The organism is Rhodococcus sp. T9N (assembly GCF_024436645.1).
In the GTDB taxonomy this organism is placed as follows: domain Bacteria; phylum Actinomycetota; class Actinomycetes; order Mycobacteriales; family Mycobacteriaceae; genus Rhodococcus_F; species Rhodococcus_F qingshengii.
In genome coordinates, this window is sequence record NZ_JAMSKS010000004.1 from 1 (window position 1) to 57,671 (window position 57,671).

At 63.4% G+C, this 57,671-nt stretch carries 54 protein-coding genes (1 of these 54 running past the window's edge); 28 read left to right on the forward strand and 26 right to left on the reverse strand.

Annotation, left to right across the window (positions count from 1 at the left end):
• Positions 1-142 precede the first annotated feature (142 nt).
• Entirely contained in the window at positions 143-2,089 is a 1,947-nt protein-coding gene (gene dxs / locus M1L53_RS08710; RefSeq protein WP_054188509.1) for a 1-deoxy-D-xylulose-5-phosphate synthase, read from the reverse strand.
• Between the two features lie 252 nt (positions 2,090-2,341).
• Between dxs and glsA the strand changes: the two genes are divergently transcribed.
• Entirely contained in the window at positions 2,342-4,168 is a 1,827-nt protein-coding gene (gene glsA, locus M1L53_RS08715) for a glutaminase A (protein WP_054188510.1), read from the forward strand.
• Positions 4,169-4,177: 9 nt separating this feature from the next.
• Positions 4,178-4,843, forward strand: a complete 666-nt coding sequence (locus M1L53_RS08720) for an SIMPL domain-containing protein (protein WP_054188511.1) — start codon at positions 4,178-4,180, stop codon at positions 4,841-4,843.
• A gap of 51 nt (positions 4,844-4,894) precedes the next feature.
• On the opposite strand, the gene M1L53_RS08725 is transcribed toward M1L53_RS08720, so the two are convergent.
• From M1L53_RS08725 to M1L53_RS08740, 4 genes are all read right to left on the reverse strand, one after another.
• Entirely contained in the window at positions 4,895-6,541 is a 1,647-nt protein-coding gene (locus M1L53_RS08725; protein WP_007732863.1) for an MDR family MFS transporter, read from the reverse strand.
• A 5-nt stretch (positions 6,542-6,546) separates the two neighbouring features.
• On the reverse strand, positions 6,547-7,035 hold the full coding sequence (locus M1L53_RS08730; RefSeq protein ID WP_003942624.1) for a MarR family winged helix-turn-helix transcriptional regulator: 489 nt from the start codon (positions 7,033-7,035) through the stop codon (positions 6,547-6,549).
• Positions 7,036-7,189: 154 nt separating this feature from the next.
• Positions 7,190-8,458: a class I SAM-dependent RNA methyltransferase gene (locus M1L53_RS08735; RefSeq protein ID WP_054188512.1), complete on the reverse strand. Its 1,269-nt coding sequence runs from the start codon at positions 8,456-8,458 to the stop codon at positions 7,190-7,192.
• Between the two features lie 48 nt (positions 8,459-8,506).
• Positions 8,507-10,501 carry an APC family permease gene (locus M1L53_RS08740; RefSeq protein WP_007732857.1) on the reverse strand — a complete coding sequence of 665 codons (1,995 nt, stop codon included), beginning with the start codon at positions 10,499-10,501 and terminating at the stop codon, positions 8,507-8,509.
• Positions 10,502-10,672: 171 nt separating this feature from the next.
• On the opposite strand from M1L53_RS08740, the gene M1L53_RS08745 reads away from it, so the two are divergent.
• From M1L53_RS08745 to M1L53_RS08755, 3 genes are all read left to right on the forward strand, one after another.
• Positions 10,673-11,338: a TrkA family potassium uptake protein gene (locus tag M1L53_RS08745; protein WP_003942587.1), complete on the forward strand. Its 666-nt coding sequence runs from the start codon at positions 10,673-10,675 to the stop codon at positions 11,336-11,338.
• Between the two features lie 86 nt (positions 11,339-11,424).
• Positions 11,425-12,087 carry a TrkA family potassium uptake protein gene (locus M1L53_RS08750; protein ID WP_003942632.1) on the forward strand — a complete coding sequence of 221 codons (663 nt, stop codon included), beginning with the start codon at positions 11,425-11,427 and terminating at the stop codon, positions 12,085-12,087.
• Between the two features lie 33 nt (positions 12,088-12,120).
• The gene (locus tag M1L53_RS08755) at positions 12,121-12,414 is read left to right on the forward strand and encodes a GNAT family N-acetyltransferase (RefSeq protein WP_003942641.1); all 294 of its coding nucleotides are present in this window, start codon (positions 12,121-12,123) and stop codon (positions 12,412-12,414) included.
• On the opposite strand, the gene M1L53_RS08760 is transcribed toward M1L53_RS08755, so the two are convergent.
• Together M1L53_RS08760 and M1L53_RS08765 are read right to left on the reverse strand one after the other, a co-directional pair.
• Entirely contained in the window at positions 12,407-13,120 is a 714-nt protein-coding gene (locus tag M1L53_RS08760) for a DUF3159 domain-containing protein (protein ID WP_003942611.1), read from the reverse strand. The genes M1L53_RS08755 and M1L53_RS08760 overlap by 8 nt on opposite strands.
• Positions 13,121-13,172: 52 nt before the next feature.
• Complete coding sequence (locus M1L53_RS08765; protein ID WP_003942613.1) at positions 13,173-13,547, reverse strand: OB-fold nucleic acid binding domain-containing protein; 375 nt, start codon at positions 13,545-13,547, stop codon at positions 13,173-13,175.
• Positions 13,548-13,685: 138 nt separating this feature from the next.
• On the opposite strand from M1L53_RS08765, the gene M1L53_RS08770 reads away from it, so the two are divergent.
• On the forward strand, positions 13,686-14,411 hold the full coding sequence (locus M1L53_RS08770; RefSeq protein ID WP_007732844.1) for an alpha/beta fold hydrolase: 726 nt from the start codon (positions 13,686-13,688) through the stop codon (positions 14,409-14,411).
• Positions 14,412-14,422: 11 nt separating this feature from the next.
• On the opposite strand, the gene M1L53_RS08775 is transcribed toward M1L53_RS08770, so the two are convergent.
• On the reverse strand, positions 14,423-15,262 hold the full coding sequence (locus tag M1L53_RS08775; protein ID WP_003942585.1) for a DUF3710 domain-containing protein: 840 nt from the start codon (positions 15,260-15,262) through the stop codon (positions 14,423-14,425).
• Positions 15,263-15,265: 3 nt separating this feature from the next.
• Positions 15,266-15,760 (reverse strand): dUTP diphosphatase, encoded by a 495-nt coding sequence (dut, locus tag M1L53_RS08780; RefSeq protein WP_054188513.1) that lies wholly within the window; start codon positions 15,758-15,760, stop codon positions 15,266-15,268.
• A 41-nt stretch (positions 15,761-15,801) separates the two neighbouring features.
• Between dut and M1L53_RS08785 the strand changes: the two genes are divergently transcribed.
• Positions 15,802-16,299, forward strand: coding sequence for a DUF3093 domain-containing protein (locus M1L53_RS08785; protein ID WP_003942596.1), 498 nt, complete (start codon positions 15,802-15,804; stop codon positions 16,297-16,299).
• Between the two features lie 80 nt (positions 16,300-16,379).
• Here the strand turns inward: M1L53_RS08785 and M1L53_RS08790 are convergent, their stop codons facing one another.
• Positions 16,380-16,682, reverse strand: coding sequence for a DUF4193 domain-containing protein (locus M1L53_RS08790; RefSeq protein ID WP_003942593.1), 303 nt, complete (start codon positions 16,680-16,682; stop codon positions 16,380-16,382).
• Positions 16,683-17,215: 533 nt separating this feature from the next.
• On the opposite strand from M1L53_RS08790, the gene cei reads away from it, so the two are divergent.
• Positions 17,216-17,899, forward strand: coding sequence for an envelope integrity protein Cei (gene cei, locus M1L53_RS08795; protein WP_003942618.1), 684 nt, complete (start codon positions 17,216-17,218; stop codon positions 17,897-17,899).
• Positions 17,900-17,905: 6 nt separating this feature from the next.
• Here the strand turns inward: cei and M1L53_RS08800 are convergent, their stop codons facing one another.
• On the reverse strand, positions 17,906-18,784 hold the full coding sequence (locus M1L53_RS08800; protein ID WP_054188584.1) for an inositol monophosphatase family protein: 879 nt from the start codon (positions 18,782-18,784) through the stop codon (positions 17,906-17,908).
• 169 nt (positions 18,785-18,953) lie between these two features.
• Here M1L53_RS08800 and ppgK point away from each other — a divergent pair, with 169 nt between their 5' ends.
• Positions 18,954-19,721, forward strand: coding sequence for a polyphosphate--glucose phosphotransferase (gene ppgK, locus M1L53_RS08805; protein ID WP_042449945.1), 768 nt, complete (start codon positions 18,954-18,956; stop codon positions 19,719-19,721).
• Between the two features lie 112 nt (positions 19,722-19,833).
• Positions 19,834-21,258 (forward strand): RNA polymerase sigma factor, encoded by a 1,425-nt coding sequence (locus M1L53_RS08810; RefSeq protein ID WP_370333980.1) that lies wholly within the window; start codon positions 19,834-19,836, stop codon positions 21,256-21,258.
• 69 nt (positions 21,259-21,327) lie between these two features.
• On the opposite strand, the gene M1L53_RS08815 is transcribed toward M1L53_RS08810, so the two are convergent.
• The 4 genes from M1L53_RS08815 to M1L53_RS08830 all read right to left on the reverse strand — a co-directional run bounded on the left by M1L53_RS08815 (position 21,328) and on the right by M1L53_RS08830 (position 24,285).
• Positions 21,328-22,137 carry a tyrosine-protein phosphatase gene (locus M1L53_RS08815; RefSeq protein ID WP_030536889.1) on the reverse strand — a complete coding sequence of 270 codons (810 nt, stop codon included), beginning with the start codon at positions 22,135-22,137 and terminating at the stop codon, positions 21,328-21,330.
• A 21-nt stretch (positions 22,138-22,158) separates the two neighbouring features.
• Positions 22,159-23,331, reverse strand: coding sequence for a cation:proton antiporter (locus tag M1L53_RS08820; RefSeq protein WP_003942634.1), 1,173 nt, complete (start codon positions 23,329-23,331; stop codon positions 22,159-22,161).
• 7 nt (positions 23,332-23,338) lie between these two features.
• Positions 23,339-23,821, reverse strand: a complete 483-nt coding sequence (locus tag M1L53_RS08825; protein ID WP_021344116.1) for a cation:proton antiporter regulatory subunit — start codon at positions 23,819-23,821, stop codon at positions 23,339-23,341.
• Positions 23,822-23,907: 86 nt separating this feature from the next.
• Positions 23,908-24,285, reverse strand: a complete 378-nt coding sequence (locus M1L53_RS08830; protein ID WP_054188514.1) for a DUF952 domain-containing protein — start codon at positions 24,283-24,285, stop codon at positions 23,908-23,910.
• A gap of 234 nt (positions 24,286-24,519) precedes the next feature.
• Here M1L53_RS08830 and M1L53_RS08835 point away from each other — a divergent pair, with 234 nt between their 5' ends.
• Positions 24,520-24,711, forward strand: coding sequence for a hypothetical protein (locus M1L53_RS08835; RefSeq protein WP_003942643.1), 192 nt, complete (start codon positions 24,520-24,522; stop codon positions 24,709-24,711).
• A gap of 133 nt (positions 24,712-24,844) precedes the next feature.
• On the opposite strand, the gene M1L53_RS08840 is transcribed toward M1L53_RS08835, so the two are convergent.
• On the reverse strand, positions 24,845-26,623 hold the full coding sequence (locus M1L53_RS08840; RefSeq protein WP_003942642.1) for a DEAD/DEAH box helicase: 1,779 nt from the start codon (positions 26,621-26,623) through the stop codon (positions 24,845-24,847).
• Positions 26,624-26,879: 256 nt separating this feature from the next.
• Between M1L53_RS08840 and M1L53_RS08845 the strand changes: the two genes are divergently transcribed.
• Entirely contained in the window at positions 26,880-28,142 is a 1,263-nt protein-coding gene (locus tag M1L53_RS08845; protein ID WP_054188515.1) for a YihY/virulence factor BrkB family protein, read from the forward strand.
• Here the strand turns inward: M1L53_RS08845 and M1L53_RS08850 are convergent.
• Positions 28,115-28,351 carry a DUF3039 domain-containing protein gene (locus M1L53_RS08850; RefSeq protein WP_003942602.1) on the reverse strand — a complete coding sequence of 79 codons (237 nt, stop codon included), beginning with the start codon at positions 28,349-28,351 and terminating at the stop codon, positions 28,115-28,117. The genes M1L53_RS08845 and M1L53_RS08850 overlap by 28 nt on opposite strands.
• Positions 28,352-28,434: 83 nt before the next feature.
• On the opposite strand from M1L53_RS08850, the gene M1L53_RS08855 reads away from it, so the two are divergent.
• From M1L53_RS08855 to M1L53_RS08865, 3 genes are all read left to right on the forward strand, one after another.
• Entirely contained in the window at positions 28,435-28,794 is a 360-nt protein-coding gene (locus M1L53_RS08855) for a DUF3099 domain-containing protein (protein ID WP_054188516.1), read from the forward strand.
• A 26-nt stretch (positions 28,795-28,820) separates the two neighbouring features.
• On the forward strand, positions 28,821-30,320 hold the full coding sequence (locus M1L53_RS08860) for a class I SAM-dependent methyltransferase (RefSeq protein WP_054188517.1): 1,500 nt from the start codon (positions 28,821-28,823) through the stop codon (positions 30,318-30,320).
• 159 nt (positions 30,321-30,479) lie between these two features.
• A complete protein-coding gene (locus tag M1L53_RS08865; protein WP_003942639.1) occupies positions 30,480-31,451 on the forward strand; it encodes a sigma-70 family RNA polymerase sigma factor in 972 nt (323 codons plus the stop codon).
• Positions 31,452-31,575: 124 nt separating this feature from the next.
• Here M1L53_RS08865 and M1L53_RS08870 read toward each other — a convergent pair whose 3' ends face one another.
• Positions 31,576-34,287 carry a bifunctional GNAT family N-acetyltransferase/acetate--CoA ligase family protein gene (locus M1L53_RS08870; protein WP_007732826.1) on the reverse strand — a complete coding sequence of 904 codons (2,712 nt, stop codon included), beginning with the start codon at positions 34,285-34,287 and terminating at the stop codon, positions 31,576-31,578.
• Positions 34,280-35,551, reverse strand: coding sequence for an acetoin utilization protein AcuC (locus tag M1L53_RS08875; RefSeq protein ID WP_003942159.1), 1,272 nt, complete (start codon positions 35,549-35,551; stop codon positions 34,280-34,282). The genes M1L53_RS08870 and M1L53_RS08875 overlap by 8 nt, the downstream gene beginning before the upstream one ends.
• A 176-nt stretch (positions 35,552-35,727) precedes the next feature.
• Here M1L53_RS08875 and M1L53_RS08880 point away from each other — a divergent pair, with 176 nt between their 5' ends.
• Both M1L53_RS08880 and galE read left to right on the forward strand, forming a co-directional pair.
• On the forward strand, positions 35,728-36,414 hold the full coding sequence (locus tag M1L53_RS08880) for a metal-dependent transcriptional regulator (protein WP_003942150.1): 687 nt from the start codon (positions 35,728-35,730) through the stop codon (positions 36,412-36,414).
• Positions 36,415-36,422: 8 nt separating this feature from the next.
• Entirely contained in the window at positions 36,423-37,412 is a 990-nt protein-coding gene (galE, locus tag M1L53_RS08885; protein WP_007732821.1) for a UDP-glucose 4-epimerase GalE, read from the forward strand.
• Here galE and M1L53_RS08890 read toward each other — a convergent pair.
• The gene (locus M1L53_RS08890) at positions 37,409-38,542 is read right to left on the reverse strand and encodes a DUF4192 domain-containing protein (RefSeq protein WP_039973312.1); all 1,134 of its coding nucleotides are present in this window, start codon (positions 38,540-38,542) and stop codon (positions 37,409-37,411) included. The two genes, galE and M1L53_RS08890, sit on opposite strands and share 4 nt — an antisense overlap.
• Positions 38,543-38,697: 155 nt before the next feature.
• Entirely contained in the window at positions 38,698-39,453 is a 756-nt protein-coding gene (locus M1L53_RS08895) for a sensor domain-containing protein (RefSeq protein ID WP_007732815.1), read from the reverse strand.
• Positions 39,454-39,808: 355 nt separating this feature from the next.
• Here M1L53_RS08895 and M1L53_RS08900 point away from each other — a divergent pair, with 355 nt between their 5' ends.
• The 3 genes from M1L53_RS08900 to M1L53_RS08910 all read left to right on the forward strand — a co-directional run bounded on the left by M1L53_RS08900 (position 39,809) and on the right by M1L53_RS08910 (position 44,518).
• On the forward strand, positions 39,809-40,768 hold the full coding sequence (locus M1L53_RS08900) for a proteasome assembly chaperone family protein (RefSeq protein ID WP_003942198.1): 960 nt from the start codon (positions 39,809-39,811) through the stop codon (positions 40,766-40,768).
• A gap of 181 nt (positions 40,769-40,949) precedes the next feature.
• Positions 40,950-41,987, forward strand: coding sequence for an alpha/beta fold hydrolase (locus M1L53_RS08905; RefSeq protein WP_007732813.1), 1,038 nt, complete (start codon positions 40,950-40,952; stop codon positions 41,985-41,987).
• Between the two features lie 26 nt (positions 41,988-42,013).
• Positions 42,014-44,518 carry an RNA helicase gene (locus M1L53_RS08910; RefSeq protein ID WP_054188518.1) on the forward strand — a complete coding sequence of 835 codons (2,505 nt, stop codon included), beginning with the start codon at positions 42,014-42,016 and terminating at the stop codon, positions 44,516-44,518.
• A gap of 53 nt (positions 44,519-44,571) precedes the next feature.
• Here M1L53_RS08910 and M1L53_RS08915 read toward each other — a convergent pair whose 3' ends face one another.
• Entirely contained in the window at positions 44,572-44,979 is a 408-nt protein-coding gene (locus M1L53_RS08915) for a DUF5997 family protein (RefSeq protein ID WP_037129978.1), read from the reverse strand.
• A gap of 56 nt (positions 44,980-45,035) precedes the next feature.
• Here M1L53_RS08915 and M1L53_RS08920 point away from each other — a divergent pair, with 56 nt between their 5' ends.
• Together M1L53_RS08920 and M1L53_RS08925 are read left to right on the forward strand one after the other, a co-directional pair.
• Entirely contained in the window at positions 45,036-45,884 is an 849-nt protein-coding gene (locus M1L53_RS08920) for a LysR substrate-binding domain-containing protein (protein ID WP_003942255.1), read from the forward strand.
• 122 nt (positions 45,885-46,006) lie between these two features.
• Positions 46,007-47,407, forward strand: a complete 1,401-nt coding sequence (locus tag M1L53_RS08925; RefSeq protein ID WP_054188519.1) for an FAD-binding oxidoreductase — start codon at positions 46,007-46,009, stop codon at positions 47,405-47,407.
• A 28-nt stretch (positions 47,408-47,435) separates the two neighbouring features.
• On the opposite strand, the gene M1L53_RS08930 is transcribed toward M1L53_RS08925, so the two are convergent.
• Positions 47,436-48,356 (reverse strand): hydrogen peroxide-inducible genes activator, encoded by a 921-nt coding sequence (locus M1L53_RS08930; protein WP_020907545.1) that lies wholly within the window; start codon positions 48,354-48,356, stop codon positions 47,436-47,438.
• Positions 48,357-48,585: 229 nt separating this feature from the next.
• Between M1L53_RS08930 and M1L53_RS08935 the strand changes: the two genes are divergently transcribed.
• From M1L53_RS08935 to M1L53_RS08945, 3 genes are all read left to right on the forward strand, one after another.
• Positions 48,586-49,173: a peroxiredoxin gene (locus tag M1L53_RS08935; protein ID WP_003942119.1), complete on the forward strand. Its 588-nt coding sequence runs from the start codon at positions 48,586-48,588 to the stop codon at positions 49,171-49,173.
• Between the two features lie 2 nt (positions 49,174-49,175).
• The gene (locus tag M1L53_RS08940; protein ID WP_003942122.1) at positions 49,176-49,715 is read left to right on the forward strand and encodes a carboxymuconolactone decarboxylase family protein; all 540 of its coding nucleotides are present in this window, start codon (positions 49,176-49,178) and stop codon (positions 49,713-49,715) included.
• Positions 49,716-49,795: 80 nt separating this feature from the next.
• Positions 49,796-50,476 carry a PhzF family phenazine biosynthesis protein gene (locus M1L53_RS08945; protein ID WP_003942237.1) on the forward strand — a complete coding sequence of 227 codons (681 nt, stop codon included), beginning with the start codon at positions 49,796-49,798 and terminating at the stop codon, positions 50,474-50,476.
• On the opposite strand, the gene M1L53_RS08950 is transcribed toward M1L53_RS08945, so the two are convergent.
• Positions 50,462-51,160 carry a hypothetical protein gene (locus M1L53_RS08950; protein WP_030536898.1) on the reverse strand — a complete coding sequence of 233 codons (699 nt, stop codon included), beginning with the start codon at positions 51,158-51,160 and terminating at the stop codon, positions 50,462-50,464. The genes M1L53_RS08945 and M1L53_RS08950 overlap by 15 nt on opposite strands.
• Positions 51,161-51,177: 17 nt before the next feature.
• Between M1L53_RS08950 and M1L53_RS08955 the strand changes: the two genes are divergently transcribed.
• Positions 51,178-51,444: a hypothetical protein gene (locus tag M1L53_RS08955; protein WP_054188520.1), complete on the forward strand. Its 267-nt coding sequence runs from the start codon at positions 51,178-51,180 to the stop codon at positions 51,442-51,444.
• A 2-nt stretch (positions 51,445-51,446) separates the two neighbouring features.
• Here the strand turns inward: M1L53_RS08955 and M1L53_RS08960 are convergent, their stop codons facing one another.
• Positions 51,447-52,670, reverse strand: coding sequence for an aspartate aminotransferase family protein (locus M1L53_RS08960; RefSeq protein ID WP_047269349.1), 1,224 nt, complete (start codon positions 52,668-52,670; stop codon positions 51,447-51,449).
• 132 nt (positions 52,671-52,802) lie between these two features.
• On the opposite strand from M1L53_RS08960, the gene M1L53_RS08965 reads away from it, so the two are divergent.
• Positions 52,803-53,120, forward strand: coding sequence for a DUF2322 family protein (locus M1L53_RS08965; RefSeq protein ID WP_054188522.1), 318 nt, complete (start codon positions 52,803-52,805; stop codon positions 53,118-53,120).
• Here the strand turns inward: M1L53_RS08965 and M1L53_RS08970 are convergent.
• Positions 53,091-53,720 carry a Pr6Pr family membrane protein gene (locus tag M1L53_RS08970; RefSeq protein ID WP_054188523.1) on the reverse strand — a complete coding sequence of 210 codons (630 nt, stop codon included), beginning with the start codon at positions 53,718-53,720 and terminating at the stop codon, positions 53,091-53,093. The two genes, M1L53_RS08965 and M1L53_RS08970, sit on opposite strands and share 30 nt — an antisense overlap.
• A gap of 101 nt (positions 53,721-53,821) precedes the next feature.
• Here M1L53_RS08970 and hrpA point away from each other — a divergent pair, with 101 nt between their 5' ends.
• On the forward strand, positions 53,822-57,671 hold the 5' portion of the coding sequence (gene hrpA / locus M1L53_RS08975) for an ATP-dependent RNA helicase HrpA (RefSeq protein ID WP_054188524.1). It continues 56 nt past the right edge of the window; 3,850 of the gene's 3,906 nt are visible here — the first part of the coding sequence; it begins with the start codon at positions 53,822-53,824; the stop codon falls past the right edge of the window.

Below are 57,671 nucleotides of genomic sequence, written 5' to 3' on the forward strand. Positions count from 1 at the left end.
GCCCGGCGATGCGGTCAGTAACCGCGCGGCACCCCACCCGCACCCGGCCTGTCGCGAGATCTCCCGGTTACACCCTTAAACGCGGGGCCCCGCGGTTTGCCCCGCGGGCCACCGCTTTTCGAGATTATCGTGAGACGAGCCGTCAGCCTTGCGCGACTTCGCCCTGAGCCGACGCCGAGGACGCGTCTTCCTGGACGTGGACGCCGACGCTGCCCATCCCCGCCACCCAGCCGGTGATCTTGCGGGAGAGGTCCTGAGCCGTGAGTCCGAGTTCCCTGTGGATGGCCTCGCGGCTGGCGTGATCGAGGAACTGCTGGGGAACGCCCATGTCGCGGCACGACGTGTGCACTCCGGCTGCCCGCATCGCGGCCGAGACCGTCGAACCGATGCCGCCGTGCAGACCACCGTCTTCGATGGTGACCACGAGGGCGTACTTGTCCGCCATCTTCACCAGCGAATCCGCGACCGGCAGAACCCACCGCGGATCGACGACGGCAACCGAGATGCCCTGCTTGTCGAGCCGCTCGGCAATCTCGAGTGCCAGGGATGCAAACGGGCCCACCGCGACGAGGAGCACGTCGCCGCGCTCACCCTCGCTGGACTTGAGAACGTCGACCATTCCGTCGAGTCGCTTCACGGCCGGAATCGCTTCGGGTACAGCGCCCTTCGGGAAACGAACGACGGTTGGGCCGTCGTCGACGAGAAGTGCCTCGTCCAGTTCTTCGCGCAGTGTGTCGGCGTCGCGCGGTGCCGCGACACGGATCCCGGGGATGATTCCGAGCAGCGAAAGATCCCAGACCCCGTTATGGCTGGCACCATCGACTCCGGTGACCCCGGCGCGGTCGAGCACGACTGTCACCGGTTGTTTGAGCAGTGCGACGTCCATCAACAACTGGTCGAAAGCCCGATTGAGGAAGGTCGAGTAGATAGCAACGACGGGGTGAAGTCCGCCAAGTGCAAGACCGGCGGCTGAGGTCATCGCGTGCTGCTCGGCGATACCGACGTCGAAAATCCGATCGGGGAACTTCTCACCGAATGCTGCGAGGCCGGTGGGTCCGGCCATCGCCGCGGTGATGGCGACGATGTCCTCACGACGCGAAGCCTGCTCGATCAATGCGGCCGAGAAGACCGACGTCCAGTCCGGCGCGGACGACTTGGTGCCGCGACCGGTGACGGGATCGATGACACCGGTGGCATGCATCTGGTCGGCCACGTCGTTCTCGGCGTGTGCGTAACCGTTGCCCTTACGAGTGACGGCATGGACGATGACCGGTCCGCCGTAGGCCTTTGCCCGGCGCAATGCCGATTCCATGGCGGCTTCGTCGTGTCCGTCCACCGGTCCGAGATACTTGATACCCAGATCGGTGAACATGACCTGAGGGCTGACCGCGTCTTTGAGACCCGCCTTCATTCCGTGCAGGACGGAGTACGCGGTGCGCCCCACCCAGGGCAGTCTCTTGACCATGCGTCGGCCACTGTCGAGGGCGCGCTCGTAACTCGGCGCAGTGCGCAGTGCCGAGAGATGGTCGGCGAGTCCGCCGATGGTCGGTGCGTACGAGCGACCGTTGTCGTTGACGACGATCACCACCGAACGGTCCTTGCCTGCCGCGATGTTGTTGAGAGCTTCCCAACACATTCCGCCGGTCAGCGCGCCGTCACCGACGACGGCAACTACGTGGCGATTCTGACCCGTCAGCGCGAAGGCCTTCGCGAGGCCGTCGGCATAGGACAACGCGGCGGAAGCGTGAGAGGACTCGACCCAGTCGTGTTCGCTCTCGGCGCGGCACGGATACCCGGACAGTCCACCCTGCTTACGCAGAGTGTCGAACTGATCCTGACGACCGGTGAGGATCTTGTGTACATAGGCCTGATGGCCCGTGTCGAAGATGATCGCGTCCTGCGGCGAGTCGAAAATTCGGTGCAGTGCGAGGGTCAACTCCACGACGCCCAAGTTGGGCCCGAGGTGACCACCGGTCGCAGCGACCTTCAGCACGAGGAACTCACGAATCTCGTCGGCCAACTCCGTCATCTCGGCGTGGCTCAACTGACGTAGATCGTCAGGACCCTGAATGCGGGCAAGAACACCCAACGAGATCGCTCCCTCCGTGCTTCACAGCTGCACCGGTGCGCGCCGCGGCTGTCTTCGCGACAGTGCTGCCAGTCTACGGAGCGTTCCGGCGAACCGACACGCGGACTCGGCCCGATTCCGGTGTGACTTCGCGTAACAGCGAAATCCCGCGGATCGCTCGTGATCGCAATCACAGACAAATGGGATCCGTCGCGATCGACTCGGCAACTCTTCTTCCACAAAACGACCGCCATGTCAGCTTAAGGTCGACGTATGGGAACTGTGGTCGACGACCTGATAACGCGAGTGTTCGACGAAGTCCGATCACTCGACGAAGGCGAGTTGGCCGACTACATCCCCGAACTCGCGGCGGTCGCCCCCGATTCGTTCGGAATCTGCATCGCCACCGTAGACGGTTACGTCTACGAGATCGGTGACTCGCGAATCCCGTTCACCATTCAGTCGATCTCGAAGCCCTTCACCTACGCCTTGGCTCTCGCCGATCGAGGAAGCGAGGCGGTTGCCGCGAAAATCGACGTCGAACCATCCGGCGAGCCGTTCAACGAAATCAGCCTCGACCCGCTCACCGAACGGCCACGAAACCCCATGATCAATGCCGGGGCGATCACCGCTGCATCACTGGTTGCCGGACCGAATCCCGAGGCCCGCTTCGAGCGCATCCGGTCGGCGTACTCGCGATACGCAGGCCGCGAGCTGACCTTCAACGAAGCCGTCTACACCTCCGAGGCCCGCACCGGTCACCGCAACCGTGCGATCGGCCACATGCTGCGATCCTTCGACGTCATCACCGGCAATCCCGACGAGGCCGTCGACCTGTATTTCCGTCAATGCTCGATCGACGTGACCTGCCGCGACCTGAGTCTGATGGCTGCGACGATGGCGAACAACGGTGTCAATCCGCTCACCCACGAGCGCGCGCTGGCACCCGCAGGCGTCGAACAGGTCCTCAGCGTCATGGCAACCTGCGGGATGTACGACGGCGCCGGCAAGTGGCTGGTAGAGGTCGGATTGCCGGCCAAGAGCGGTGTCGGCGGCGGAGTGCTGGCGGTTCTGCCGGGCCAGATCGGCATCGCCGTGTACTCCCCCAGGCTCGACGTTCACGGCAACAGTGTTCGCGGAGTTGCTTCTGCCCGGGCACTGTCGAAGGAACTCGAACTGCACTTCCTCCACGTGACGCGGGCGTCACGCTCGTCGATCCGGGCCAGATACAGCGTCATCGAAGCACCGTCGCGAGTACGACGCACCCCGACCGAACAAGCCGTGCTCGACGACGTCGGCAAGCGCAGCCGGGTCTACGAACTGCACGGCGATCTCCTCTTCACCGGTGCCGAATCGGCGGTCCGCGAAATCGGCTCGGTGGACGAGGGCCTCGAAGTTGTCGTCATCGACGTCCGCCGCGTCGACGACGCCAGCGACGTCGCAGTACGCATGATCACCGCGCTGCAGGTTCAACTGGCCGAGCAGGCTTGTGCGGTGGCCGTCGTCGATCCGCAAGGACTGCTGGGACAACGAAGTTCGAGCATCGACCCCGCCAGACGAAGTGGTCGGGTTTTTGCCGATCTCGATTCCGCCATGCAGTGGTGCGAAGACACGCTGCTTGCGGTGCATTGTGAGGCCGATCGGCAGGCGTCGACGATCTCGATCGAGGACCACCCAGTTCTCGATGCTCTGTCCGCGGCACAGATCGAGGGATTCTCCGCAGAACTGGAGACGCGAACCTATGCCCGCGGCGAGAAGATCGCCCGCCGAGGCGAAGCGGCCTCGGGGTTCTATCTGATTCTCAGTGGCCAGGTCAGCACCATGTTCACCGACGCGCACGGGGTCGAGCACCGCATCACGACGCTCTCCGCCGGAATGACGTTCGGCGAGATGACAATGTTCCTCGACACTCCGTTCCTCAACGACATCCGCGCCGATTCCACGGTCACCGTGGCCGTCCTGACTCCGGAGCGATATGCAGAACTGACCGCACAGGCACCCGAGTTGAAACTTGCGCTTCTCGAACGACTGGCTGCGGGCGCCTACGAGCAATTGGACCTGATGTTGCGGAGTGTCATATCCGCCGGACGAATCGGATAGGAACCACACGTGCCCACCACCGCCTTCATCTCGGAGCCGTCCACTGTCACGGTGACCGGAACCGCCACTGCAACAGCTGTTCCCGACATCGTGCGATTGACGATCGGAGTATCGGTGACACAGACGGCCGTTTCCGACGCATTCGACGCCGTCGCGCGTCTGTCCACTGCGCTGACCGAGACCCTGCACGCGCGCGGTGTGCGCGGAGCGGACCTCACCACCGCCGGGCTGAGCGTCCATCCGCAGACTCAGTGGAGCGACGGAGGCCGCCAGGAGACAACAGGATTCACGGCATCGACAACTTTCCGAGTCGTACTGCGAGAGCTGGAGCCGGAAGCGGCGAACTCCCCCGCTGCCGTCATCGCGGCATGTGTATCGGTGGGTGGCGACGCGATTCGGCTCGACGGACTGGAGTTCGATCTCGACGACCGCAGCGATCTGGCGACAAGAGCACGCGAATTGGCCTGGACGGCAGCCGAATCGAAGGCCAGACAGTTCGCAGACCTGGCAGACAAAGATCTGGTCGAAGTCCTCGAGGTGCTCGAGGACTTCGACCAGATCGTGCCGATGCGCGGACGTGTCGCGGCGATGAAAGCGGATTCGGCCCCGATAGCCGTCGAACGCGGAGAGATCGAAGAATCGATCTCGGTCCGCGTTCGATGGGCTATGGCGTGACAACAGTAATTCAGAAGACGCGGCCGGCAGTAGACCAGCCGGGCTTGCGGATCAGCGAGTGAGGTTCTTCTCCTCGTTCTTCTCTTCGCGTTCTTCTTCGAACTTCTGCTCGGCGTCGGGGGTTGCCATGTCGATGGTGGTGCGCAACGGACGGTTCGGGATGAAGATGACCGACACGAGCGTGACCACGGCGACGACCGCTGCGACCAGGAAGATCCGTCCTGTTGCGTCGCCGTAGGCGAACCGAACGATCTGCGAGACGAAGTCAGGCATATTGCTCAGGTCGAGGCCGTCCTGGAGGCTCTTGCCAGCTACTGCCTGCTGCTCGGGCGGCAAGGTGGAGACCGAATCGACTGTCAGTGTCTTGACGCGGGTCGCAAGAATCGAACCGAGCACCGACACGCCGATCGCGCCGCCGAAGGTGCGGAAGAACGCCACGATACTGCTGGCCGCGCCGATGTTCTCGACGCTGACCGTGTTCTGCACGGCGAGCACGATGTTCTGCATCAGCATGCCGGTACCGAGACCCACGATGGCGATGAAGATTCCGATGGTCCAGAGGCTGGTTGCGTGGTCGATCGTCGACAGCAGCCCGAAACCGACCAGCAGCAGAACTGCGCCGGCGACGATGAAGGGCTTCCACTGACCGAACTTGGTGATCAGCTGGCCCGAGCCGACCGAGGCGACGAGCATGCCTGCGACCATCGGAATGGTGAGCAATCCGGCTTCGGTGGGATCGAATCCGCGTGCGGTCTGGAAGTACTGCGTCAGGAACGTCGTCGCGCCGAAGAGGCCGACACCAACTGCGATCGAGGCGATGATCGCGAGAGCCGTGGTGCGCTCGGTGATGATCTTGATCGGCAGGATCGGATCCTTGACCTTGGATTCGACGAACATCGTCAGGCCGAGCAGGGCCAGACCACCGATGACGAAGAAGGCCGACTCCTTCGAGAACCAGGCGTAGTAGTCGTCCTGACCGGCAAACGAAACCCAGATCAGTAGGACGCTGACACCGGCGGTGAGCAAGGTGGCGCCCATCCAGTCGATGGAGACGTTGTCCTTCTTCACGGTCTCGACGTGCAGTGTGCGCTGAAGCAGGAACAATGCGATGACTGCCAGCGGAACACATACGTAGAAGCACCAGCGCCAGCCGGCAGTGTCCACGAGGACGCCGCCGAGGATCGGTCCACCGGACATCGAGACGGCCATGGCCGCACCCATGTATCCGGAGTAGCGACCGCGATCTCGCGGCGGGATGATCGTGCCGATGATGGCTACGACGAGAGCGGTCAGACCGCCCATACCGATGCCCTGGATGACACGCGCACCGAGCAGCAACGGAACGTTGTGCGCCGCGCCGGCGATGACCGAGCCGATCACGAAGATGACGATCGCGGTCTGGACCAGGACCTTCTTGTTGTAGAGGTCGGCAAGCTTGCCCCAGATCGGCGTCGACGCCGCGGTGGCGAGCAACGCTGTCGTGATGATCCAGGCGTACTGCGTCTGAGTTCCGTGCAGTTCACCGATGATCGTGGGAAGCGCTGTGGAAACGATGGTGCTACTGAGCAGCGCGGTGAACAGCGCTGCGATGAGTCCGGTGAGTGCTTCGAGAATTTCGCGGTGAGTCATCGCGCCCGCTTCGCGAGCCGATCCGTCACCTCCGGTACTTGCCCGGGTTTCTCCTACTGTTGCTGCCATGTGCCTTATCTCCCAATACTTTCTACGCCCGTGTGCGGAACTGCCGGTGAGGCCTGCCGATTCGATGCGCCGAACGTCTCGTTGAGACGTTGCAGCGATGTCACTGCGGCCATGGCCTCTTCCTGGCTCCAGTCTTCGAGCATGTTGCGCAAACGCGCCGCACGCCGCTGCGTGGTTCTCCGTAAAACGTCGTGTCCCTCTTCCGATACTCGGATGCGGAACGCCCGCTTGTCAGCCGGATCGGGATTTCTCTCGACATACCCAGCGTCGACCAGATCCGACATTTGTCGGCTGAGCGACGACTGACTGACACACAGATCGACGGCCAATTCGTTCTGTCGGCACTCCCCACGCGCCGCCAGCATGAACAACACACTGACCAGCGCAGGCGGCAGCAGGCTGTCTGCACCGGTGGTGACCGCGGCTCGCAGCGATCTGCCGAACATGAAGATCGTGTCGACGAGCGCTTGGGCCGTCTCCGGCTGTACCGACATTGCCTACCCCTGAATTCGAGTGGCCCGAACGAGCCGTGACTTGAAAACGGAAAACTACTTGCAGAACGAAACTATACGATTAGTTGCGTAATGCAAGCAACTGTTGTGAACGCGAGAAGCGTCACACCGTTTCAGGGAAAGATTTCGGGACGTCTCAGCGTTCGAGGAGCGCGATGCACTCCATGTGGTGAGTCTGGGGGAACGCGTCGAACGCCCGGAGGCCACCGATTCTGAAGCCCTGCTCCAGGTAGAGGCCGATATCGCGACCGAACGACGCCGGGTCGCACCCGATGTGGACTATCCGCTCAGCGCCCGTTGAGGCGAGAGCTTCCACGACCGGACGGCCGGCCCCCGCACGTGGCGGGTCGAGCACGACGACAGCAGGCGAACGCTCCAGATCCGCGATGATGTTCTCGACGCGGGCGCTGTGGAAGCGCACCTGACCGAGATCGGACAGCGCTGCCTGCCCGTCCGCGACTGCACGCGCCGAAGATTCGACGGACTCCACCACGCCGGACGGCCCGACAAGCTCGGCGAGCACAGCTGCGAACACGCCGACACCGCCGTAGAGATCCCAGGCCGTGTCCGCGGTAGCGGCTCCGGCCCACTCCCCGACCACCTGTGAGTACGCGGCCGCAGCGCCGCGATGGGCCTGCCAGAAACCGGTCGCGGCCAGCGCCCATTCTCGACTGCCGACGCGCTCGATCACTGTGTCCGATCCGATGGCAACTCGGGTCTTTCGCGGGCCGCCGCTTGCCGCTCGGCGTGCCATCGCGCCGCGTCGCCCGGGCGTCCGCCGTCCCGTCTTGGACACCGCGGGTGCCGCGATTTCCACGACGTGCCGCTCGCCGGCAGCGTCGAGAACAACCTGCAGCTCGCTACCTGGTGCCCACTGCGCACCGCCGAGACCGTCGTACGCGCTCTGATCGATCTGGGTGCACCGCAGGTCTGTGACGATCCGGTTGCTGCGGTACGCGTGGTATCCGGCGACACCGTGCCCGTCCACCGCCAACCGGACTCGCGTGCGCCAACCCGTTCCGCCTCCGGTTCCGGGCAGTTCCTCTACCTCGACGTCCGATTCGACACGAGCCAGTCGCAGAAGCTGCTCCCGCACGACCGAGGTCTTCATCTCACGTTGGACGCTCAGATCCGCATGCGAGTAGTCGCAGCAGCCCGCCCCGCCCGGGCCGGAGATCGGGCACGTCGGATCGATCCGATGCGGAGAAGCGTCGAGAACGGTGATCGCGTCGGCGCGGCAAAACGATCCGCCCTTGTCCTCGGTCACCCGGACCAGCGCACGCTCCCCCGGCAAACCGTGACGGACGAACACGACCCGCCCCTCGTGCCGGGCGACGACGAACCCGCCGTGACCGGGGTTGCCCAGATCGACCTCGAAGGTCTGTCCGGTCCAATTCTCACTCAACGAACTACGCCTGCCATTTCGATGTTGCCGATCATTTTTCGCCGGTGATCATTTCTCGCCGGTGTCGTAACCGCGACGCGTGGCACCTGCGGTCTTCTCGATGTCGAGCGGCTTCGCCTTTGCCGACGAACTCAGCTGCCACGGAACGCTGGTCACCATCACGCCGGGCTGGAAAAGCAGACGACTCTTCAGACGAAGCGCGCTCTGATTGTGCAGGATCTGCTCCCACCAGTGTCCGACGACGTACTCGGGAATGAAGACGGTGACGACGTCACGCGGAGCATCGCGTCGTACACGCTTGACGTAATCGAGAACCGGCTTGGTGATTTCGCGGTACGGCGACTCGATCACCTTGAGCGGAACCGTCACGTCGCTCTTCTCCCACTCACGCACGAGTGCACGGGTGTCCGGCTCGTCGACGTTGACCGTGATGGCTTCGAGGGTGTCCGGTCGCGTTGCTCGCGCGTAGGCGAGAGCTCGCATCGTCGGCATGTGCAACTTCGAGACGAGCACGATCGAGTGCGTGCGGCTGGGCAGTACGCCGTCCCACTCCTGCTCCTCGAGCTCGGCTGCGACGCTGTCGTAGTGCTTGCGGATCATCTTCATCACGATGAAGATCGCGACCATCGCGACGATGGCGATCCATGCGCCGGCAGCGAACTTGGTGATCAGAACGATGATCAAGACGGTGGCGGTCATTGCCAGACCGATCGAATTGATCACTCGCGAGCGCTGCATACGGGCCCGTTGCGCCTTGTCGGTCTCGGACTTCAGATGCCGAGTCCAGTGCTTGATCATGCCCGTCTGGCTGAGCACGAACGAGACGAAGACGCCGACGATGTACAACTGGATGAGCTTGGTGACCTCGGCGCCGAACACCACGACGAATGCGATGGCAGCACCGGAGAGGAAGAGGATTCCGTTGCTGAATGCCAGTCGGTCGCCGCGCGTGTGCAGCTGACGCGGTAGGTACCGATCCTGCGCCAGGATCGATCCGAGTACCGGAAATCCGTTGAACGCGGTGTTCGCGGCCAGAACCAGGATCAGTGCCGTGACGATCGCCATGAAGAAGAAACCGATCGGGAAACCACTGAACACGGCTTCGGCGATCTGCGCGATCAAGGTCTTCTGATGGTAGCCCTCCGGCGCTCCGACCAGCTGTTCCTGCGGATTGTGTGCGTAGACGATGCCGATCTTCTGAGCCAGGATGATGATGCCCATCAGCAGGACGATGGCGATCGACCCGAGCAGCAGCAAGGTCGTGGCAGCGTTGCGCGACTTCGGCTTCTGGAACGCCGGTACGCCGTTGCTGATGGCCTCGACGCCGGTCAGTGCGGCACAGCCCGAGGAGAATGCGCGGGCGATCAGGAACGCGAAGGCAATTCCGTACAGATGCGAATCCTCGGCGTTGAGCGTGAACGACGACGATTCCGCGTGCACATCCTCGCCGAGGACGTAGATCCGGAAGAATCCCCACCCGAGCATCAGGAACATGCCGACGATGAATGCGTAGGTCGGAATTGCGAACGCGGTCCCCGATTCACGGATACCGCGAAGGTTGACCGCGGTCAGCAACACGATCGCCGCAACTGCGAACAACACCTTGTGCTGCGCGACGAACGGTAGCGCCGAGCCGATGTTCGACGCCGCCGACGAGATCGACACGGCAACCGTCAGCACGTAGTCGACCATCAGCGCACTACCGACGGTCAGACCGGCGGTCGGGCCGAGGTTGACCGTCGCGACCTCGTAGTCGCCGCCACCGGAGGGGTATGCGTGGACGTTCTGGCGGTAGCTCGCCACCACCACAGCCATGACGATGGCGACGGACAATCCGATCCAGGGGGTGTACGCATACGCGGAAATACCCGCGACGGAGAGAACCAGGAAGATTTCTTCGGGGGCATACGCGACGGACGACATCGCGTCGGACGCGAAGACCGGTAGTGCAATTCGCTTGGGTAGCAGCGTGTGCCCGAGTTTGTCGCTTCGGAACGGCCGACCGAGCAGGAGCCGCTTGGTAGCGGTCGAGAGCTTAGACACGTGCAAAGCGTAAGCCGTCTCGCCCGATTCGGAGTCATCAGAGCCCCAACTTCACCTTTTGTCGTGACAACCGGCACGCGGGCGACCGTTGTACTTGCTCTTCCCGTGAGGGGCTGTACCGTTCGATTCGGCGTGCAATCGCGCCATGAGGGTCCATGAACGGAGTAGGGCGTGTATGTCGTCATCATGGGGTGCGGTCGAGTGGGTTCTTCCCTCGCCGCGTCTCTGACCAGGATCGGACATGAGGTCGCCGTCATCGACCGCGATCAGAGTGCGTTTCTGCGTCTCGATCTCGACTTCCCGGGAACCAAGGTTCTGGGAATGGGGTTCGACCGTGACGTGCTGGTCCGGGCGGGAATCGAGCGGGCCGACGCCTTTGCCGCGGTGTCCTCGGGAGACAATTCCAACATCATCGCAGCGCGAGTTGCACGCGAGACTTTCGGCGTCGAACGCGTCGTCGCACGTATTTACGACGCCAAGCGTGCCGCCGTTTACGAGCGACTCGGCATTCCCACGGTCGCCACCGTGCCGTGGTCGACGGATCGTTTCCTGCACACGTTGACCAAGGAAAGTCAGACTGCGAAGTGGCGCGATCCTTCGGGCACTGTCGCCATCACCGAACTTGCCCTGCACGAGGATTGGGCGGGCAAGCCGATCGCGCTCCTCGAGGGCGCGACCAGTTCGAGAGTCGCCTTCATCATCCGCTTCGGGACCGGCATTCTCCCCGACCGCAAGACTGTCATCCAGGCCGACGATCAGGTCTACATCGCCGCCGTGTCGGGAACCGTCGCCGAAGCTGTCGCACTGGCCGGCAACCCGCCGCCGAGCGACGACTGAGGGAGGCCGCAGATGAATGATCCGTACGCCGTCCCCCACAACAAGACTGCGACTGTGTTGCACTACAACGTGATTGGAAGTTCTCGATGAAGGTCGCCATCGCCGGAGCCGGCGCCGTAGGCCGTTCCATTGCGCGAGAGCTGATTCGAAGCTCACATGACGTCATGCTGATCGAACGCAAACTCGATCACATCGAACCGGAGTCGGTGCCCGAGGCGAAGTGGGTGCACGCGGACGCCTGCGAACTCAGCAGACTCGAGGACGCGTCGATGGAGTCGTACGAGGTCGTGATTGCCGCGACCGGAGACGACAAGGCAAACCTGGTCCTCAGTCTGCTCGCGAAAACCGAGTTCGGTGTTCGCCGAGTTGTCGCCCGCGTCAACGATCCCCGCAACGAGTGGCTCTTCGACGAGTCCTGGGGCGTGGACGTCGCCGTCTCGACACCGCGGATGCTCGCTTCGCTCGTCGAAGAGGCCGTCTCGGTCGGTGACCTGGTCAAACTGATGACACTGCGGCAGGGACAGGCCAACCTCGTCGAGATCACGTTGCCCGACAACACACCTCTTGCCGGAAAAGCCGTCAAGAAACTCGAACTTCCGCGAGACTGCGCACTGGTCACCATCCTGCGTGGCGGACGCGTGATCGTCCCGCAGATGGACGATCCCATCGAAGGCGGGGACGAACTGCTCTTCGTTGCGGCCGTCGACGCCGAGGATCAGTTGCGCGTTGCACTCCGCCTGGAGAATTGACCGACGAACACACTGACGACGAAAGGGAATCACATGGCACAAGCGCCCGAAAACACCGTAGTCACCGACAATCCGGCCCAGAGCCGGTACGAGATCCATGCCGACGGCGACCTCGCCGGGATCGAGGACTACACCACCTCCGGTGACGTCGTCTCGTTCAACCACACCGAGATCTACCCCGCCTTCGAAGGTTTCGGATTGGCCGGGGTTCTCGTCCGCCAGGCTCTGGACGACCTACGAGCACGCGGCCTCAAGGTTCACCCGGTGTGCCCGTACGTCGTGAAGTTCCTCGACAAGCACCCCGAGTACCAGGACCTGATCAGCTGAGATCGCGGTCTTCGCGCGGCTTCGTCAGATTCACCGAGCCCACCTCTTCGGACCCTGCGTCCGTTGCGGTGGGCTCGCTGCTTTCGGGCTCCACAACCGGTTCAGGCTCGACGATGCGATCGGCCTTACGCACAGCCCAGACCGTCACGAGCAGCACCAAACCGGTCAACGGCCAACCCATGCCGATACGCGCGACTGCGAGCCATCCGGTGTGGTCGGTGTCGTAGAGCTGTGACTGAACGAGATACCGCGCACCGAAGACCAACGCCCACGCCGCCGTCGCGACGTCGTAGAGCCGGACGGCGGAGCTGTGCTTGCGCCAGAGATTGCCGTGCCCGTTGAGATAGCCCCAGATGATTCCGACGAGGGGCCAGCGCACGAGGATCGAAATCAGGAAGACCGCACCGTAGGCGAGGCTCGTGTAGATACCGAAGAGGAAATATCCTTTGGCGTCGCCGGTGCGGTAGGCGATGAATGCGGAAACTCCGACTCCGAGAAAACCGGAAATAGCGGGTTGGAGGGAATCCTTGCGGAAGAGGCGCCAGGCCGCGATAGCGACAGCGACGCCCAATGCGGCCCAGATTGCCGCGGTGAGATTCCAGATGCTGTTGACCGGGACAAAAATCAGAATCGGCAAAGACGAATAGATCAGACCACTCAGCCCGCCGAGTTGGTCGATTACCGATCGCTGTTGTGTTTCAGTCACCTGTCGAGGGTGCCACAGTCACCGAGTTGCACGGTAAATGCGGGAAACGCGCCTATTCGCCGCGCAGTTCGTAGTAAGGGTTGAAGATCGCCTTGCGACCGTCACGCTCGCCCACACGACCGCGGATCAGCAGGGTCTTACCGGTCTCGATTCCCGGGATCCGGCGACGCCCGATCCAGACGAGATTGATCACCTCGGTGCCATCGAAGAACTCGGCCTCGATGCTGGCATTTCCCGACTTGGGACACGCGTCGACGCTGCGGAGTCGGCCCACCATCGTGACTTCTTCACCGCGACGACAATCGCATGCCTTCTGACCTCCGGAAGCCTTGTTGGACTCGGCCATCTCCTGGGCGTCCAACTGGTCGACGTCCTCGGTCAGACGCTGGGTCAGTCGACGAAAATATCCTGCGGCGGCGGGTGCCATTGCGCGCTCCTGCGAACATGTGTGACGCAAGGGTTTCGCGTCACGTGAAGGGCTGTGTGATCGCCACTGTAGACCCATTACGAGCGTGTAACCACACCGGTCAGTCCGCGTCTCGGGGGCACCGGGCAAGATCAAGAGATGCAGAACTCGGAATTGGCGACCGTTGCCGTCGTTCTCCCAGGTACAGGCTCTGACGCCCACTTCGCGGACCGCGCATTCCGGGCGCCGCTGGAGGCTCTGGGTGTGCGCATCGTCGCAATTGAACCGGACCCTCGGCGTGTCGTGGACGGCTATCTGGACGCGATGGACAGAGCCGCGGACACGCACGGCCGAATCATCGTCGGAGGGGTCTCGATCGGAGCGGCCGTTGCACTCCAGTGGGCCGCCGACAATCCCGATCGAACCGTGAGTGTGTTGGCAGCGCTTCCGGCCTGGACGGGCTCGGCCGACGACGCCCCCGCAGCAGCGAGCGCGCGGTTCACCGCCGGGCAACTGCGCTCCGAAGGCTTGGAGTCGGTGATCGCTGCGATGCTCGCGTCGAGTCCGGCGTGGCTCGGAGCCGAACTCGAGCGCTCCTGGCGCTCTCAGTGGCCCGATCTCCCGGCTGCGCTCGACGAGGCGGCGTCGTACCACTCACTCGGCGAGAGCGCGCTACGGGCGGTAGGCGTTCCGGTCGGCATTGCGTCGGCGATGGACGATCCGGTTCATCCCGCGTCAGTGGCGCAGGCCTGGGCGGCTTCACTCCCCCGCGGCGCAGTCGCCACGACGACGCTCGACATGATCGGGCGCGACCCCGCGGTTCTCGGGTCCACCTGCATCAAAGCGCTCGCGGCGATCGAATCCGATACCACCGCGAGCGCCTGAAGAAAATCCTGTTACTGACCCAATTGCTGCATGGCAGAACCGGATTCGCCGCTACGAGGCGGCGGGGTCGGCCGTGCTGGAGGTGCCGGCGGAGCGGGCGGTGCTGACTGCTGTTGCTGCTGGGCGGCGACCTGTTGCTGCTGCGCTGCCGCCAACTGCTGCTCGTGTGCGGCCGCCAACTGCTCGGCGAGCACCTGCGGGAGCACCACGGGCAGCGGTGTCCGCACCGGATGCGGCTCTGATCCTCGGTTGACGACGGTGTCACGCAAGATGTCCCGTGCGATTGCCACCAGAGGGGCGTTCGCGGCGGTGGATCCACTCGGACCCGCGACCACGCAGCGCACCATCCACCGGGGACCGTCGACGCCGATGAACCGCAGGTCCATGTTGGCCGTCACAGCAGCCAGTTCACGGCCCCACGGGCCGTTCTCGACGCTCACCGCGGAATTGTCGTCGCGAAGCGACTGCGCGAGCTCGGCAACGACCTCACGCCACTGACCGGGCGATTTCGGGGCGGCGTAGGCAGCAACCGTGATGCGGCCGTGCTCGGTGACCAGGTGCACGGCCTGCGGCGAACCGTTGGGCGCCATCTCGACCTGCAACTGCCCGCCGGTCGGCATCGGCACCAGAACGGAACCGAGATCAAGACGCTGACCGTCACGGCCTGCCGTCGGATCGTCGGAATCGATCTCCGAGATGTCGTAAGGGCCTTCCGATTCGTCACCGAACTCGTCGCCGGTGACTTCGAGATCGTCTTCGACCTCGTCGATCTCCACCGACTCGTCGTTCTCGTCACCGAAGAAGCTGGTGGTTTCCTCGTCGACGTCTGTCTTCTTCTTGCGTCCGAACATGATTCAGACTCCCTCTCCGACTACCGCGCCAGGCGCATCGGTATCGAGTATCGCGTGCCCGCCGCTGGAACCGTAGCCTCCGGTTCCTCTGGTCGTGTCGTCCAGCGATTGGACTTCCTCGAAAACCGGAAGTTCGACTCGTTGAACCACGAGCTGAGCGATTCGGTCACCGCGGCGGATGTCGATGGCTGTGGCCGGATCGAGATTGATCAAGCAGACCTTGAGTTCGCCCCGGTATCCCGCGTCCACGGTTCCGGGCGCATTCACGATCGACAGTCCCGATTTGGCGGCGAGTCCGGAACGCGGATGGATCAAGCCGACGGTGCCCACCGGCAAAGCGATCGCGATCCCCGTTCCGACCAGTGTTCGGTGGCCGGGTTCGATGGTGACGTCGCTGGTGGAGCACAGATCCACACCCGCATCTCCGGGATGCGCACGCTGTGGAACGGGCAGGTCTGGATCCAGTCGCTTCAAGGCGATGGAGAGATGGTCGCTCACGTGGGCCAAGACTACTCGTAGCGACGGACTATCCTTGACAGGTGCCCGAAACATCTCGACCTGACGTCGCCACCACAACGCCCCCGTCCACGACGCTGTACTCCGAGCGCCTGTGGGTGCCGATCTGGTGGTGGATCGCCGGGCTGGCCGTAGCCGGACTCCTCGCGGCCGAGGTCCACATGGGCCGCCCGGGGCTTCTCTCGTACCTGGCGTACGTCGTACTACTCCCGATCCCGATCTGGGCGGCATTCTGGCTCAGCCGGATGCGCGTCGAGGTGGTGGAGACAGCAGGGGTGAAGGAATTGCACGTGGGTAGAGCCCACCTGCCGGTCGAATTGATTTCACGGGCGGCAGCAGTGCCGGCTTCCGCGAAGAGTGCTGCGATGGGGCGCCAACTCGATCCGTCGGCGTTCGTCCAGCATCGCCCATGGGTCAAGACAATGGTGTTGATCGTGCTCGACGACCCGGAGGATCCCACGCCGTACTGGTTGGTGAGCACACGTCGTCCCGCTGATCTGCTGGCTGCGCTGGATCTCTGACCAGCGCGGTCACAGCAAAGCAGTACTTCCCGACCCTTGGTCGACCCTCGCGCTGACGGGTCGACCACCGGGAAGGGAGATCAGGCAGCGCAGTCCATGCATACGAGCTGTCCGTTGGCATCACTGGCCAGGCGGCTGCGGTGATGAACCAGGAAGCAGCTCGAACACGTGAACTCGTCTGCCTGCTTCGGAACAACTCGAACCGAGAGTTCCTCGCCGGAAAGGTCGGCACCCGGCAGCTCGAAGGACTCCGCGGTGTCCGTCTCGTCGATGTCGACGACGGCTGACTGCGCTTCGTTGCGTCGCGCCTTCAGCTCCTCGAGCGAGTCCTCCGAAACCTCGTCGGACTCTGTACGCCTCGGTGCGTCGTAGTCAGTTGCCATCTCGTCTACCCCATCCTCTTCGTGTATCCCGGTCCCGTGTGCGCCGAGAATCCGGTAGATCCTTGATGCGCATGGAAACCGCCGTGGCATCCAGATCATTCCCTGTCGCTGCATAACGCTGCAGGACTGGAATTAGTGCCCGGAAGTTCCTTCCGAGAACGTGATCTGCGCCTCATTTGGTTGTCATTTCGGCGTCCGGCCGATGCCCAGTTGAACGACCTGGGCCGCCAGACAGTAGCCGACGTGAGCACGAAAGTAGTAACCGAATCGGAAATTTCCGAAAAATGACTGCGAATTGTCACCAAGGCAAGAGCAAGCTGTGACCTTTCCACGATGTTTTCGGGCCGAATCCGGGTAGAAACAGGCCGGTAATCGGCCAACTGCCGTTTCTCAATCGACAAGGACTCGACGCGTCGAGCCTCGCTTCGGCTGTCTCGTCACACAGGCCCTCTAAGGTAGGCACCGAACGTCATGCTGGCGCCGCTCGGCCCGATGGCGAAGTAGAAGTTTCGTCAAGAAAGTCGAGGGATACCGTGGTTTCTCTGATCACCGAAGGCAGCTCTACCGATGACCAGGGACGTCCGTTCCGCCGTCGGCGCGCGTGGCCGGTGATCGCCGTGTTCGCGGTACTCGCATTGATCGGCAGTGTCTTGTGGGTCCGCATCCTGAGCGCCGAGGCGGAAGTCAGTGACACCGTCGCCTGCAACCTGCCGCAACCTTCGTCCGATCCTTCGGCAGCGGCGCCACTACCGCTGGGAACCGTCGTCGACCGCTCGAAGCTGCTCGACGTGGATCCCGCTCCCCTCGCCGCCACCAAGGTTCGTGTGTTCAACGCCAACGGTGAACACGGCCAGGCGGCCCAGGTGGCAGCGCAACTGAGCGAGTTCGGCTTCTCCAGCGCGCCGGACGTCCAGGTCGGAAACGACCCCGTCTACGTCGACCAGAACATGGAGTGCCAGGGTCAGATCCGATTCGGAGCGAACGGCCTCGCCGCCGCCAGTTCCGTCTGGCTGGTCGCCCCCTGCGCCGAACTGGTCCAGGACGGCCGCGGCGACGACACCGTCGACCTGGCTCTCGGCACCTACAACAAGGGCGCCCTGACCCCCAACACCGACGCCACCGCGATCTTGCATGCTCTGGCCGAGCAGCCCGCAAACGCCGAAGTCGCTCCGATGGACATCGCACTGCTCAAAGCAGCGCGCACGGCGCGCTGCTGACAGGCCTCAGCTCGGAATCGGCTGATCTGCGCCGATCGAACTGAGCATGTGCGCGAACTGCTCGGCGATCGCCGGAGCGACTGCGTAAACGACATCGCCGTCGGCGGACGTGGAATTTGACGCCGGGACGTTGATGACGGCGCCCGCTTCGGAAGCGATCAAGGAGCCGGCTGCCCAGTCCCATGGACTCAGTCCGTGTTCGAAGTGAGCGTCGACCCGGCCGGTGGCAACCATGCACAGATCCAACGCAGCCGAACCGATGCGTCGGATGTCGCGAACCTGCGGCAGGATCTGCCCGATCAACGTGCCCTGCACCTTCCGGCGATCCGCTCCGTAACCGAAGCCGGTGGCCAACAGCGCCATTGACAGCTCGGTCACTTCATTGGCTTGCAGGTTGCTGACGACGCCGTCGGCCGTGGTCATGGTTGCACCGCCGCCCCGATGCGCGGCGTACGTGGTTTCCAACGACACGTCGACGACAGCCCCGGCTACCGAGAACCCGTCGATCTGTACGGCCACCGAGATGGCGAACGCGGGGATTCCGTAGAGAAAATTCACCGTGCCGTCGATGGGATCGACAACCCATCGAACTCCCGCGGAATCGTCGGTGTCTCCGCCACCTTCCTCACCCAGGATCGAATCTGCAGGGCGCAATTGCGCCAGAAGGTCGCGAATCACCTGTTCGGTTTCGGTATCGACCACCGTGACGGGATCGGTGGGCGTGCTCTTCGCCGCAACCGAACCACCCTCGGCGGCACCGGAACCCACCAGGCCGAATACCTCGGGCCGACGCAAGCGGACGTGTTCGGCTGCGCGTTCGGCGACGGCTACGGCTACTTCCCGCAACTGTGCGGGGTCCAGAGAATCAGCGGAAAAGTCGGGCAACGTTCTTTCTGAAGGGCGCACCGGACCATCGCAACACATCTCTACCGAGGGGCACCACTCGAACGTCTCGAGGCGGGCGGTTCGAGAGGACGCGCCCGGGTCCTTGTTCAGGTTAATGTTTGCAACGGTAGATCGTGACCTCGAATTCGACACTCAGGAGCGCAGGACGATGACAACCACAGGTTTCGGGATCGACGTCGGCGGTAGCGGCGTCAAGGGCGGCACGATCGACCTGAGCACCGGGGAAATGATCGGTGACCGCATCAAGATCCTGACCCCGCAGCCGTCCACACCCGATGCGATCGCGGGCACTGTCGCCGAGATCGTCGAGCAGGCCAAGTGGACCGGTCCGGTCGGCATCACCTTGCCCGCTGTCGTGACCGGCGGCGTCGCGCGAAGCGCCGCGAACATCGACAAGTCCTGGATCGACACCGACGCCGCCGCTCTGTTCGGCAAGGCACTGGGCGGGCGCGAGGTCACCGTCCTCAACGACGCCGACGCTGCCGGAATCGCCGAGGACTCGTTCGGAGCGGGCAAGGACACCTCCGGCGTCGTGATCTTGTTGACCTTCGGCACCGGAATCGGATCTGCCGTGCTGCACAACGGAGTTCTGTTGCCCAACACCGAGTTCGGTCACCTCGAGGTCGACGGCAAGGAAGCCGAGCACCGGGCGGCGTCGTCGGTGAAGGAGAAGAAGGACTGGAGCTACAAGGAGTGGGCCGTCGAGGTCTCGCGAGTTCTGACCACCTTCGAGAACCTGCTCTGGCCAGATCTCTTCATCGCCGGAGGCGGTATCAGCCGCAAGCACGAGAAGTGGATTCCGCATCTGACCAACCGCACCAAGGTCGTCCCCGCCACCCTTCTCAACACCGCCGGAATTGCCGGAGCTGCGCTCGCATCGGTCGGACTGACTAGGCCGGCCTCCGTCGCCGGATGAGAATACCCGCACGTGAAAAGCGGAAAATCTACCTGTTACGGCCCGCCGTGACGTAAGAGTTTCCTGAGAGTCGTTACAATGGTGAAGTCCGGCTGCGCGCCGGCCAACAACCATTGACCTCTCCGCCGGATCACCACTCTGGCGTGACGCCGCACGACACCGTCACGAAAGGGCGTACGTGGCAGCCACCGATACACGTCAGACTGCTGATTCTCCATCAGAGTCAGAGCCACAATCTCCAGCCGTGGAGGCGGCCACCGTCACCGCTCCGGCAGCCAAGAAGGCTCCGGCGAAAAAGGCCCCCGCCAAGAAGGCAGCAGCAAAGAAGGCTCCGGCCAAGAAAGCTCCGGCCAAGAAGGCAGCAGCTAAGAAGGCCAGCCCCAAGAAGGCCGGCGATCCTGACGCCGAAGACGGCGATGTCGAGTTGGAAGACATCGACATCACGGACGGCGACCTTGCCGAGGTCGAGTCCGATGTCGTCGAGGTCGTAGCAGTCGGCGAAGACGAAGAGACCGCTGCAGAGCCGTCCGAGAAGGACAAGGCTTCCGGCGACTTCGTCTGGGACGAGGAAGAGTCCGAGGCTCTCCGTCAGGCACGCAAGGATGCCGAACTGACGGCGTCCGCCGACTCGGTTCGCGCCTACCTCAAGCAGATCGGCAAGGTCGCACTCCTCAACGCCGAAGAGGAAGTCGAACTGGCCAAGCGCATCGAGGCCGGCCTCTACGCCGTGCAGATCATGCAGGACCTCGCTGACAAGGGCGAGAAGTTGCCTGCGGCTCAGCGACGCGACATGAGCTGGATCTGCCGCGACGGCAACCGCGCCAAGAACCACCTCCTCGAGGCCAACCTCCGCCTGGTCGTCTCGCTGGCCAAGCGCTACACGGGCCGCGGCATGGCGTTCCTGGACCTCATCCAGGAAGGCAACCTCGGTCTGATCCGTGCAGTCGAGAAGTTCGACTACACCAAGGGTTACAAGTTCTCGACCTACGCCACGTGGTGGATCCGTCAGGCCATCACCCGCGCAATGGCCGACCAGGCTCGCACCATCCGTATCCCGGTGCACATGGTCGAGGTCATCAACAAGCTCGGCCGTATCCAGCGTGAGCTGCTCCAGGACCTGGGCCGTGAGCCCACGCCGGAAGAGCTCGCCAAGGAAATGGACATCACGCCGGAGAAGGTGCTGGAAATCCAGCAGTACGCGCGTGAGCCGATCTCTCTCGACCAGACCATCGGCGACGAGGGCGACAGCCAGCTCGGTGACTTCATCGAGGACTCCGAAGCTGTTGTCGCAGTCGATGCCGTCTCGTTCACCTTGCTGCAGGATCAGCTGCAGTCGGTACTCGAGACGCTGTCCGAGCGCGAAGCCGGCGTGGTTCGCCTCCGCTTCGGTCTCACCGACGGTCAGCCGAGGACTTTAGACGAAATCGGACAGGTCTACGGCGTCACGCGTGAGCGTATCCGCCAGATCGAATCGAAGACGATGTCGAAGCTGCGCCACCCGTCGCGTTCGCAGGTTCTGCGCGACTACCTCGACTAGTCACACCAGCTATGCACACAAGAGCCGCTCTCCGGATCGCCGGAGAGCGGCTCTTGTGCGTTTGCCGCCTCAGACCAAGAGTGTGTCCCGGAGTTGTGCGACATCGTCCTCGCTCAACTGAAGGCCGTCCCGGACGTAGTTGTCGAAGTTGCCGTACACCCGATCCACCGTGGCGAAAGACGTGTCCAGCCAAGACTGTTCGACGCCGTCGATGAACGCGCTCCCCGTGCGGGGTCCGGTGAGGTACTGATTGCTGAGCATGTAATCGGCGTTCACGTCGGTGCGACTCACGCCGAGGACGGTCAGGAGAACTGCGGTCATCCAACCGGTACGGTCCTTGCCCGCCGAGCAGTGGTAGAGGACTGAACCGTCGGTGTTCGCGACGTTCACCAGCGCGTCGTGGAATGCGCGGCTCGCCCCCGGATCGGTCACCATCAACGCGTACATCGTCGGCATGTCCACCAGCGCCGGGAGGTTGGCGGGGTTGGTTCCGATGACGTCGAACCAGTTGCTTCGCGCCCCGTTCGGAAGGCGATCCTGCGAGAGCGTTCGTTCGACGACCGTACGGAAGTCGTCGACCGATTCCACTCCGCGTTCGCTCAACGACGCGAGATCCGACGGTGTCAGCTTGTCGAGGGCATTCGAGCGAAATACCTTCCCCCACCGAACGGTCTGCCCGTCCGCGGCGTCGTAGCCACCGATGTCACGCGCGTTCGACGCACCCTCGAGGTGTAGCGATCGATCCGCGGCAACCTGCGCAGCTGTGGGTCCGGCGTGGTCGAGAGCGGGAATTCCACCGGCGAGCGCCGGGACCGGTGCACACGAGATGATCAGCGCACACAGAGCGGTCGCGGCGGGACGGGCGATTCTGTTCGACATCCGGACAGAATAGGACCGCAATCAGGACTTCGTACGAACCTTGATGTACAACGAGGCGACCGGTTCGATAACTCTTGCCGCCACCGGGCCGATGACCGCCATCAGGAGCACGTAAGCAGTTGCCAATGCGGCAAGTTCGGCGTCGACGGCGCCTGCGGACACCGCGAGGCCTGCGATGATGATGGAGAACTCACCGCGGGCGATCAGAGCGGCACCGGCGCGCGCCTGACCCATTCGCGCGACACCCTGACGTCTGGCCGCCCAAGCGCCGGTTACCAGCTTCGTGATCGCCGTGACCACTGCCAGGATCGCGGCCCATCCGAGGACTGGCGGAATGGAACTGGGATCGGTGTTGAGACCGAAGACCACGAAGAACATTGCGGCGAACAGATCTCGAAGGGGCTCGAGCACGCGACTGGCATTGTGCGCCGTCGACCCCGAGATCGCGATTCCGAGGAGGAATGCGCCCACAGCCGCCGACACCTGCATCGCCGAACTGATGCCGGCGACCAACAGTGCGGCACCGAGCAGCTTGAGCAGGAGCGTCTCACTGTCGGGACTGTCGAGGAGGGCGGAGACGTACCGTCCGTATCGGAGGGCCACGACAAGAACCACGGTGATGACCAACAACGAGATCCCGACCGCTTCGAGCCCGCCCATGAAGCTCACGCCCGCGAGCATCGCGGTCAGAATCGGCAGGTACAGCGCCATCGCCAAGTCTTCGAACACCAGAATCGAAAGCACGACCGGTGTCTCGCGGTTACCGAGGCGCCCCAGGTCGCTGAGCACCTTGGCGATGATTCCCGAAGACGAGATGTAGGTGACGCCGGCCATGACCGTCGCCCCCACGACGCCCCAGCCGAGCATCAAGCCGACAACCGCGCCAGGGGTGGCGTTGAGGACGATGTCGACGATGCCGGCTACCCGCGAGCGTTTGAGACCGGTGACGAGCTCGGCCGCAGTGTATTCGAGCCCCAACAGCAGCAAGAGCAGGACGATCCCGATCTCACTTGCCAGATGGGAGAACTCGCCGATGTCGCCGAGCTGGATGAAACCGCCCTGTCCGAAGCACAGGCCGCCGATCAGGTAGAACGGGATCGGCGACATGCCGACGCGAGCAGCGAGCCGTCCGAGCAGTCCGAGCGCGAAGAAGACCGCGCCGAGTTCGATCAGTGCGAGGGTGGTTGTGTCCACGCGCCAGTCAGCCGTTGGCCAAGATTTTTGCCGCTGCAGCCAAACCGTCCGGCGTTCCGACTGCCACGAGAAGGTCTCCCCCGGTGAACGTGAAGTCGGGGTTCGGAGACGGGCTCACCTGTCCTGCCCGCATGACGGCGACGATGGACACTCCGGTACGCGTGCGCATGCCGGTGTCCCCGAGGGTCTGTCCGTCGTAGCGAGAACCGTCCTTGATGTAGAGCTGTTTGGTTCGAATGCCCGGAAGATCACGGTGCTCTTCCTCGAGCTGAGCAACGAGCTGGGGGGCACCCAGGAGATTGCTGAGCGCTGCCGCTTCCTCGGTGGTCAGAGGCAGCGAGGCAGCACACGCGTCAGGGTCGTCTGCCTTGGAAACGATGAGGTCGGTATGACCGTCCCGATGGGTGACGACACCCACGCGACGACCGGAAGACAGAACAAAATCCTTGCGCGTCCCGATCCCCGGTAGTGGGGTGACTTCTACGTTCATATACCAACGGTAGCGCCGATCGGTGACCTGCATCGCGGGAGGGCCGTAATCCGCAGGGCACAGTTCACGACCGGCCAACCGGCGACCTACCGAACCGGCGAAAACACGCCGTTCTCGCCCGGAAAATACTCGACGACAGCGGTGACGGCTGCGACGGGAATCGGGGCGTACAGATGCGGGAATCGCATCGATTCCGGGTCCGAGGGGACACCCGGTTCGTACTTGACCTGACCGCCGAGCATGGCCGGATCGATAGCCAGAAGGACTATGTCGTCACGGCCGGCAAAGATCCGATTGGCCGGGAGATGAACTTGCGCCGGAGTCGACATGTGGACAAATCCCTCCGCCTCGAATCCGTCGGGGATACGTTCACCGAGCTGTTGTGCCCGCGCCCACTCCTCGCGCGTGCACATGTGGAGCAACTCGACGCTCTCGTCGACAAGTGGTTCGCGTCCCGGGTTCATCCGCCCAGAATATCGGGCTGAGGTCGGCGATCCGAATCAGCTGTCAGCGAACAATCCTCACCCGAGAATGCCTGCCCAGCGCATTTCCAGTGAGACACAACACTAAGAAACGCCTTCGGGAACAACCCGTAAACCCCAAACGTCTGTAAGAGTGGATCTACCGCGCCATTCCGACGCGGCGGACCAGGCCCCAGGCACGCGGCCCGAATGCCGCAAAGCCAGTACGGAGGAGTCATGCCCGGAACACTGACCAGCCCACAGTTGACCGCTGCCGACCGGTGCGACCGGTGCGGTGCCGGAGCACGCGTACGCGCCGTGCTTCCCACCGGCGGCGAGCTTCTCTTCTGCGGACACCACGCAACCGAACACGCGGATCGACTTCGCGAGATGAATGCCGTCGTCTCCGAAAGCGAACCCGCAATCTGACCTGTCAGCCGGGGGTGGCCTCTTCACGAGGCGCGCCATGAACGCCAGAACGGGCGATCACAGTCACTGTGATCGCCCGTTCTGCCGTTCCGGGGCCGCAAGCACGCGAAGCGTGCGGGACCGGTATCGGCTGCTACCAGCTGCGGAGAATCGCGATGCGTTCGGTCAGCTGATCGACAGTAGCGATGGCCGTCGGCGGACCGCCGCACACCCGGCGCAGTTCCGCGTGAATGATGCCGTGCGGCTTACCAGTGCGGTGAACGTTCATCGCCACCAACCCGTTGAGCTCCTTGCGGAGCGCACCGAGCTGATCTGCCGTGGCCGCTCGATCGGATACCACTGCCGCCGTGGGTTGCGGGGCGGCGGCCTTGGCCGAGTTGGCCTCGACCTGCGTCTGCTGGCGTTGACGCAGCAATGCCCGCATCTGATCGGCGTCGAGTAGGCCTGGCAGACCGAGGTAGTCGGCTTCCTCGTCACTTCCGGCGAATGTCGCGGTACCGAAGGATGATCCGTCGTAGATCACCTGGTCGAGTTCGGCATCGGCGCCCAGGGACGTGAACGCCTTCTCCTCCTCGCCCAGCTCGTCCTTCTGCTTGTTCGCATCGGCGAGCAGGTCGTCTTCGAGGCCGTCCTTCTCACGATGCGGCTTGCCGAGTACGTGATCACGCTGGGCCTCGAGCTGTGCGGCAAGGTCGAGAAGCACCGGCACCGACGGCAGGAAGACGCTGGCAGTTTCGCCCTTACGACGCGAGCGCACGAAGCGCCCGATCGCCTGAGCGAAGTACAGCGGAGTCGACGCGCTGGTCGCGTACACACCGACCGCCAGACGGGGAACGTCGACGCCCTCGGACACCATGCGGACCGCGACCATCCATTTCTGGTCGCTCGCACCGAATTCGGCGATTCGCTTGGACGCGGTGGGGTCGTCGGACAGCACGACGGCCGGCTGTTCGCCGGTGATCGCTGTCAGGGCCTTCGCGTACTCGCGGGCCACTGTCTGGTCCGTCGCGATGACGAGTCCGCCGGCATCGGGCATACCGGTACTGCGCAGCTGCGCCAAACGGGTGTCTGCTGCTTGCAGCACGGCAGGAATCCAGTCGCCGGCAGGGTCCAAGGCCGTACGCCATGCCCGAGTCGTCTGCTCGGCGCTCAGCGGCTCGCCGAGTCGAGCGGTGAATTCCTCGCCGGCGTTGTTTCGCCACCGTGCCTCGCCCGAGTAGGCGAGAAACACGACGGGGCGAACCACGCCGTCCTTGAGGGCATCCGAATATCCGTAGGAGTGGTCGGCTTTCGAGCGGAGCAGACCTTCCTTGTCCGGCTCGTACTCGACAAAAGGAATGGCACTGTCGTCACTGCGGAACGGGGTTCCGGTCAGTGCGAGACGCCTGGTCGCGTCGCCGAACGCTTCACGAATGGCGTCGCCCCAGCTCTTGGCGTCGCCGCCGTGGTGGATCTCGTCGAGGATGACCAGCGTCTTGCGGCCCTCGGTCCGCACACGATGCTTCGACGGGTGCGAGGCAACCTGGGCGTAGGTCAGCACGACGCCGTGATAGTCACTCGAGGTCTGGCCGGTCGAGTTGGAGAACCGCGAGTCCAATGCGAGGCCGGAGCGCTGTGCGGACTCCGCCCACTGGTGTTTGAGGTGCTCGGTCGGCGCCACGACGGTTATCTGGTCGACCGTCCGGTCACGGAGCAATTCCGAAGCTACCCGCAGAGCGAAGGTGGTCTTACCTGCTCCCGGCGTTGCGACCGCCAGAAAGTCACGCGGACTGCTGGAAAGGTACTTGGTCAGTGCACGGCGCTGCCATGCACGAAGGGAACCGGTAGGGGCGCCAGGTTGGGTTCCCGCGGATTGAGCTCCGGCGGGTTCGGGCGACTTGCCGAACTCGGCTGCCACGGTCTCAGACGTCATAGGCCGCGCCTCCACTGGAATCGCACTGTTGTCTCGCGCTCCTCGAATTTTCATCAATGTCCGGCGACGAGCCTAGCCGCCGCCACCGACCAAAGCCGCACTCGAAGCGCGTACTCATGGCCGTTCTCACTCCGGCCGGCGAGGTTTCGCTTCTCTCGCATCCTGCCGACCTGCACGCGAATTGTCTCAGAAATGTGCGACACGTCGGCGCCATGGTTGGGCAACCGGGTGTGTCGTCAGGGATGCTGGAGACATCATGAGTGAAGCGCGAGGCGAGAAGTCGAGCGGAAGTGATCTGCACCACCGCAGATGGCATCCGCTACGCCGCACCGGGCAGTTGATCGGTCGAACCCTGAGCAAGGCCTGGGACGATTCCATCTTCGGAAAGGCGGCTACGGCCGCGTTCTGGCAAACGCTGTCGCTTGCTCCCCTGCTGCTCGGCCTTCTGGGAATGATCGGCTACATCGGTGGGTGGTTCGGACCCAACACCGTCGAGATCATCGAATCCAAGATCGTCACGTTCAGCGGAACGATCTTCAGCGAAAGCGTCGTCGACCAGATCATCCGCCCGACGGTGACGGACGTCCTTCAGCGCGGACGCCCGGAGATCATCTCGGTGGGCTTCCTGCTCTCCCTGTGGGCGGGATCATCGGCGATCAGTACGTTCGTCGACTCGATCGTGGAAGCACACGGGCAGCAGGATGCCCGCAATCCCATCTGGCAGCGCATCTTCGCCCTGCTGCTCTACGTGATGTTCCTGGTGATGGCGGTGTTCATCCTGCCGCTGGTAGCTCTGGGGCCGACGCTCGTCGGGCGAGCACTGCCGGCCTCCTGGTACGTGGTCGGATCGAATCTGGTCGACACGTTCTACTACCCTGCTGTCGGTCTGCTGGTGATCATCGGCCTCACGACGCTCTACAAAGTCGCTCCGCCGAAGTCGCTGCCGTGGCATCGGCTGCTCGCGGGCGCCCTGGTCGCCGGTGTGTTCTTCATGGCCGCCAGCACCGGATTGCGTTGGTACCTGGGATTCGTCACCAGCACCGGCTACACGTACGGCGCACTGGCAACGCCGATCGCGTTTCTGCTCTTCACGTTCTTCCTCGGTTTTGCCGTCGTGCTCGGCGCCGAGTTCAACGCGACGGTTCAGGAGTTCTGGCCCGCTCGTGCCACTCGGATGGAGCAGATGCGAGAGTGGCTTGCGGCTCAGAACACCGACGAAAAGACCGGTCCGGTCACCAATCTGACCTGGCACCTGGCCACCAGCCCGATCCGCATCTCGGGCGACAAAGCGGACCCGGCCACGGTCCCCTCGTACGGGCGGCCCCGCAGCAGACAAACCGAGAGCAGACAATCGGAGTCGCGCCAGAACTCGTGCGTCGACCAAGATCCCTGCGATGAACCGCACGCAGACGCGAAGAGCCCGGCGGCCGACTGCGTCGAGGCTGTCGATCCGCCGAGCTCCGGAAGTACTCCCGCTCGCCTGACCCGAGGTCAGTCGCCCTTACGGAGTCCTTCGTAAATCTTCTTGCAGTCCGGGCACACCGGTGATCCCGGCTTGGCGGACTTCGTCACGGGAAACACCTCACCGCACAGCGCGACGACATGGGTTCCCATGACGGCGCTCTCGGCGATCTTGTTCTTCTTCACGTAGTGGAAGAACTTCGGGGTGTCGTCGTCGGTCGTTTCGTCGGTGGAGACGTCGGGACGTTCCTTGGTTTGAGTGCTCACCCCTCCAATAATGCCGTCTCCGTCACAGCGGTGCGACCCACGGGTCGTGTGCAATTGTCGGCCGAGAGTGGAACAGTGGAGTCATGGCACGAAATGGCGCGTTCGGCAGGTCCTACGAGGCCGGGACTCCCGACAATCCCGTACTGATCACCGAAGCGCAGCAGTCCGTCGAAGAACAGCACAAAGCCCGAGTGCGCAAGTACATGATCATCATGTCCTTCCGGTTCCCGGCGTTGATCCTCGCGGCGATCGCGTACGGCATCTGGGCCAACGCCTGGATCTCGATGCTCATCATCGGTGCATCCATTCCGCTTCCCTGGATCGCCGTCCTGATCGCCAACGACCGACCACCGCGCACCAAGGACGAACCGAGTCGATACGACGGACGAAAGAAGACCGCAGGCGAGATCGAATCCGCGACGCACCACACCATCGAAGGCTGACAAGTTCCGCCTGCGAGAATGACAGGGTGAGAAGCGAAACGCTCCTGTCCATCACCCCTGCGCTGCGTGAGGCTCTGCTTCGCAATCGATTCGACACCGGAACCATGCTCGAGGCGTTGGGTCCCGAAGTTCACGCTGCTCTCGGTCGAAGTGAGCCGGTGCCCGTGCGCCGCGCCACCCGAGAACTCGGGGACCTGGGCGTTCTCATCAGACTGTTCCTTCTCGCCGATGACTGCCCGGCGGGCGACGTCGCCGCGGCGCTGGCTCCGCTGACAATCGCGCAGTGCGTCGACGCCGGTCTGCTCGAAGGTGAGAACTTCGACAGTGAGAATCCGCTCGTGCGGGCCGCGGTGGATCTTCGCCCCATCGACGTCGGCGACGGCGATCGTTGGGTGATCTCGGATCTCGACGGCGGAATCCGTCCCAAGAAGGCCACGGCCGATCATGTGCTGGGCGTCGGGCATGCGTCACTGTCCTTGCTGCAGGCCACGCCCACCGCGAGGGTCGGCAGCGTGCTCGACCTCGGTACGGGATGCGGCATCCAAGCCCTGCACGCGAACACGTACGCCGATTCGGTCACCGCAACCGACATCAATCAACGCGCTGTCGACCTCACGGCAGCAACCATGGCCCTCAACGGACTGGACGTCGAACTCCTTCAAGGGTCCTGGTTCGAACCCGTCGAGGGTCGAACCTTCGACCAGGTGGTCGCCAATCCGCCGTTTGTCGTCGGCGAGGCACGCGTCCATCACACGTACCGCGATTCCGGCCTCGATCTCGACGGTGCGAGCGAATTGATGATCTCGCAATCGATCGACTACCTGAACCCCGGCGGCACGGCAGCTCTGCTGGCGTCCTGGGTGCACGTCGAAGGGCAGGACTGGCGGTCGCGGATCGCGTCGTGGCTGCCGGCCCACGGCGTCGATGCCTGGGTGGTCCAGCGCGATGTCGCGGATCCGGCTCTGTACGTCGGTACGTGGCTCAAGGACGGCGGGCAGGATCCGCGAGATCCGGAAACGGCATCGAGAGCAAACGCCTGGCTGGATCACCTCGAAGAATCCGACGTCGAGGGCGTCGGCTTCGGTTTCGTGTTCCTTCGCCGCACCGACTCCCCCACCGACCTGATGGCCGAGGACCTCATGCACGGCTTCTCGGACCCGCTCGGGGCCGAGGCGCTCGCTTACTTCGACCGTCTTGCCTGGTTGCGTGAACACGACGTCCTCGAGGAACGCTTCGTCCTCGATCCGGACACGGCTCTCGAACGCGTCTACCTCCCCGGTGACGAGGGATGGCAACAAGTGGTCACGCGTGTGCACCGCGGCAACGGACCGCACTGGCAGCACGAGATCGACGAGCTCGGTGCTGCGCTGTTGGCCGGACTCCGAGCGGATGGACTGGTGGTCGACGAATTGATCGAACTTCTTGCCGCGGCGAACGGCGAAGACCCGGACCAGCTACGTGAGGCCGTCGTCACAATGATGGTCTCGCTGGTTCGGCACGGGTTGGTGCTTCCCGTCACGAACTGAGTTCCCGGTGAGTTGCAGATTTTTGTGTTCTCAGCAACTTCTCAGGACGACTGGGAAATAACTGCAGGTCACGGCGATTTAGCGGAAATCGGCACGGGAACTTTCCCGGAACTCTCACACGTTGAACTGTGTGAGAGACCGCCGATAGGGAGGCAAGTCATGACAAGCCCCAGCACCACTACTCGCATTCGTCCGAGCGCCGCAGATCTGGACGCCCAGAGCCCGGCCGCAGACCTGGTCCGCGTCTACCTGAACGGGATCGGTCGTACCGCACTGCTGACAGCAGCAGACGAGGTCGAACTGGCGAAGCGAATCGAAGCGGGGCTGTACGCCAGCCACGTCCTTGCCACGGGAAAGCGCCTGACAGTCGCCAAGAAGAGGGATCTCGCAACGATCGTTCGCGAGGGACAGTCGGCACGTAGCCACCTCCTGGAAGCGAACCTGCGACTCGTCGTGTCGCTGGCCAAGCGCTACACCGGCCGCGGCATGCCGCTCCTCGATCTGATTCAAGAAGGCAACCTCGGACTCATCCGTGCAATGGAGAAGTTCGACTACGCCAAGGGCTTCAAGTTCTCGACGTACGCCACCTGGTGGATCCGTCAGGCAATCACCCGCGGAATGGCTGATCAGAGCCGCACCATCCGGCTCCCAGTCCACCTCGTGGAGCAGGTCAACAAGCTCGCCCGCATCAAGCGCGAACTGCACCAGCAGCTCGGGCGAGAAGCCACGGACGACGAGTTGGCCGAAGAGTCGGGCATCCCGGCGCACAAGATTGCCGACCTGCTCGACCACAGCCGCGACCCGGTAAGCCTGGACATGCCTGTGGGCAACGACGAAGAAGCGCCCTTGGGCGATTTCATCGAAGATTCCGAGGCGACCTCGGCCGAGAACGCCGTCATCGCCGGTCTGCTGCACAGCGATGTGCGCAGCGTGCTCGGGACGCTCGACGAGCGGGAGCAGCAGGTCATCCGACTTCGCTACGGTCTCGACGACGGCCAGCCCCGCACCCTCGATCAGATCGGCAAGCTCTTCGGCCTCTCGCGTGAGCGGGTTCGTCAGATCGAGCGTGAGGTCATGGGCAAGCTCCGCGTCGGCGATCGCGCCGAGAAACTGCGGTCCTACGCGAGCTGATCAAACAACACAGCACGTGCGTCAGCGCGCCACACCACTCGCGCTGACGCACCGCACAAAGCACCGGCCACCGCAACTTCCCTCCCCCTCGGGAATGTGCGGTGGCCGGTGTTGTTCGCTGTGTCTACCGCAGCCGCCTGGGCCCCAGGTCGATTGCGCTCGGCTCAGGTCCGATTCGGACACGTGAATCGGTGATCTCCGCGCCGGTAGCCGAAGCGAGTACCGGCTCACAGGCCAGTTCGCGGACTTCGGGAATGTCGTCGGCCAGCGCCGAGATGCGCTGGACCAGATCAACCAGCGCACCCTTGTTGACCGGAACGGCGTTGCGGTATCCGGAGAGAAGCGGCGCGGCCTTGGGCGCGTCGATCAATTCCGTAGCAGCGTCCTCGGTGAGTGGCAGTACGCGATAGGCACGGTCACCGAGGAGATCGGAGATCACGCCGGCAAGCCCGAACGAGATCAGCGAACCGAACGACGGGTCGTCTTGGACACCAACCACACATCCGATGCCCTTGGTCGCCATTTTCTGCACGTGCAGCAGCGGTTCACCCGACGCGGCCGCAAGATCTCGGTAAGCGAGGCGCACCGATTCCGGTCCACTCAGATCCAGCCTGACACCGCCCAGATCCGGTCGGTGTCGCCACATTTCGCCGGTTGCCTTGACCGCGACCGGGTAGCCGACAGCATCCGCTGCCTCCACAGCTTCGTCTTCGCTCAGGACCGAACGGAATTCGACGACGGCGACCCCGTAGCACTCGAGCAGCGCCGCCGCTTCCACATCTGAAAGCCAACGGCCAGGAGAGTTTTCAAGCCAATCAGCCACCATCTTCTGGGCTCGCTCGGAGTCGATACCTACGGGGCGAACCACCTTCGACGCAGGCTTGCTGCGCCACTCCGCATATCGCCAAGCCCTCGCCAACGCCAGGGCGGCACGCTCCGGCCCCGGGTAGGACGGCACCGAACCGCGGGTCGGGTTACCGACTTCGTCACGAACTGCCAGGACGTCCGGCACACCCTCAGCTGCGAGGAACGTGGTGAGAATCGGCTTGTCCGAGCCTGCGACGGCGTCCTTGAGTGCTTTCGCGAACGGCTCGACCGGAATGGCTACCGGAGGAACGAAGACGGCGATGACGGCATCGACGTCGAACGACGCCAAAGCGTCGCGCACGGCAGTGGCGAAGAGTTCCGGACTCGCCTGGGCGCCGAGGTCGACCGGGTCGCTGACCTGCAGACCTTCACTGCGGGCCGCGTCCGCAGCAAGGACACCGAGCGCGGTCGAGTTGCCGATGACCGCAAGCCGGGGGCCGGCGGGCAACGGTTGGTATCCGAAGAGCAAGGCGCAGTCGAACAATTGTGAAATGGACCCGACCTGAATGACGCCCGCCTGTTCGAAGAGGGCGCGGACGATCGAATCGTCGATCTCGACTCCGGTGGCGGCGAGCACTGGCGGAACCGCGTGCCGACCGCTCTTCACTGCGACGATCGGCTTCTTCCGCGCAACTCGACGGGCGATGCGAGAGAACTTCCGTGGGTTGCCGAAGCTCTCCAGGTAGAGAAGGACCACTTCGGTGGACTGGTCGGAATCCCAGTACTGCAGAAGGTCGTTACCCGAGACGTCCGCACGGTTACCGGCGGAAACGAAGGCGGACAATCCGATTCGGCTGCGAGCGGCTTCGTCGAGAATGGCGATACCGAGCGCGCCGGACTGACAGAAGAAGCCGACGTTGCCTGCCACCGGCAAGACCGGCGCGAGCGTCGCATTCAACGAAATCGCCGGGTCGTTGTTCGCGACACCCAGCGCATTCGGGCCGATGAGGCGCATACCGTGAGCGCGCGCTGCATGGACCAGTTTGCGTTCGGACGAGCGCCCGTCCGGACCACTCTCACTGAAGCCCGACGAGACGACCACCAGCGCTTTGACCCCCTTGTCGAGGCAGTCGTCGAGTACCGAATTGATCGATTCTGCAGGTACAGCCACGACGGCGAGATCGACGTCGTCGGGGATGTCACGAACCGTCGGATATGCCCGAACGCCGTGTACCGAACGATGCTCTGCGTTGACGGGATAGACCGGTCCGGTGAATCCGCCGCGCAGCAGGTTGGTCAACACCGCGTTACCCACTTTGGCCGGGTCCGCTGATGCGCCGATCACCGCCACCGATCGCGGGCTGAGCACGTTTCCCATGCTGCGGGCCTCAGCTGCCCGCTCACGCGAATTACGTACTGAAACAAGCGCTTCCGTCGGGTCGATCGCGAATTCGAGTCTCAGCACGCCACCGTCGAAAGAGCGGCTCACCTGATACCCCGCCTCACGGAACACCGTCACCATGTTGCGGTTCTCGGAGAGGACCTCGGCGACGAACATCGTCAGACCGTTCTCGGCCGCTGCCGCTGCCAGGTACTCGAGCAGGATCGGGCCGAGGCCGCGCCCCTGGTGTGCGTCGGCGACGACGAAGGCGACCTCGGCAGACTTTCCGTCACCGACGTCGAGCAGTCGCTCGTATCGACCCACCGCGATGATCTCGTCGCCGAGCATCATCACGAACGCCACGCGGTTGTGGTGGTCGACCGTCGTGAAGTTCTTGACGTCGCGCGCCGACATCGTGGGGTACGGGCCGAAGTAGCGCAGATACCGGGTGCGCTCGGAGAGTTTGCCGTGGAATTCGACGAGCTTGTCCGCGTCTTCGGGAACGATGGGTCGCAACGCCACCGCTCCGCCGTCGGAGGCGAGAACATCGACTACCCAGGAATGGGGATAGGTGTGAGCGGGGTCGGTCTTCGGCGCCTGGCCGCTCGCCTCGCCGCCGGCAGCTACGGTATCGGACTGTTCAGTCACGGGGATCCTCCGGGTCGAGTCCGAGTAGCGGGAACGAAGCGCGACGTGTCGCGATGATCGCCGAGTCGATACGGGTGAGTGCACGGTCCACCGAGGCGACACCTGTCTCCGGTGTACCACCCGGGCCGTCCCACGGCGTGTAGGCGACATCGCCGCCGTCCCCCATGGTCGGCGGGAGGTCGACGCTCGGCGCTCGCAGCTTCGTCGATTCCTTCCAGTCTTCCGGGACAGCGGTGTCGACGTCGATCTCGCGATCGAGCGCTGCAGCGATCAAGTGAGTCCATGCCCTCGGCACGACGCGCACCAGTCCGTATCCCCCGCCTCCGACTGCCAGCCACCGCCCCTCGGAGTAGCGGTCGGCGAGGTCACGCATCGCCAAAAACGCGGCGCGCTGACCGTCGACGGTGAGGGCGAGATCCGCGAGCGGGTCCTCGCGGTGCGAGTCGACTCCGCACTGGCTGATGATGATCTGCGGGCGGAAGGCTGCAATGGCTCCCGGGACGACGGCGTGAAATGCACGCAGCCACAACGCGTCGACGGTTCCGGGCAGCACCGGGATGTTCACCGCCGTACCTTCGGCGGCCCCGTCGCCGACTTCGCTCGACCATCCGGTGTTCGGCCACAAGGTTGCCGGGTGCTGATGCAGCGAGACCGTGAGCACCCGCGGGTCCCCGAGAAACGCATGTTGCACTCCGTCGCCGTGGTGAGCGTCGACGTCGATGTAGGCGATGCGGTCGTAGCCGTTGTCGAGCAGCCACGAAATCGCAACCGCCGCATCGTTGTAGACGCAGAATCCAGAGGCCCAATCCGCCATCGCGTGGTGCATGCCGCCGCCGATGCTGACCGCGCGCCTCGTTCGTCCCGAAGCGATTTCCTGCGCTGCGGCCAGCGAGCCGCCGGCGAGGATCGCACTGGCTTCGTGCATGTGCGGGAAGACCGGGTTGTCCTCGGTACCGAGCCCGTGGGGAACATCCTGGCCGCTCACACCGTTGTTCGCAGAGTTACCCGCGTCTTTGACCGCTGCAAGATATGCCGGTGTGTGGATTCTGAGGAGGTCGGCATCGGACGCGGCACTCGGTTCGAGAAATTCGATGCCCTCGAGAAGTCCGAGGCTTCGCGAGAGTGCCATCGTGAGATCGAGGCGAGTGGGATTCATCGGGTGATCGGCGCTCCACCGATAGCTCAGGTACTCCGGACTCCACACCACGACTCGATTCGCTCGAGACGCCGCGGGGTCCCCGTCAGATCTGATCGACGCGGTCATGGGATCACGCTACTTCCTTCTCGTTTCGTGCTGCACACCACACTCGTGGCCCGCTTCGGAGACCGAGATCGAGTGACACGAATCCAATTCGGACACGCGCTGGACTCGCCGCGGTGGAGGCGGCACCGGAACCACGAACTGAACGGTAGAATGATCAACTGACGAAGGGGTTGAGTGTGAAGGATCTAGTCGACACCACGGAGATGTATCTCCGGACGATCTACGACTTGGAAGAAGAGGGCGTAGTCCCACTCCGGGCGCGGATCGCCGAACGGCTCGAACAGAGCGGACCCACCGTCAGCCAGACTGTTGCGCGTATGGAGCGTGACGGCTTGCTGATGGTCGCCGGCGATCGACATCTGGAACTCACCGACAAGGGTCGCGATCTCGCGATCTCTGTCATGCGTAAGCACCGGTTGGCAGAGCGCCTGCTGGTGGACGTCATCGGTCTCAAATGGGAAGACGTACATGCCGAGGCATGCCGTTGGGAGCACGTGATGAGCGAGGAGGTCGAGCGTCGGCTCGTCGTCGTTCTGAACAACCCCACGACGTCGCCCTACGGCAACCCGATTCCGGGCTTGGACCAGTTGGGACTCGACGGCCCGGTTGCCACCACCGAAACATTGGTGCGCCTGACCGATATTCCGCACGGCGCACAGACAGCTGTGGTCGTTCGGCGACTGGCCGAGCACGTGCAGTCCGATCCCGAGGTGATCGCGCAGCTGCGTGACGCCGGCGTCGTTCCCGACGCCAGGGTGACGGTCGAAACCCGTCCGGGCTCGGTGACGATCATCGTGCCGGGTCACAGCGGGTTCGACCTGTCCGAGGAAATGGCTCACGCCGTTCAGGTCAAGCAGGTCTGAGGAAGTAGATGAAACTCCTGGTCACCGGCGGCGCCGGTTACGTCGGCAGTGTGTGCAGCACTGTGTTGCTCGAGCGTGGACACGAGGTTGTCGTCATCGACGACCTCTCCACCGGAAATGCCGACGCGGTGCCTGCCGGTGCCGAGTTCATCGAAGGAGACGTGGGAGCGCTTGCCGCCGACGTCCTCGGCAGTGCGGGTTCACCGGTTTTCGACGGTGTGCTTCACTTCGCGGCGCAGTCGCTGGTCGGCGAATCGGTGCTGCACCCCGAAAAGTACTGGCGCGGAAACGTCGTCACGACCATCGAGTTGCTCGAGGCGATCCGTGTCTCCGGTACTCCGCGCCTCGTGTTCTCGTCCACCGCCGCAACGTACGGCGAACCGGAGCAGTCCCCGATCGTGGAGACCGCTCCGACCCGCCCCACCAATCCGTACGGCGCGACCAAGCTCGCGATCGATCATGCGATCACCTCGTACTCGATCGCTCACGGCCTCGGTGCGACGAGCTTGCGCTACTTCAACGTCGCGGGCGCGTACAAGTCCGCCGGTGAGAACCGGGTGATCGAAACCCACCTGATTCCGCTCGTCCTTCAGGTCGCACTCGAGCAGCGGGACAAGATCTCGGTCTTCGGAACCGACTGGCCCACGCCGGACGGAACCGCGGTACGCGACTACATCCACGTGCTGGACCTCGCCGAAGCACATCTACTGGCGCTCGAATCCTCGGTTCCCGGCGAGCACCGCATCTACAACCTCGGAAGCGGTGCCGGCTTCAGCGTGCGCGAGGTGATCGCCGCCTGTGCGCGGGTCACCGGCCTGCCGATCAACGTCGAGGACGCGTCACGACGGCTGGGTGATCCGGCAGTACTGATCGCATCGAGCGACAAGGCGATTACCGAGCTCGGTTGGACGCCCACGCGTACCGATCTCGACGTCATCGTCGCCGACGCATGGCAGTTCCTCCAGGATCTGGGCGACCGCTCACACGCTGCTCGCTAGCTTCCATTCGGCAGTGCCGGCGGCAAGCCGGTGATTCCGAGCGATTCCCCGATGGACAATCCGACGGCCGCGAGGTCACGGATTCCGTCGGGGCGCATACCGGATTGCAGCGATAGATCCAGCAATCCCGCCAAGGTGTGTTCCGAATCGGCCGACAGCGCGGCCGACAGCGCAACACCTGCCAGAGGTCCGTCGCCACGCACGTATGCAAAGAAGCCGAGAAGTGTTGCCGGCCAAGCTCGTTCGGGCAACGGGACTTCATGGGTGAGCACGAGCCACAATTGCTCAGCATGTGCCGCAACGGACGTGATCGCCAATCCCAGCACCACGTCGCGCACGCGTACGTCCGTCAAAGCGACCACCAGATCGGCGCATTCCTGCGGGTCAGGGCAGTGAGCGCCTGCCTCGACACGGCGGACATGTTCCAACACCAGATCGATCCGGCGCTGAACTGCGGTTTCACCGCTCGGTCCTCCACTGTGCGCGCTCGACTCTCGTCGGCTCGCGATCAGTCGGGCAATCGTGTCGTGATTGCGAGCGGCGCCGTGTACCCACCGGACCAGTTCCTCACGCGAACGGCGAATGACCCTCCCGCCCAACACCTGTGCTGCTGCAACCGACGAAGATGCCGGGTCTGGCAGGGTGCCGCGGTGAATCGAACGCATGACGCTCGTCCACGGCTGGCCAGATTCTATTGCGGCCGTGCACAATACGTCGGCCAGCTCGACGCAGGTTCCGCCGAGCATGTCTTCGAATACCTCGGCCAGCTCGATGGTTTCATCGATCAGAGTTTCAGCCGCCGAGCAATCGGTGATCACCACGAGAACGACCGCACGCGCGCCTTCCCCGTCACAGACGGCGGCGAACTGGCGCAGCGCCGCGCTCATCTGCCTCGCGGGCTTTCCCCTGACACTGGGAAAGTAGTCGTGCCGCATCACTGGTCCGAGCGTCGAGGCGGAGGCGCCCATCAGAGACAGCGCAACCACAGAGTTGGACGGATGGAAGCCCAGGAGTGCGGGTATTGCCGCGATCAATTCGCCTGGATCGGAGACGCGTTCGACGCATCCGAGAAGGGCGGCAAGGTCGTCGTCGGAGAATTCGAATTCTCCCGGAAGAGGTGATGTCGTCATGCACACACCGTCGCTGATCACCCTGACCCGACCGTCTGCTCGAGCAGGGAAAACAGCTGCGTCCAACTCGTCTGTGGATTACCGCATTTGTTGGGGACCAAGTACCGCGCCGCACCGAGCAGCTCCGCTACTTGTCGGACCTGTGTGCTGTGAAATCACTTGCCTGCTTTGACCTTCTGCACGGCTGCGGTGAACGCTTGATCCAGCGGTGCCGTCGAGGGCGTCGCAGAACCGAACGTCATCAGTGTTGTCGCCACCCGTACGTCGCCGACCTGCGCGATCAAGGTCAGCATCGTCTGATCACCGGCTGTGGCCTTGGGGGACACGACAGTGCGGCGAAGTGACATCGTCTTGTCGGCATCGATCGGCGACGGCGGAAGAATTTCCGTCGTCACTGCCGTAGTGACGCCGTTCGCAGTGACAGTCATGGACGGGCACTGCCGAGTTTGCGCTTCCAACTCGTCCAGTGGTGCATCGACCTTCGTGAGTTCGACCGAAATCGTTGCCCTCGTCGCGTTGTCGGTCCCGACCGCCATCACGGTCCCGTTCGGACCGTAATCCTGTTCCGGTGGCTCACATTCGGACGGATCGACGGTGGCACCGCGCGGGACGCCGACTAGATCCGGCGCTGCCATCGGAACGGCTTGCGGGGGCAGCACAACAGCGCCGAAGGGCTCGGGGAATTCCTCGGGAGTCAGCAGCAGTTCGGACAGCGGTGCCGCCGTTTTCGGAGAGGTGGATTTCGGCGTCGAGGATTTGGGTGCAGCCGTCGTACTCGGCGCCGCCGTGCCGCTGTCGGTCGCACCGGCAGTCGCCGGCGCGGAGTCCGGAACGGGTGCTCCTTGGACCGACCCGGAGCAGCCCGCGAGTAGTGCAACGGCGGCCACCGCAGCAAGTGAGCATGCGGCCACTCGCCTGGACGATCGTGGACACACCCGCATGTAAGCCTCCGCACTCGACCGATCCCGACAATCGACCAATCCATTTCGGACAAATCGGCCGTGCCGACCTTGTGTTCCACTCTGCCATGTCCGAAGCCGCGCACCCGACATCTAGCGAACGCCCAGGCCAAGTGTCGAAAAATACCGCTCAGCTTCGCTCTCGGCGAACGCCCGTCTCGTCGGATCGGGAATGATCGGTCACCGACTCGGTGTTCTTACCGATGAACGTCTGATCCAGTGCTGTCGGGCACCTGACTCCGATGCTGTCGAGCGTGCGCCGATAGTGGACACTTGAGATCAAGACCGAAGAGCGAAGGGGACTGCGATGGACGAACAGTCGAGGATGTACGAGCTGGAATTTCCGGCGCCCCAGTTGGCGGCTGCCGACGGCCAGGGACCGATCCTGATTCACGGACTCGAGGGTTACTCCGACGCCGGTCACGCCGTGAAGTTGGCGACGACGCATCTGCGCGAAAGCCTCGAGACCGAGCTTGTCGCGTCGTTTGCTGTCGACGAGCTGATCGACTACCGCTCGCGTCGACCGACGATGACGTTCAAGGCCGATCATTTCTCCGATTACGACGCTCCGGCGCTCAATCTGTACGCACTGCGCGATACGGCCGGCACGCCGTTCCTGCTGCTTGCCGGGATGGAACCGGACCTCAAGTGGGAGCGGTTCACCACAGCTGTTCGACTGTTGTCCGAACAGTTGGGAGTGCGTCGAACCATCGGGCTCAACGCGATTCCGATGGCAATCCCGCACACCCGACCGCTCGGTGTGACAGCACATTCGACCAACAAGGACCTGATCCAGGACCATCAGCGTTGGTCAGGTGAACTGCAGGTTCCCGGCAGCGCATCATCACTGCTCGAGCTTCGTATGTCTCAGCACGGGCACGAGGCGATGGGCTTTTCGGTGCATGTCCCCCACTACCTCGCGCAAACGGACTACCCGGGCGCCGCAGAAACTTTGCTCGAAAACGTTTCCGAGGTTTCGGATCTGGAGTTGCCCTTGGTGGCACTGGGTGAGGCCGCGGCGCGCGTTCGGGAACAGGTTAACGAGCACATAGCCGGGAACGAAGAAGTTCAGACTGTAGTCCACGCTTTGGAGCGTCAATACGACACTTTTGTCGCCGCTCAGGAACAACAGTCGTCCCTTCTGGCCGGCGAGGCCGACCTTCCCAGCGGTGACGAGATCGGCGCAGAGTTCGAAAAGTTCCTGGCCGAACAGGCGGGAAATGACGACTTCGGCTCAGCTGGAGACCTCGATCGAGGCGACAACTGACGAAAATGTGACGGGCGGGGCGCATAATTCGACATTGTGCGCATTCCGCAACCCCTCCGTTACCTGGGCTGTTGTTCAGGACACATCCGTCGGATAGCCTCAAACTCTGTGTGATTTTCGTTGACGGCTCAACAACTGGAGCAGACAGTCAACGTGGTCACACGCCGAGCCAGGAGGCGACATGAGCAGACCACGGAACCGTCAGCTCCGACCGGTCCCCGACGAGGAACCGCGGATGATGTTCCGGACGATTCACGGCTACCGACGCGCATTTCGGATAGCCGGCGAGGGTCCGGCGGTACTGCTCCTGCACGGAATCGGCGACAACTCGTCGACGTGGACCGAGATCATTCCCCACCTCGCCAAGAAGTACACGGTCATCGCACCTGACCTGTTGGGTCACGGCCGTTCCGACAAGCCACGCGCGGATTACTCGGTAGCCGCGTACGCCAACGGCATGCGGGATCTTCTGTCGACGCTCGGCATCGAGCACGTCACCGTCATCGGGCACTCGCTCGGCGGCGGCGTAGCGATGCAGTTCTCCTACCAATTCCCACACATGGTGGATCGCCTCGTGCTGGTCTCGGCCGGTGGCGTCACCAAGGACGTCCATCCGCTGCTGCGCCTCATGTCCGTTCCGGTGGTCAACGAGGTGGTAAAGCTGCTCCGGATACCTGGTGCGATGCCGCTCGTCCGGATGGCCGGGAACCTTGCCGGCGTAGTTCACGGTTCAAATCTGCGTCCCGGCACCATGTTGCATGACACACCGGACCTGATTCGCGTGCTCGCTGATCTCCCCGACCCCACGGCCTACGAGGCCTACCTTCGTACGCTGCGGGCCGTCGTGGACTGGCGCGGACAGGTGGTCACGATGCTCGACCGCTGTTATCTGACCGAGAATCTGCCGGTTCAACTGATCTGGGGCGACGACGACTCCGTCATTCCCGTCTCCCACGCTCATCTCGCGCACGCGGCGATGCCGAACTCACGCCTCGAAGTCTTCCGCGGCTCGGGCCACTTCCCGTTCCGCGACGATCCGATGCGTTTCCTGCAGATCGTCGAAGATTTTCTTTCCAGCACCGCACCACTCGTCTTCGACGAGGCTCGCTGGCGCCACATGCTGATCTCCGGGGTCGGCGAGAACACCATCACCGGAACGTCGTCCACCCGCATGGCTGTGCTCGACGCCATGGGCTCGGACGAGCGAAGCGCAACCTGATCCACGGTTGCGGCTAGCCTGTACGAGTGCTGCTGACGGAACTTCTCCCCGACAACGCGGATCCTGATTCCGTTTTCGACGCCTTCTCTTCGTGGACCATCGAACGAGGTTTGACGCTCTACCCGGCCCAAGAAGAGGCCGTCATGGAGTTGGTCTCGGGTGCAAACGTGATCCTTGCGACGCCGACCGGGTCAGGCAAGTCGATGGTGGCGATCGGCGCGCATTTCTATGCGATGTCGCTCGGCAAGCGCACCTATTACACAGCGCCGATCAAGGCGCTCGTGAGCGAGAAGTTCTTTGCACTGTGTGAGGTCTTCGGTGCCGAGAACGTCGGCATGATGACCGGCGACGCCGCCGTGAACTCGTCGGCGCCGATCATTTGTGCGACGGCCGAAATCGTCGCGAATCTTGCACTGCGCGAGGGCCCGAACTCCGATATCGGCCAGGTCGTGATGGACGAGTTCCACTTCTACTCCGAACCCGATCGAGGTTGGGCGTGGCAGGTTCCGCTCATCGAGTTGCCGCACGCCCAGTTCCTGTTGATGTCGGCAACTCTCGGTGAAGTCGACTTCTTCTCCGAAGATCTGACGCGGCGTACCGGGAAACCCACCACCGTCGTCTCCGGCACAGAACGCCCCGTGCCTTTGATGTTCTCGTACGCGACCACGCCGGTCGGCGAAACCATCGAAGATCTGGTGACCACCAACCAGTCCCCCGTCTACATCGTGCATTTCACGCAGGCCGCCGCCCTCGAACGCGCCCAGGCACTGACGAGCGTCAATTTCTGTTCCAAAGAAGAGAAGGAAGCGATCGCCGAGGCGCTGGGTGGTTTCCGCTTCACCACCGGGTTCGGAAAAACACTCTCCCGCCTGGTTCGGCACGGCATCGGCGTTCACCATGCGGGCATGCTGCCCAAGTACCGACGGCTCATCGAAGTTCTCGCACAGGACGGGCTTCTCAAGGTGATTTGCGGTACCGACACCCTCGGCGTCGGCATCAACGTCCCGATCCGCACGGTGCTGCTCACGGGTCTGGCCAAGTACGACGGTGTCCGTACTCGACATCTGAAAGCCCGCGAGTTCCATCAGATCGCCGGTCGCGCGGGTCGTGCAGGCTACGACACGATGGGCACCGTCGTCGTACAGGCACCGGAACACGAAGTAGAGAATCTGCGGGCAGTCGCCAAGGCCGGCGACGATCCGAAGAAGATCAAGAAGATTCAACGCAAGAAGGCTCCCGAGGGGTTTGTGTCCTGGAGCGAAGCGACGTTCGATCGCTTGGTCGCGGCCTCGCCCGAGCCGTTGGTGTCGCGATTCTCGGTCAGCAACTCGATGCTGCTCAATGTCATTGCCCGCCCGGGTAACTGCTTCGACGCGATGCGGCACCTGTTGGAGGACAACCACGAATCGCGTCCGGCGCAGCGCAAGCACATCCTCAAAGCGATCTCGCTGTATCGCGGATTGCTCAGCGCCGGCATCGTGGAACGCCTCGACGAACCCGACGAGTACGGCCGCATGGCTCGGTTGACGATGGACCTGCAACGCGACTTCGCCTTGAACCAGCCACTCTCACCGTTCGCCTTGGCGGCATTCGAACTTCTCGACGTCGAATCCGACAGTTACGCACTCGATGTCGTCTCGATCATCGAGTCGACGCTCGACGATCCGCGTCAGGTTCTGATGGCGCAGCAGCACTTCGCTCGTGGCGAAGCGGTTGCGCAGATGAAGGCCGACGGCATCGAGTACGAGGAGCGCATGGAACTCCTCGAAGAGGTTACGTGGCCGAAACCGTTGTCGGACTTGCTGTTCCCGGCTTTCGAAATGTACCGGGGTGGCCACCCGTGGATCACCGAGTTCGCCCTCTCCCCCAAGTCCGTGGTGCGCGACATGATCGAACGCGCCATGACGTTTGCCGAGTTGATCAGCCATTACGGACTCACCCGGTCCGAGGGCCTCGTCCTGCGCTACCTCGCCGACGCCTACCGCGCGCTGCGACAAACCGTCCCGACGGAAGCGCGCACCGAGGAACTCGAAGACATCATCGAGTGGTTGGGCGAGCTGATCCGTCAGGTCGACTCGAGCCTGCTCGACGAATGGGAGTCACTCACCGACCCCGGAGCCGAGGCAGATACGGAAGAGGTTGCGTTCGGCGCCGACATTCCCCGTCCCATCTCGGCGAACCCGCGCGCATTCCGCGTCATGGTGCGCAATGCGATGTTCCGACGCATCGACCTCGCGTCGCGTCGGCAGTGGAATGAGCTGGAAAACCTCGAGGACGGTATCGACGCCGCCGAGTGGGAGGAGCAACTACTCCCGTACTTCGAGGAGTACGCAACAATCGGAACCGGGCCATCGGCGCGCGGGCCGGCGCTCTTCCAGGTCACCGAAGAGGGTGAGCTCTGGCGGGTGCGGCAGGTGCTCGAGGATCCGGAGGGCGATCACGGATGGGCACTGCTTGCCGTCGTCGACATCCCGGAATCGGATGCCGCGGGTGAAATCGTGTTCGACGAGCTGAGCGTCGTAGAAGGCTAGCGCCTGTGCGCCTTTCTGGTAGTCGGCGCTACCAAAAAGGCGCACAGGGGGCGTCAGCCCCTTCGAGCCTTCCGCGGCTGGTTGCGGCGAGCAGCGCGCTTTTCCTTGATGCGAACGTTCTCGGCCCGCACGTCGGCCTGAACAGCGCGTTCCTTTTCGAGCCATTCGGGCTTCTCTTCGAGGAGTGCGGCGATCTGATCCGTGGTGAGTGCTTCTTCGACGCCGCCGCGGGCCAGGCCGGCGATCGACACGCCCAGCTTGGCTGCGATGACCGGGCGAGGATGCGGTCCGGTGCGTCGCAGCTCCAGCAGCCACTCCGGCGGATCGGTCTGCAGAGCGGTCAGCTCGTCACGAGTCACGTCGCCTTCCTGGAACTGCGCAGGTGTTGCTTCCAGGTACACACCCAGCTTCTTGGCAGCCGTCGTCGGCTTCATCGTCTGGGGAGTTTTGTTCGACGTCATGCAACAAGAGTAACCAGCCGATACGGGTGCTTTTACCAAGGCGGTAGCCTTGCCTGGTGACAGACGCGGATAGTCAGGCAATTTTTCGACTCGCGTACGCCCCGGGGGTGACGCCCACCAAGTGGGTCCGGGTGTGGCACGAGCGGCTCCCCGAGGTGCGTCTGGAACTTGTTCAGTTCCCGGTTCTCGAACTCGAAGCTGCACTTCGCGCCGGTGAAGCAGATGCAGGTTTGGTTCGACTGCCGATCGACCGGACCGGCATCAGCGCCATCTCGCTGTACGCGGAAACCCCGGTGGTGGTGGTACCGAAGGATCACGTGTTCACTACTGTCGATCAGATTTCCGTCGACGATCTGGCCGACGAGATAGTGCTCGATCCTCTCGACGACAGACTCGACTGGCCGACCCGTCCCGGAAAGACCGCCGCCGAGCGACCCGCGACCATCGCCGACGCCATCGAGTTGGTGGCCGCCGGCGTCGGAGTTGTCGTGGTTCCCCATTCGCTGGCGCGGTTCCACCATCGCAAGGACCTGACCTTCCGTCCGGTGGACGGTGCGCCCGAGGCACCTGTGGCTTTGGCATGGATGGAGTCCAAGACCACAGATCTGGTCGAGGAACTTATCGGCATCGTGCGGGGCCGAACGGCGCAGAGTTCCCGCGGCCGAAACGGTGAGCCGGCGGAGAAGATCAAGGGCTCCGTCAAGGCCAAGATCGCGGCCCGCGAGCGTCGCGCAGAAGCTGCCAAGAACGGGCAGAAAGCTAAGGGCGCCGGCACCGCGAAGAACATATCCGGACGCAACGCCGGTTCCGGTAAGGCCAAGGCGGGCGGCAAATCAGGCAGCGGCAAGTCCGGTGGGACCAAGAGTTCGGGTGGCCGGTTCTCCGGAAAGCAGAAGGGCCGCTAGGGCTTCAACTGGCAACTCGGAGGATCGCTGCCGGACAATGCTGAACTGATCAGGCGCGACAGACTCGGGCTGTGGTCTCGCGAATTGGCGCATCGTCGAACTCCGTCGAGCATGATGAGAGTATGACTCCCGCGAGTTCTTCAGCCCTCGACGAATTGGTAGCGGCACTCCCCGAGGGAGCCGTCCTGCTGGATCCGGACGTGACCGCGGGCTACCGCCAGGACTGGGCTGCCGATCCGGCCGCCGGCCACCCCGCTGCCGTGGTTCGCGCTACGTGCACCGAAGACATCCAAACCGTGATGCGATGGGCAACCGCCAATCGCGTACCGGTGGTTCCCAGAGGTGCCGGCTCGGGCCTGTCCGGTGGATCCAGCGCCGTCGACGGTTGCATCGTGGTCAGCACCGAGCGAATGCGACAGATCACGATCGACCCGGTCGCCCGGGTGGCGGTTACTCAGCCCGGCTTGATGAATGCGGAGGTCAAGAAAGCCGCCGCAGAGCACGGACTCTGGTACCCACCTGACCCGTCGTCCTTCGAGATCTGTTCCATCGGCGGCAATGCAGCCACCAACGCCGGCGGACTCTGCTGCGTCAAGTACGGAGTTACCACCGACTACGTTCTCGGACTCCGGGTCGTGCTGGCGGACGGTACAGCTGTCAGCCTCGGAGGTCCCCTTCTCAAGGACGTCGCCGGACTCTCACTCACCAAACTGTTCGTGGGCAGCGAGGGCACTCTCGGCATCATCACGGAAATCACGTTGCGTTTGATTCCCGCGCAGCCGCCCGCATCAACCGTCGTCGCGTCGTTCGACTCGGTACAAGAAGCTGCCGACGCGGTCTTGGCGATCACCAGCAACATGCGTCCGGCGATGCTCGAGTTCATGGATCACGCCAGTATCAATGCTGTCGAGGATTCGGTACGCATGGGTCTGAACCGCAAGGCTCACGCACTACTGCTCGCGCAGTCCGACGCACCCGGCGCGGCAGGCGTGCTGGAAATCGAGACGATTGTTCAGGCGTGCGAAAACAACGGAGCCACCGAAGTATTCGCCACCGATGACCAGGCCGAAGGTGACGCTTTTGCGGCGGCACGGCGAGCGGTGTTCCCGGCCGTGCTCGCGATGGGAAGTCTGCTTCTCGAAGACGTGGGCGTTCCCATGCGCGCACTCCCCCAGCTGGTAACCGGGGTCGAAGCCATCGCAGACGACCTCGACGTCCTGATCTGCACGGTGGCGCACGCCGGAGACGGAAACACCCACCCGCTCATCGTCTTCGACCCCGCAGACCCGGACATGTCCGAACGCGCACAGATCGCATTCGGACGGGTGATGGATCTCGCCATCGCGCTCGGCGGCACGATCACCGGCGAACACGGGGTCGGTCGACTCAAGCGCGACTGGCTGCCGTCACAGTTGGGTGACGACGTCATGGTCCTCAATCGCAAGGTCAAGGATGCGCTCGACCCGCTGGGAATTCTCAATCCCGGAGCCGTCATTGCCGTGAAAGAAGGCTCTCTCGACTAGCTTTCACGTCGACGTCGAACGAGTCACGTCATCGAGGAACCGTCGGGCTGACCGAACGGACCAGCTCGGCCAGCTGACGGAATCCTTCTGCTCGGCCACTCGACGAGCGGAACACGACGCCGATCGTGCGACCTGGAGCCGGCGAAGCGAAATGCGCCGTCGACAAGTCCCCGCGTCGAACCTCCACGGCAACAGCCGATTCCGGGACCAAAGTCACCCCGAGTCCCCCGGCCACACATTGCACGACTGTCGCGAGAGAGGTAGCCCGCGTGTCGCCGGCAAGCGGATGGGCGTCTACCGAACGGCACAGATCCAACGTCTGGTCACGCAGGCAGTGGCCGTCGTCGAGCAAGAGCAACGGCAGCGCGTCGAGCACGTCCGCCGTGAGATCGACACGTCCGGCCAAGGAATGATCGTTCGGCACGACCATCACAAAATCCTCTTCGTACACAGGAACTTCCACCAGGCCAGGTGTTCCGGCAGGAAGCGCCAACACCGCGACGTCGAGCGCTCCCGATCGCAGGGCATCAAGCAAGCGCGCCGTTTGATCCTCGACTATTTGCGGCGCCAACGACGGCAGCTTCTCGCGCAGCTCCGGCAACAACCCCGGAAGAATGTAGGGCGCAACGGTCGGGATCAACCCGATGCGTAGCGGTCCGGTCAGAGAGTCGCCGGAGCCGGCCGCGCTCGCGACGAAACCGTCGGCAGCCTCGAGGATTTGCTTGGCCTGACCGAGCAAGCGCTGTCCGTCCGCGGTCACGAGCACGCGCCGCGTACTACGTTCGATCAGTTTGACCCCTAGTCCCGCCTCGAGAGCTGCCAGCGCCTGCGACAGTGTGGGTTGGCTCACACCGGAACGCGCTGCGGCAGTACCGAAGTGCCGGTACTCGGCCACAGACACAAAGGCACGCAGCTGTGACAAGGAAGGTTGATAAGTCTGATCAGACATGCCTATCAGTGTAGTGCCACCCATCACCTTTACCTTTTGAACGGTTTGATGCAGAATGGACTCATACCAAAAAGCGCCGGTCACAACCTCGACACTCCAGTCGAAACCGTCCGACCCGCTGACGGTGACAAACCCTCTCGATCCAGCACGTTCGGCCGTCACAGTCCGAACAGCCGGATCGTGTGCGCAAGAAATTCCTGTTCACGAGACACGTAGGAGAATGAGACACATGGCTCTGCTCACAATCGGCGACCAGTTCCCCGCTTACAACCTCACGGCTGTCATCGGCGGCGACCTGTCCAAGGTCGATGCCCAGCAGCCCGATGACTACTTCACCACCGTCACCAGTGACGACTACGCAGGCAAGTGGCGCATCGTCTTCTTCTGGCCCAAGGACTTCACCTTCGTGTGCCCCACCGAGATTGCTGCATTCGGCAAGCTCAACGAAGAGTTCGCAGACCGTGATGCTCAGGTTCTCGGCGCTTCCGTCGACAACGAGTTCGTGCACTTCCAGTGGCGTGCACAGCACGAAGAGCTCAAGACCCTCCCCTTCCCGATGCTCTCGGACCTCAAGCGCGAGCTTGCCGAGGCCACCGGCGTCCTCAACGCCGACGGCGTTGCAGACCGCGCGACGTTCATCGTCGACCCCAACAACGAGATCCAGTTCGTCTCCGTCACAGCCGGTTCCGTCGGCCGTAACGTCGATGAGGTTCTCCGCGTCCTCGACGCTCTCCAGAGCGACGAGCTGTGCGCATGCAACTGGAAGAAGGGCGACCCGACCATCAACGCCGGCGAGCTCCTGACTGCGAGCGTCTGAGTATGAGCGTCGAGAACCTCAAGAACTCGCTTCCGGAGTACGCGAAGGACCTCAAGCTCAACCTGAGTTCCATTGCGCGCACGACGGTCCTGAACGAGCAGCAGTTGTGGGGAACGCTCCTCGCAACGGCCGCAGCCACCAAGTCTGCGTCCACGCTCAAGGAGATTGCTTCCGAGGCTGCCGACAACCTGTCGGCAGAGGCATACAACGCCGCTCTCGGCGCAGCGTCGATCATGGGCATGAACAACGTCTTCTACCGCACCAAGGGCTACCTCGACGGTAAGTACGACGACCTTCGTGCCGGCCTGCGGATGAACATCATCGGCAACCCGGGCGTCGACAAGGCCGACTTCGAATTGTGGTCGCTTGCAGTGTCCGCGATCAACGGCTGCAACCACTGCCTCGAAGCTCACGAGAACACCCTCCGCCAGGAAGGTGTCGACCGCGAGGTCATCTTCGAAGCGATCCGCGCCGGTTCCATCGTCGCGGGTGTCGCACAGGCTGTCGAAGCCAACGAGATCCTCTCTGCCGCACAGGTCTGATCACTCGGACCTGAGTGCAGTTCGACGAGCCCTCCCCACCGTGAAGGTGGGGAGGGCTTTTCGCGCGCTAGGGTGGACCGATGGGTATCGAGGTGAGTGTGGTCCGGGTCTTCACGGACGAGAACGGCAAGCACGGGAATCCGTTGGGAATCGTCGACGCGTCCACGGTTGCAGAATCGGATCGACAAGCCGTCGCGAAGGAACTCGACTACAGCGAGACCATCTTCATCGACGTTCCGGATGACGGCGCCTCGCGTGCGCGGGTCCAGATCTTCACTCCGGCAGCAGAACTCCCCTTCGCCGGACACCCGACCGTCGGTGCCACGTGGTGGCTGGGCGAACAGGGCCGTCGCGTGAGCGCCCTCGACGTTCCTGCCGGCAGTGTCGACGTCCGCCAATCCGGCGCTTTGACGTGGGTACGCGCGCGTGCCGAATGGGCACCGGAATTCGCGATCTATCCGATGGACACGGTGGACGACGTCATCGACGCAGATCCGTCCGACTACGAGGCGGATCATTCGTATCTGTGGGCGTGGCAGGACAAGCTCGAAGCTGCCATCCGCGCACGCATGTTCGCACCGGTGATGGGAATCGCCGAGGACGAGGCAACCGGATCTGCAGCGCTGCGCATCACGGACCGATTGAGGAAATCACTGCTCATCACCCAGGGACGCGGATCGGTCCTTCACACGACCTTCTCTCCGGAAGGTTGGCTCGAAGTCGGCGGCCGCGTCGTCGCCGAGCCGTCACGAACCTTGTGAGTACCCGGCGGGATTGCGTCCGGCCTCGAGGTCACGTGCACTCAGTGATACCGAGATCTCGTCACCGAGCGCAACTCCCGGAGCGAGGGGCAACTGATCTCCACTCCAGAACTTGCCCGGGTCGAACCAGTTGACACGACGATTACCGACGAGCAGACCCATCGCTTCATAGGTCTTGGCAACCACTTCGGCGCAGTAGGCGCTCTCGACGGCTACTGCCGATACGTCGGACTTCTTGCGCAGCTTCGGGATTCGGCCGCCGAACCAGCGCGAAGCAAGCTTCGCCGTCGACGGGAAAGGCGTACCGTCCAGCCGCGCGATCGTCTCGAGCAGAGCGTCTTCCTGCTCCCGGGTGATCTCGTGGTCGAGCTGGCGCAACCATCCACGCTGCCCGTACTTGGCGCCCCAAACCTGAACGGCCGATCGCAGATCGTGCAGTTGGACACCACGCTGGAAGCGTCCGGTCCACATGTCCTGCAGCGAGTGACCGAGTTCCGCATGCCACATCAGCGGCGGAAGGTCGTCGATCACGACCGACATTCCGACGTGGTTGACCGGGCTGTTGGTCAGCGTCTGGATGGCCCGGTCCGCCGTCGACTCTCCGCGGAAGATCCAGATGTCGCCCGTGCGGGTCGCCGCGGCGGCCTCGTCGAGACTCACCTGCGAAAGCAATCGTCGGTCCATGCCTCTAGCGTAGAGGGATGAAACTCACGACTCCTCTGCGCGCCTCGCACGTTTGGAAACTGGTCGGCCTCGCCGGTGCAATGGGCGTTGCCGCCACCGGGGTTCTCGTTGCGCGCGGCGAACGCCAGCGTCGGGCCTACTCTCCGGACGAAATTCGCTCGGTGCTACACGAGCGCTACACCCAGGCGTACGCCAAGCAGTCGGAACAAGAGGTTCTGGAACTCGAACCTGCGCCCAACGCAGTGCGGCGCCGAATCGAGAAACTCTTTCGGCGCCGCAACTGAACTCATCCGAGGGCTGCGAGGATCCCCGCGGCCATCTCGGCGACCTGATCGTCGGTCATCACAAACGTCGGCGAAATCTGCATCGCACCCTGACCCGCAGCGCGACCCGAAATACCGTGCTCGCGAAGCGTCTTCACGAACGGCAACGCCTCCGCCGGATCAGCCAACTGCACCGCAGCGACCGCACCGAGCCCACTACGAACCTCCGCCACCCGCGGATGCTCGGCCAACGGCTGCAGATGCGTATGCAACGACGCCTCCAGACGCTTCGACTCCGCGAGCAGATTCTCACGCTCGAGAATGTCGAGGTTCGCCATCGCCGCCGCAGCAGCACCGGCATGCCCGCCGTAGGTGTACCCATGACGCCACCACGAACCGGCATAGAACGGCTCCGCCACCCGCGGCGCGATGAACACCGCACCCATCGGCACGTAACCCGACGTCAAACCCTTTGCCGTGGTCATCATGTCGGGCTGCAAATCGAAACGGGTGGACGCGAACCACTCACCACCGATCCGGCCGAAACCGGTCACGACCTCGTCGACGACAAAGAGGATGTCGTGCTCACGGCAGATGTCACGCACCTCGGCCAGATACCCCTCCGGCGGAAGATACACCCCACCCGCACCGATGATCGGCTCCGCGAAGAACGCAGCGATCTTGTTCGCACCGACCCGCTCGATCAACTCGAGCAGACTCTTCGCATCATCCCAGCCGACCGTGGCCGCATCCGCCATCAGCTCGCCGTACCCCTCACGGTTCACCGGAATACCAGCGAGAGCTGTTCCCGCAACATGCATTCCGTGGTACGCCTTCTGACGACCGACGATGATCGCCTTCTCCGGCTGCCCCACCTCGTGCCAGTACCGACGAGCAAGCTTCGCCGCAGTGTCCACCGAATCCGAACCACCCGAAGTGAAGAAGATCTTGCTCCCGGCAACCGGCGCGATCGTCGCCAACCGCTCCGCCAACACCTGCGTGGTCTCGGGAACAAAATCACCGAAATTCGAAAAATGAGCGATCTTCGACAACTGAGCCGCCACCGCATCCGCGATCTCCGTGCGCCCGTGCCCGACATTGGTGAACCACAGGCCCGCTGTCGCATCCAGATACCGAGTGCCCTCGCGGTCCCAGATGTACGCGCCCTCACCGCGAGAGACGACAAACGCGCCGTTTTTCTCCACAGCGCCCATGTCCGCGAACCCGTGCCACAATGCCGAAGCCATCATTGTCCCCTTCGAATACAAACGATGCTGGTGTGCAAACGATGTGCTGCGACTATATCGACACCAGGAATCCGCGCACGACGGCGCTCGCCCGGCACCGGCATTTCCGGGCGCACCCGTAATCTGTCGACCATGACTTTTGCCGACAATCTCGCCGCACTGCCCACCATCGATCATCTGGCCGCCATCGAGGTACTCGACGCCGACGGAACCGTCGTCGACACCGTGGAGAACAAGCCCGGAAAGTCCGGCTCGGTCAAGGTGTACAACCATCTCGCTCAAGTCTACGGCGCGCTGACACCCGAAGCCGCCTCGGCAGGATTGACGATCTTCGCCGAGCACACCGAGGACGCGCGGGCGAACCCCGGTAAGCATCCGAACGTGGACCGACTCGATCAGGTGCTCGCCTCCGGCAATCCCCTAGGACTTCGCAGCGTTCCGTCCGCGTAGCCCGGCGCCCAACCGTCCGACGGCATTGACTGCCAACGCCATCAGGGCCATCGCGATGCCCAGTACGACGAATCCGATGAACAGGGCCAGATAGCCCTGGTGGCGCGGATCCATGAACGGGTAGGGATACCAGTCGACGATCGAACCTCGGATCAACGTGTACACGCCGTACACGACCGGGAACAGCAACCACTGCAGTGAACGTGCTTCGGAGATCCTGTGCCTCGAGGCGAAGAACACCCAGTCGAGCAGCATGACCAACGGAAGAATCCGATGCAGTGCCGAGTTGATCCAGGCATCGTTCAAATTGACGTCGATATCTGCCAGGAGGACGGCATAGATGATGCCGGTGATCACCATGTACAGCGTCACCGCCCCGCGGATCGACTGCCACGCCTGCGATTGTGGATCTCGAATTGCACCGATCAGCAACACGATCACCGCAAGAATGTTGCTCTCGATGGTGAAGTAGCTCAGATAGTTCGACAGAGACAGCTCAGCCGCGTCACGGATCGGGATCCACAGCAAAGCGGCAAGTCCGAACACAGCAAACAACAGTCTCAGGGCTCGCACGGCGATCGGCGTCGACAAGACAGGCACCGATGACTCATTTGCGGTATTTGTCGTCACCGGTCGATATTTGCACATCAGCACGATCTGCGAGCGGTAGTTGTGAACGCGTTCGATAGGCTGTCATCAGCATGTCTACAACACCACCGGCCCCGCTCTCCCCCAAGCGGAGTGACCTGAAGAGCGCGCTGGCGCAGGTCTCACTCCGCGACGAGAGTCGACTCCGTCGCAAACTCGACCGTGCCCGCACACCAGACGCTTTGGTGGCGCTGGCCGAGGAAATCGAAACGGCGCGCACGCGGTTGGCCGCACGCTCCGCCAATGTTCCCGCAGTCTCGTATCCGGAAGCTCTGCCCGTCAGTCAGCGCAAGGACGACATCGCGACCGCGATCTCGGAAAATCAGGTTGTCATCGTCGCCGGCGAGACCGGCTCGGGTAAGACAACCCAGATCCCGAAGATCTGTCTCGAACTCGGACGTGGCGTCCGCGGTCTGATCGGACACACACAGCCGCGCCGGTTGGCAGCACGCACCGTTGCCGAACGTATCGCCGAAGAACTCGACACCGAACTCGGCGACGCCGTCGGATACACCGTGCGCTTCACCGACCAGGTCTCGGACCGCACCTACGTCAAGCTCATGACCGACGGCATTCTCCTGGCCGAAATTCAGCGCGACCGTATGCTCCGACGCTACGACACGCTGATCATCGACGAAGCGCACGAACGCAGCCTCAACATCGACTTCATCCTCGGTTACCTGGCTCAGCTGCTCCCCCGCCGACCCGATCTCAAGGTCATCATCACGTCGGCGACCATCGATCCCGAGCGCTTCGCCAAGCACTTCGCTGTCGACGGTAAGCCCGCGCCGATCGTCGAGGTATCCGGGCGAACATTCCCTGTCGAAATGCGTTACCGGCCACTGACCGTCGAATCCGGCGACATCACCTTCGACCGCGATCCCGTCGACGCGGTCTGCGAGGCGGTCGACGAGCTGAGCGCGGAGGGCGAAGGCGACATCTTGGTCTTCCTCTCCGGCGAACGCGAAATTCGCGACACCGCAGATGCTTTACGCGATCGGCGTCTTCGCAACACCGAAATCGTCCCGCTGTACGCGCGGCTGTCTGCCGCCGAGCAACACAAAGTGTTCTCGCCGCACACCGGCCGACGCGTCGTCCTTGCCACCAACGTGGCCGAGACCTCGCTGACCGTTCCCGGCATTCGGTACGTCGTCGATCCGGGAACCGCGCGCATTTCGCGATATTCGGTGCGCACCAAGGTTCAGCGGTTGCCGATCGAGCCCATTTCGCAGGCGTCAGCTCGTCAGCGTTCCGGGCGTTGCGGCCGCGTCGCCGAAGGAATCTGCATCCGCCTGTATTCCGAGGAGGACTTCGAGTCACGGCCGGCATTCACCGAACCGGAGATCCTGCGAACCAACCTCGCATCCGTGATCTTGCAGATGACGGCCCTCGGCCTGGGCGACATCGCGGCATTCCCCTTCGTCGAACCGCCGGACCAGCGCGCCGTGAAGGACGGAATCGGACTCCTCGAGGAACTCGGCGCCATCGCGCGAGGTTCCGAGGCCAGCCACCCCGAACTGACGCCGGTCGGCCGCGAGCTGGCCCAGATTCCGGTGGATCCGCGGATGGCACGGATGCTGGTGGAAGCCAAGAACAACGGTTGCCTTCACGAAACCCTTGTCATCGTCGCGGCGTTGTCGATCCAGGACGTTCGCGAGCGGCCCGCCGAGTTCCAGCAAGCCGCCGACGAAAAGCACGCCCGCTTCAACGTCGAGAACTCCGACTTCCTGGCCTACCTGAAACTGTGGGACTACTTACGCGAACAACGTAACGATCTGTCCTCCAACCAGTTTCGCAAGATGTGCCGGAACGAGTTCCTGCACTGGCTCCGCATCCGCGAATGGCAGGATCTGCACGGGCAACTCCGGCAGATCACCCGCGGTCTCGGCTGGACAGTGGGAGAGACACCGGCAAGCGAGAACGCGATCCATCAGTCGCTCCTTGCCGGATTGCTCTCGCATATCGGGCTACGCGAGGGTGAGAAGCGGGACTACCTCGGCGCCAGGGGCAGCCACTTCGCGATCTTCCCCGGATCGGGACTGTTCAAGAAGCCACCACGCTGGGTCATGGCCGCCGAACTCGTGGAAACGTCGAGGCTGTGGGCGCGCATGTCCGCGCGTATCGAACCCGAGTGGGCTGAAAAGCTCGCCCCGCACCTGGTGAAACGGACCTATTCCGAACCGCACTGGTCCTCCAAGCGCGGCTCGGCGATGGCATACGAGCGGGTCACTCTCTACGGAGTTCCTCTGGTAACCGGCCGCGCAGTGACGTACTCACGAATCGATCCCGAGGCCTCTCGCGATCTCTTCATCCGCCATGCGCTCGTGCAGGGCGAATGGCAGACGAACCACAAGTTCTTCCACGAAAACCGTGCACTCCTCGACAACGTCGAAGAACTCGAGAACCGCGCGCGCCGACGCGACATCCTCGTCGACGACGAAACTCTCTACGAGTTCTACGACGAACGTATCGGCCAGGAAGCCGTATCCGCCAAGCATTTCGACCAGTGGTGGAAGACCGAGCGGCGCAAGAATCCGAGTCTGCTGACTTTCACACCGGAAACGGTGGTCAACTCCGACGCAGCTGCAGTACTGGGCGGCGAGTACCCGGACGCCTGGCGCCAAGGCGACATGCAGTTTCCACTCACTTACCAATTCGAGCCGGGAAAAGACGACGACGGCGTCAGCGCGCACATCCCGGTCGGCCTGCTCGCGCAACTTCAGCCGGTCGGCTTCGACTGGTTGGTCCCCGGTATGCGCGTCGATCTCGTTACCGCTCTGATCAAGACGTTGCCCAAGAACATTCGACGCGCTGTCGTTCCGGCTCCGGATTATGCCGCCGCAGCATTGGCAGCAGTCAAACCTCGATCCGAGCCGTTGATGACCGCAATGGCCCGCGAACTCTCGCACTTGGGCGGGATCCAGATCGACGCCAAGGACTTCGATCCCGCCGCGCTGCCCGACCATCTTCGGATGACATTTGTCGTCGAGGACGAATCGGGCAAGGTTCTCGCGAAGGGTAAGGATCTGGCGCAGCTACGACGCACGCTCGCCCCGCGCGTGCAGAAGGAAGTGGCCAAGGCGGCAACCGGAACCGAACGGGCAGCGGCAACCGTCTGGACATCCGAAACGCTGGGCGCATTGGAACAGACCATCACTCGCTCCATCGGCGGACAGCAGGTGACCGGCTACCCAGCTCTGGTGCCGGAGAACGGCGGAGTTGCCGTTCGTGTCCTGAGTACGCCGGCCGCGCAGGCGCAGGCGATGAGGGAAGGTACGCGGGCGCTTCTCCTCGCGGCCGTTCCCACCCAACTCAAGGCAGTGACCGCCGGCTTGTCGAACACGCAGCGTCTGGCTCTCGGCCAGAATCCGGACGGCGGCTTGGAGGCCCTCGTCGAAGATTGCCGGGTGGCAGCTGCCAACGAAGTGATCGCGGCTCACGGTGGACCGGTACGCACGCCTGAAGCGTTCGATGCCCTGGTGAAGATCGCACGCTCCGAACTGGCCGGACGCGTTTCCGCGATCCTGCGCATGATTGTTCCGATCCTCGAACAAGCACACCGACTGAGCGTCGTGCTGGACCGCTCGCGCGGCGAGGCAGCCGACGACGTCCGAGAACAGTTGACCTCACTGCTGTTTCCGGGATTTGTCGCCGAACTGGGATCGGCCCGCCTACGCGATTTACCGCGGTATCTTGCCGCAGCAAAATTCCGTCTCGAAGCTCTGCCCGCAAGTGCACAACGAGATCAGCAGGCGATGGATGTCCTCGACCGGGTGTACGCAGCGTACGACCGGTTGTTGAGTTCGCTTCCCGAAGAGCGTCGCACTGCTCGAGATGTCGACGCGATCAGTTGGATGATCGAGGAACTGCGCGTGAGCCTGTTTGCGCAGTCCCTCGGTACAC

Bases quoted from the DNA above. Each gene is read 5' to 3' on its own strand.
- M1L53_RS08835 (WP_003942643.1), top strand. From the start codon at position 24,520: ATGCCCGGAACACTGACCAGCCCACAGTTGACCGCTGCCGACCGGTGC.
- M1L53_RS08815 (WP_030536889.1), bottom strand. From the start codon at position 22,137: ATGTCGAACAGAATCGCCCGTCCCGCCGCGACCGCTCTGTGTGCGCTG.
- M1L53_RS08750 (WP_003942632.1), top strand. From the start codon at position 11,425: ATGAAGGTCGCCATCGCCGGAGCCGGCGCCGTAGGCCGTTCCATTGCG.
- M1L53_RS08960 (WP_047269349.1), bottom strand. From the start codon at position 52,670: ATGGCTTCGGCATTGTGGCACGGGTTCGCGGACATGGGCGCTGTGGAG.
- M1L53_RS08825 (WP_021344116.1), bottom strand. From the start codon at position 23,821: ATGAACGTAGAAGTCACCCCACTACCGGGGATCGGGACGCGCAAGGAT.
- M1L53_RS08905 (WP_007732813.1), top strand. From the start codon at position 40,950: ATGAGCAGACCACGGAACCGTCAGCTCCGACCGGTCCCCGACGAGGAA.
- M1L53_RS08840 (WP_003942642.1), bottom strand. From the start codon at position 26,623: ATGACGTCTGAGACCGTGGCAGCCGAGTTCGGCAAGTCGCCCGAACCC.
- M1L53_RS08765 (WP_003942613.1), bottom strand. From the start codon at position 13,547: ATGGCACCCGCCGCCGCAGGATATTTTCGTCGACTGACCCAGCGTCTG.
- M1L53_RS08940 (WP_003942122.1), top strand. From the start codon at position 49,176: ATGAGCGTCGAGAACCTCAAGAACTCGCTTCCGGAGTACGCGAAGGAC.
- M1L53_RS08890 (WP_039973312.1), bottom strand. From the start codon at position 38,542: ATGACGACATCACCTCTTCCGGGAGAATTCGAATTCTCCGACGACGAC.
- M1L53_RS08915 (WP_037129978.1), bottom strand. From the start codon at position 44,979: ATGACGTCGAACAAAACTCCCCAGACGATGAAGCCGACGACGGCTGCC.
- glsA (WP_054188510.1), top strand. From the start codon at position 2,342: ATGGGAACTGTGGTCGACGACCTGATAACGCGAGTGTTCGACGAAGTC.
- ppgK (WP_042449945.1), top strand. From the start codon at position 18,954: ATGACAACCACAGGTTTCGGGATCGACGTCGGCGGTAGCGGCGTCAAG.
- M1L53_RS08950 (WP_030536898.1), bottom strand. From the start codon at position 51,160: ATGGACCGACGATTGCTTTCGCAGGTGAGTCTCGACGAGGCCGCCGCG.
- M1L53_RS08955 (WP_054188520.1), top strand. From the start codon at position 51,178: ATGAAACTCACGACTCCTCTGCGCGCCTCGCACGTTTGGAAACTGGTC.
- M1L53_RS08900 (WP_003942198.1), top strand. From the start codon at position 39,809: ATGGACGAACAGTCGAGGATGTACGAGCTGGAATTTCCGGCGCCCCAG.
- M1L53_RS08875 (WP_003942159.1), bottom strand. From the start codon at position 35,551: ATGACCGCGTCGATCAGATCTGACGGGGACCCCGCGGCGTCTCGAGCG.
- M1L53_RS08725 (WP_007732863.1), bottom strand. From the start codon at position 6,541: ATGGCAGCAACAGTAGGAGAAACCCGGGCAAGTACCGGAGGTGACGGA.
- galE (WP_007732821.1), top strand. From the start codon at position 36,423: ATGAAACTCCTGGTCACCGGCGGCGCCGGTTACGTCGGCAGTGTGTGC.
- M1L53_RS08865 (WP_003942639.1), top strand. From the start codon at position 30,480: ATGACAAGCCCCAGCACCACTACTCGCATTCGTCCGAGCGCCGCAGAT.
- M1L53_RS08925 (WP_054188519.1), top strand. From the start codon at position 46,007: ATGACTCCCGCGAGTTCTTCAGCCCTCGACGAATTGGTAGCGGCACTC.
- M1L53_RS08945 (WP_003942237.1), top strand. From the start codon at position 49,796: ATGGGTATCGAGGTGAGTGTGGTCCGGGTCTTCACGGACGAGAACGGC.
- M1L53_RS08930 (WP_020907545.1), bottom strand. From the start codon at position 48,356: ATGTCTGATCAGACTTATCAACCTTCCTTGTCACAGCTGCGTGCCTTT.
- M1L53_RS08935 (WP_003942119.1), top strand. From the start codon at position 48,586: ATGGCTCTGCTCACAATCGGCGACCAGTTCCCCGCTTACAACCTCACG.
- M1L53_RS08730 (WP_003942624.1), bottom strand. From the start codon at position 7,035: ATGTCGGTACAGCCGGAGACGGCCCAAGCGCTCGTCGACACGATCTTC.
- M1L53_RS08775 (WP_003942585.1), bottom strand. From the start codon at position 15,262: ATGTTCGGACGCAAGAAGAAGACAGACGTCGACGAGGAAACCACCAGC.
- M1L53_RS08755 (WP_003942641.1), top strand. From the start codon at position 12,121: ATGGCACAAGCGCCCGAAAACACCGTAGTCACCGACAATCCGGCCCAG.
- M1L53_RS08845 (WP_054188515.1), top strand. From the start codon at position 26,880: ATGAGTGAAGCGCGAGGCGAGAAGTCGAGCGGAAGTGATCTGCACCAC.
- M1L53_RS08855 (WP_054188516.1), top strand. From the start codon at position 28,435: ATGGCACGAAATGGCGCGTTCGGCAGGTCCTACGAGGCCGGGACTCCC.
- M1L53_RS08965 (WP_054188522.1), top strand. From the start codon at position 52,803: ATGACTTTTGCCGACAATCTCGCCGCACTGCCCACCATCGATCATCTG.
- M1L53_RS08790 (WP_003942593.1), bottom strand. From the start codon at position 16,682: ATGGCAACTGACTACGACGCACCGAGGCGTACAGAGTCCGACGAGGTT.
- M1L53_RS08770 (WP_007732844.1), top strand. From the start codon at position 13,686: ATGCAGAACTCGGAATTGGCGACCGTTGCCGTCGTTCTCCCAGGTACA.
- M1L53_RS08830 (WP_054188514.1), bottom strand. From the start codon at position 24,285: ATGAACCCGGGACGCGAACCACTTGTCGACGAGAGCGTCGAGTTGCTC.